General features: G+C 39.8%; 70 protein-coding genes, 1 rRNA gene, 1 pseudogene and 2 other annotated features (1 of these 74 running past the window's edge). Of the genes and pseudogenes, 1 reads left to right on the top strand and 71 read right to left on the bottom strand.

From position 1 onward, the window contains the following. From cwlD to H0173_RS08455, 3 genes are all read right to left on the bottom strand, one after another. Positions 1-52, bottom strand: the 5' end (the start) of a protein-coding gene (cwlD, locus tag H0173_RS08465; protein ID WP_221845921.1) for an N-acetylmuramoyl-L-alanine amidase CwlD. It extends 668 nt beyond the left edge of the window; 52 of the gene's 720 nt are visible here — the first part of the coding sequence; the start codon lies at positions 50-52; the stop codon falls past the left edge of the window. 74 nt (positions 53-126) lie between these two features. Continuing rightward, positions 127-570: a YbaK family protein gene (locus H0173_RS08460; RefSeq protein ID WP_221845920.1), complete on the bottom strand. Its 444-nt coding sequence runs from the start codon at positions 568-570 to the stop codon at positions 127-129. 109 nt (positions 571-679) lie between these two features. Beyond that, a complete protein-coding gene (locus tag H0173_RS08455; protein WP_221845919.1) occupies positions 680-883 on the bottom strand; it encodes a hypothetical protein in 204 nt (67 codons plus the stop codon). Between the two features lie 127 nt (positions 884-1,010). Here H0173_RS08455 and H0173_RS08450 point away from each other — a divergent pair, with 127 nt between their 5' ends. Continuing rightward, positions 1,011-1,919 carry a nuclease-related domain-containing protein gene (locus H0173_RS08450; RefSeq protein ID WP_221845918.1) on the top strand — a complete coding sequence of 303 codons (909 nt, stop codon included), beginning with the start codon at positions 1,011-1,013 and terminating at the stop codon, positions 1,917-1,919. A gap of 613 nt (positions 1,920-2,532) precedes the next feature. Here H0173_RS08450 and rpsI read toward each other — a convergent pair. The 68 genes and pseudogenes from rpsI to rrf all read right to left on the bottom strand — a co-directional run bounded on the left by rpsI (position 2,533) and on the right by rrf (position 56,634). After that, the gene (rpsI, locus tag H0173_RS08445; protein ID WP_221845917.1) at positions 2,533-2,925 is read right to left on the bottom strand and encodes a 30S ribosomal protein S9; all 393 of its coding nucleotides are present in this window, start codon (positions 2,923-2,925) and stop codon (positions 2,533-2,535) included. Between the two features lie 21 nt (positions 2,926-2,946). After that, positions 2,947-3,384, bottom strand: coding sequence for a 50S ribosomal protein L13 (gene rplM, locus H0173_RS08440; protein ID WP_221845916.1), 438 nt, complete (start codon positions 3,382-3,384; stop codon positions 2,947-2,949). 248 nt (positions 3,385-3,632) lie between these two features. Continuing rightward, positions 3,633-4,370, bottom strand: coding sequence for a tRNA pseudouridine(38-40) synthase TruA (gene truA, locus H0173_RS08435; RefSeq protein ID WP_221845915.1), 738 nt, complete (start codon positions 4,368-4,370; stop codon positions 3,633-3,635). Positions 4,371-4,382: 12 nt separating this feature from the next. Next, positions 4,383-5,180: an energy-coupling factor transporter transmembrane component T family protein gene (locus H0173_RS08430; RefSeq protein ID WP_221845914.1), complete on the bottom strand. Its 798-nt coding sequence runs from the start codon at positions 5,178-5,180 to the stop codon at positions 4,383-4,385. Continuing rightward, positions 5,177-6,046: an energy-coupling factor ABC transporter ATP-binding protein gene (locus H0173_RS08425; protein ID WP_221845913.1), complete on the bottom strand. Its 870-nt coding sequence runs from the start codon at positions 6,044-6,046 to the stop codon at positions 5,177-5,179. Before H0173_RS08425 ends, H0173_RS08430 begins: the two co-directional genes overlap by 4 nt. Continuing rightward, positions 6,022-6,864 carry an energy-coupling factor ABC transporter ATP-binding protein gene (locus H0173_RS08420; RefSeq protein ID WP_221845912.1) on the bottom strand — a complete coding sequence of 281 codons (843 nt, stop codon included), beginning with the start codon at positions 6,862-6,864 and terminating at the stop codon, positions 6,022-6,024. The genes H0173_RS08425 and H0173_RS08420 overlap by 25 nt, the downstream gene beginning before the upstream one ends. 553 nt (positions 6,865-7,417) lie before the next feature. After that, positions 7,418-7,780, bottom strand: a complete 363-nt coding sequence (rplQ, locus tag H0173_RS08415) for a 50S ribosomal protein L17 (RefSeq protein ID WP_221845911.1) — start codon at positions 7,778-7,780, stop codon at positions 7,418-7,420. 76 nt (positions 7,781-7,856) lie between these two features. After that, positions 7,857-8,801, bottom strand: coding sequence for a DNA-directed RNA polymerase subunit alpha (locus H0173_RS08410; protein ID WP_221845910.1), 945 nt, complete (start codon positions 8,799-8,801; stop codon positions 7,857-7,859). A gap of 171 nt (positions 8,802-8,972) precedes the next feature. Beyond that, the gene (rpsK, locus tag H0173_RS08405; RefSeq protein ID WP_151537137.1) at positions 8,973-9,362 is read right to left on the bottom strand and encodes a 30S ribosomal protein S11; all 390 of its coding nucleotides are present in this window, start codon (positions 9,360-9,362) and stop codon (positions 8,973-8,975) included. Between the two features lie 21 nt (positions 9,363-9,383). After that, positions 9,384-9,749, bottom strand: coding sequence for a 30S ribosomal protein S13 (gene rpsM, locus H0173_RS08400; RefSeq protein WP_221845909.1), 366 nt, complete (start codon positions 9,747-9,749; stop codon positions 9,384-9,386). A 21-nt stretch (positions 9,750-9,770) separates the two neighbouring features. Next, entirely contained in the window at positions 9,771-9,884 is a 114-nt protein-coding gene (gene rpmJ / locus H0173_RS08395) for a 50S ribosomal protein L36 (RefSeq protein ID WP_000868344.1), read from the bottom strand. A 35-nt stretch (positions 9,885-9,919) separates the two neighbouring features. Then, positions 9,920-10,138 carry a translation initiation factor IF-1 gene (gene infA / locus H0173_RS08390; protein ID WP_009336604.1) on the bottom strand — a complete coding sequence of 73 codons (219 nt, stop codon included), beginning with the start codon at positions 10,136-10,138 and terminating at the stop codon, positions 9,920-9,922. A gap of 311 nt (positions 10,139-10,449) precedes the next feature. Further along, positions 10,450-11,196: a type I methionyl aminopeptidase gene (gene map / locus H0173_RS08385; RefSeq protein WP_221845908.1), complete on the bottom strand. Its 747-nt coding sequence runs from the start codon at positions 11,194-11,196 to the stop codon at positions 10,450-10,452. Further along, positions 11,196-11,846, bottom strand: a complete 651-nt coding sequence (locus H0173_RS08380) for an adenylate kinase (RefSeq protein WP_221845907.1) — start codon at positions 11,844-11,846, stop codon at positions 11,196-11,198. Before H0173_RS08380 ends, map begins: the two co-directional genes overlap by 1 nt. 60 nt (positions 11,847-11,906) lie before the next feature. Beyond that, entirely contained in the window at positions 11,907-13,202 is a 1,296-nt protein-coding gene (gene secY, locus H0173_RS08375; RefSeq protein WP_221845906.1) for a preprotein translocase subunit SecY, read from the bottom strand. Further along, positions 13,202-13,642: a 50S ribosomal protein L15 gene (gene rplO, locus H0173_RS08370; protein ID WP_221845905.1), complete on the bottom strand. Its 441-nt coding sequence runs from the start codon at positions 13,640-13,642 to the stop codon at positions 13,202-13,204. The genes secY and rplO overlap by 1 nt, the downstream gene beginning before the upstream one ends. Positions 13,643-13,676: 34 nt before the next feature. Continuing rightward, positions 13,677-13,859: a 50S ribosomal protein L30 gene (gene rpmD, locus H0173_RS08365; protein ID WP_221845904.1), complete on the bottom strand. Its 183-nt coding sequence runs from the start codon at positions 13,857-13,859 to the stop codon at positions 13,677-13,679. Between the two features lie 13 nt (positions 13,860-13,872). Continuing rightward, entirely contained in the window at positions 13,873-14,373 is a 501-nt protein-coding gene (rpsE, locus tag H0173_RS08360; RefSeq protein WP_057776552.1) for a 30S ribosomal protein S5, read from the bottom strand. 24 nt (positions 14,374-14,397) lie between these two features. After that, positions 14,398-14,760, bottom strand: coding sequence for a 50S ribosomal protein L18 (gene rplR, locus H0173_RS08355; RefSeq protein WP_221845903.1), 363 nt, complete (start codon positions 14,758-14,760; stop codon positions 14,398-14,400). Between the two features lie 32 nt (positions 14,761-14,792). Then, the gene (gene rplF, locus H0173_RS08350) at positions 14,793-15,332 is read right to left on the bottom strand and encodes a 50S ribosomal protein L6 (protein ID WP_221845902.1); all 540 of its coding nucleotides are present in this window, start codon (positions 15,330-15,332) and stop codon (positions 14,793-14,795) included. A 31-nt stretch (positions 15,333-15,363) separates the two neighbouring features. Further along, positions 15,364-15,762, bottom strand: coding sequence for a 30S ribosomal protein S8 (gene rpsH / locus H0173_RS08345; RefSeq protein WP_151537127.1), 399 nt, complete (start codon positions 15,760-15,762; stop codon positions 15,364-15,366). A gap of 30 nt (positions 15,763-15,792) precedes the next feature. After that, the gene (gene rpsN / locus H0173_RS08340) at positions 15,793-15,978 is read right to left on the bottom strand and encodes a 30S ribosomal protein S14 (protein WP_009499044.1); all 186 of its coding nucleotides are present in this window, start codon (positions 15,976-15,978) and stop codon (positions 15,793-15,795) included. Positions 15,979-16,003: 25 nt separating this feature from the next. Next, positions 16,004-16,543: a 50S ribosomal protein L5 gene (gene rplE / locus H0173_RS08335; RefSeq protein WP_221845901.1), complete on the bottom strand. Its 540-nt coding sequence runs from the start codon at positions 16,541-16,543 to the stop codon at positions 16,004-16,006. Positions 16,544-16,569: 26 nt separating this feature from the next. Next, entirely contained in the window at positions 16,570-16,881 is a 312-nt protein-coding gene (gene rplX, locus H0173_RS08330; RefSeq protein ID WP_221845900.1) for a 50S ribosomal protein L24, read from the bottom strand. Positions 16,882-16,916: 35 nt separating this feature from the next. Further along, a complete protein-coding gene (rplN, locus tag H0173_RS08325; RefSeq protein ID WP_066301501.1) occupies positions 16,917-17,285 on the bottom strand; it encodes a 50S ribosomal protein L14 in 369 nt (122 codons plus the stop codon). 40 nt (positions 17,286-17,325) lie between these two features. Continuing rightward, on the bottom strand, positions 17,326-17,589 hold the full coding sequence (rpsQ, locus tag H0173_RS08320; RefSeq protein WP_213104782.1) for a 30S ribosomal protein S17: 264 nt from the start codon (positions 17,587-17,589) through the stop codon (positions 17,326-17,328). A gap of 21 nt (positions 17,590-17,610) precedes the next feature. Beyond that, on the bottom strand, positions 17,611-17,811 hold the full coding sequence (rpmC, locus tag H0173_RS08315) for a 50S ribosomal protein L29 (RefSeq protein WP_057776544.1): 201 nt from the start codon (positions 17,809-17,811) through the stop codon (positions 17,611-17,613). Further along, positions 17,801-18,235 carry a 50S ribosomal protein L16 gene (rplP, locus tag H0173_RS08310; RefSeq protein ID WP_221845899.1) on the bottom strand — a complete coding sequence of 145 codons (435 nt, stop codon included), beginning with the start codon at positions 18,233-18,235 and terminating at the stop codon, positions 17,801-17,803. Before rplP ends, rpmC begins: the two co-directional genes overlap by 11 nt. A 1-nt stretch (position 18,236) precedes the next feature. Next, positions 18,237-18,893 carry a 30S ribosomal protein S3 gene (gene rpsC, locus H0173_RS08305; protein WP_221845898.1) on the bottom strand — a complete coding sequence of 219 codons (657 nt, stop codon included), beginning with the start codon at positions 18,891-18,893 and terminating at the stop codon, positions 18,237-18,239. Positions 18,894-18,896: 3 nt separating this feature from the next. Further along, positions 18,897-19,238 (bottom strand): 50S ribosomal protein L22, encoded by a 342-nt coding sequence (gene rplV / locus H0173_RS08300; RefSeq protein ID WP_221845897.1) that lies wholly within the window; start codon positions 19,236-19,238, stop codon positions 18,897-18,899. A gap of 18 nt (positions 19,239-19,256) precedes the next feature. After that, positions 19,257-19,535, bottom strand: a complete 279-nt coding sequence (rpsS, locus tag H0173_RS08295; protein ID WP_221845896.1) for a 30S ribosomal protein S19 — start codon at positions 19,533-19,535, stop codon at positions 19,257-19,259. A 60-nt stretch (positions 19,536-19,595) separates the two neighbouring features. Continuing rightward, entirely contained in the window at positions 19,596-20,426 is an 831-nt protein-coding gene (gene rplB, locus H0173_RS08290; protein ID WP_221845895.1) for a 50S ribosomal protein L2, read from the bottom strand. Between the two features lie 25 nt (positions 20,427-20,451). After that, positions 20,452-20,736, bottom strand: coding sequence for a 50S ribosomal protein L23 (rplW, locus tag H0173_RS08285; RefSeq protein ID WP_260631100.1), 285 nt, complete (start codon positions 20,734-20,736; stop codon positions 20,452-20,454). Next, positions 20,736-21,359: a 50S ribosomal protein L4 gene (rplD, locus tag H0173_RS08280; RefSeq protein ID WP_221845894.1), complete on the bottom strand. Its 624-nt coding sequence runs from the start codon at positions 21,357-21,359 to the stop codon at positions 20,736-20,738. The genes rplW and rplD overlap by 1 nt, the downstream gene beginning before the upstream one ends. Before the next feature lie 27 nt (positions 21,360-21,386). Continuing rightward, on the bottom strand, positions 21,387-22,013 hold the full coding sequence (rplC, locus tag H0173_RS08275; protein ID WP_221845893.1) for a 50S ribosomal protein L3: 627 nt from the start codon (positions 22,011-22,013) through the stop codon (positions 21,387-21,389). A gap of 40 nt (positions 22,014-22,053) precedes the next feature. Next, positions 22,054-22,362: a 30S ribosomal protein S10 gene (gene rpsJ, locus H0173_RS08270; RefSeq protein ID WP_003354783.1), complete on the bottom strand. Its 309-nt coding sequence runs from the start codon at positions 22,360-22,362 to the stop codon at positions 22,054-22,056. A gap of 393 nt (positions 22,363-22,755) precedes the next feature. Continuing rightward, the gene (gene tuf / locus H0173_RS08265; RefSeq protein ID WP_221845892.1) at positions 22,756-23,943 is read right to left on the bottom strand and encodes an elongation factor Tu; all 1,188 of its coding nucleotides are present in this window, start codon (positions 23,941-23,943) and stop codon (positions 22,756-22,758) included. Between the two features lie 128 nt (positions 23,944-24,071). Continuing rightward, complete coding sequence (fusA, locus tag H0173_RS08260) at positions 24,072-26,150, bottom strand: elongation factor G (RefSeq protein WP_221845891.1); 2,079 nt, start codon at positions 26,148-26,150, stop codon at positions 24,072-24,074. A gap of 51 nt (positions 26,151-26,201) precedes the next feature. Beyond that, positions 26,202-26,672: a 30S ribosomal protein S7 gene (gene rpsG, locus H0173_RS08255; RefSeq protein ID WP_221845890.1), complete on the bottom strand. Its 471-nt coding sequence runs from the start codon at positions 26,670-26,672 to the stop codon at positions 26,202-26,204. Between the two features lie 45 nt (positions 26,673-26,717). Then, positions 26,718-27,140, bottom strand: coding sequence for a 30S ribosomal protein S12 (gene rpsL / locus H0173_RS08250; protein WP_221845889.1), 423 nt, complete (start codon positions 27,138-27,140; stop codon positions 26,718-26,720). Positions 27,141-27,243: 103 nt separating this feature from the next. Further along, positions 27,244-27,492 (bottom strand): 50S ribosomal protein L7ae-like protein, encoded by a 249-nt coding sequence (locus H0173_RS08245; RefSeq protein ID WP_221845888.1) that lies wholly within the window; start codon positions 27,490-27,492, stop codon positions 27,244-27,246. Positions 27,493-27,656: 164 nt separating this feature from the next. After that, a complete protein-coding gene (gene rpoC / locus H0173_RS08240) occupies positions 27,657-31,256 on the bottom strand; it encodes a DNA-directed RNA polymerase subunit beta' (protein WP_221845887.1) in 3,600 nt (1,199 codons plus the stop codon). Between the two features lie 138 nt (positions 31,257-31,394). After that, entirely contained in the window at positions 31,395-34,955 is a 3,561-nt protein-coding gene (gene rpoB, locus H0173_RS08235) for a DNA-directed RNA polymerase subunit beta (protein WP_221845886.1), read from the bottom strand. A 241-nt stretch (positions 34,956-35,196) separates the two neighbouring features. Next, entirely contained in the window at positions 35,197-35,799 is a 603-nt protein-coding gene (locus H0173_RS08230) for a class I SAM-dependent methyltransferase (RefSeq protein WP_221845885.1), read from the bottom strand. 102 nt (positions 35,800-35,901) lie between these two features. Beyond that, positions 35,902-36,264, bottom strand: a complete 363-nt coding sequence (gene rplL, locus H0173_RS08225; protein WP_221845884.1) for a 50S ribosomal protein L7/L12 — start codon at positions 36,262-36,264, stop codon at positions 35,902-35,904. A gap of 61 nt (positions 36,265-36,325) precedes the next feature. Next, positions 36,326-36,826, bottom strand: a complete 501-nt coding sequence (gene rplJ, locus H0173_RS08220; RefSeq protein ID WP_221845883.1) for a 50S ribosomal protein L10 — start codon at positions 36,824-36,826, stop codon at positions 36,326-36,328. 33 nt (positions 36,827-36,859) lie between these two features. Then, positions 36,860-36,993 (bottom strand) — a sequence feature (ribosomal protein L10 leader region). Positions 36,994-37,060: 67 nt separating this feature from the next. Beyond that, complete coding sequence (gene rplA / locus H0173_RS08215) at positions 37,061-37,759, bottom strand: 50S ribosomal protein L1 (protein WP_221845882.1); 699 nt, start codon at positions 37,757-37,759, stop codon at positions 37,061-37,063. Between the two features lie 307 nt (positions 37,760-38,066). Beyond that, positions 38,067-38,492, bottom strand: coding sequence for a 50S ribosomal protein L11 (rplK, locus tag H0173_RS08210; RefSeq protein ID WP_057776525.1), 426 nt, complete (start codon positions 38,490-38,492; stop codon positions 38,067-38,069). 269 nt (positions 38,493-38,761) lie between these two features. After that, positions 38,762-39,295, bottom strand: coding sequence for a transcription termination/antitermination protein NusG (gene nusG, locus H0173_RS08205; RefSeq protein WP_221845881.1), 534 nt, complete (start codon positions 39,293-39,295; stop codon positions 38,762-38,764). Between the two features lie 223 nt (positions 39,296-39,518). Continuing rightward, positions 39,519-39,701, bottom strand: a complete 183-nt coding sequence (gene secE, locus H0173_RS08200; RefSeq protein ID WP_221845880.1) for a preprotein translocase subunit SecE — start codon at positions 39,699-39,701, stop codon at positions 39,519-39,521. Positions 39,702-39,844: 143 nt separating this feature from the next. Then, positions 39,845-39,988, bottom strand: coding sequence for a 50S ribosomal protein L33 (gene rpmG, locus H0173_RS08195; RefSeq protein ID WP_221845879.1), 144 nt, complete (start codon positions 39,986-39,988; stop codon positions 39,845-39,847). A gap of 103 nt (positions 39,989-40,091) precedes the next feature. After that, entirely contained in the window at positions 40,092-40,748 is a 657-nt protein-coding gene (gene sigH / locus H0173_RS08190; protein WP_313770621.1) for an RNA polymerase sporulation sigma factor SigH, read from the bottom strand. Positions 40,749-40,818: 70 nt separating this feature from the next. Beyond that, positions 40,819-41,328, bottom strand: a complete 510-nt coding sequence (locus H0173_RS08185) for an NYN domain-containing protein (protein ID WP_221845878.1) — start codon at positions 41,326-41,328, stop codon at positions 40,819-40,821. A 2-nt stretch (positions 41,329-41,330) separates the two neighbouring features. Continuing rightward, positions 41,331-42,074, bottom strand: coding sequence for a 23S rRNA (guanosine(2251)-2'-O)-methyltransferase RlmB (gene rlmB / locus H0173_RS08180; protein WP_221845877.1), 744 nt, complete (start codon positions 42,072-42,074; stop codon positions 41,331-41,333). A gap of 1 nt (position 42,075) precedes the next feature. Then, positions 42,076-42,495, bottom strand: a complete 420-nt coding sequence (locus H0173_RS08175) for a Mini-ribonuclease 3 (RefSeq protein WP_221845876.1) — start codon at positions 42,493-42,495, stop codon at positions 42,076-42,078. A 3-nt stretch (positions 42,496-42,498) separates the two neighbouring features. Continuing rightward, positions 42,499-43,902, bottom strand: coding sequence for a cysteine--tRNA ligase (cysS, locus tag H0173_RS08170; RefSeq protein ID WP_221845875.1), 1,404 nt, complete (start codon positions 43,900-43,902; stop codon positions 42,499-42,501). Then, entirely contained in the window at positions 43,883-44,551 is a 669-nt protein-coding gene (gene cysE / locus H0173_RS08165) for a serine O-acetyltransferase (protein ID WP_221845874.1), read from the bottom strand. Before cysE ends, cysS begins: the two co-directional genes overlap by 20 nt. A 154-nt stretch (positions 44,552-44,705) precedes the next feature. Then, positions 44,706-44,941 (bottom strand) — a binding site (T-box leader). 42 nt (positions 44,942-44,983) lie between these two features. Next, positions 44,984-46,441 (bottom strand): glutamate--tRNA ligase, encoded by a 1,458-nt coding sequence (gltX, locus tag H0173_RS08160; RefSeq protein WP_221845873.1) that lies wholly within the window; start codon positions 46,439-46,441, stop codon positions 44,984-44,986. A gap of 96 nt (positions 46,442-46,537) precedes the next feature. Further along, the gene (gene ispF / locus H0173_RS08155; protein ID WP_221845872.1) at positions 46,538-47,017 is read right to left on the bottom strand and encodes a 2-C-methyl-D-erythritol 2,4-cyclodiphosphate synthase; all 480 of its coding nucleotides are present in this window, start codon (positions 47,015-47,017) and stop codon (positions 46,538-46,540) included. Between the two features lie 26 nt (positions 47,018-47,043). Beyond that, positions 47,044-47,739 (bottom strand): 2-C-methyl-D-erythritol 4-phosphate cytidylyltransferase, encoded by a 696-nt coding sequence (ispD, locus tag H0173_RS08150; protein ID WP_221845871.1) that lies wholly within the window; start codon positions 47,737-47,739, stop codon positions 47,044-47,046. A 38-nt stretch (positions 47,740-47,777) separates the two neighbouring features. Beyond that, the gene (locus H0173_RS08145; RefSeq protein ID WP_221845870.1) at positions 47,778-48,860 is read right to left on the bottom strand and encodes a PIN/TRAM domain-containing protein; all 1,083 of its coding nucleotides are present in this window, start codon (positions 48,858-48,860) and stop codon (positions 47,778-47,780) included. A 195-nt stretch (positions 48,861-49,055) separates the two neighbouring features. Beyond that, a complete protein-coding gene (gene disA, locus H0173_RS08140; RefSeq protein ID WP_221845869.1) occupies positions 49,056-50,129 on the bottom strand; it encodes a DNA integrity scanning diadenylate cyclase DisA in 1,074 nt (357 codons plus the stop codon). Positions 50,130-50,132: 3 nt separating this feature from the next. Next, complete coding sequence (gene radA / locus H0173_RS08135) at positions 50,133-51,512, bottom strand: DNA repair protein RadA (protein ID WP_221845868.1); 1,380 nt, start codon at positions 51,510-51,512, stop codon at positions 50,133-50,135. Between the two features lie 128 nt (positions 51,513-51,640). Beyond that, positions 51,641-54,091: an ATP-dependent protease ATP-binding subunit ClpC gene (gene clpC, locus H0173_RS08130; protein WP_221845867.1), complete on the bottom strand. Its 2,451-nt coding sequence runs from the start codon at positions 54,089-54,091 to the stop codon at positions 51,641-51,643. Further along, positions 54,089-55,175, bottom strand: a pseudogene (gene mcsB, locus H0173_RS08125) (protein-arginine kinase McsB); the annotation flags it as partial. The gene clpC and the pseudogene mcsB, both read right to left, overlap by 3 nt. A gap of 2 nt (positions 55,176-55,177) precedes the next feature. Then, the gene (mcsA, locus tag H0173_RS08120) at positions 55,178-55,726 is read right to left on the bottom strand and encodes a protein-arginine kinase activator protein McsA (protein ID WP_221845865.1); all 549 of its coding nucleotides are present in this window, start codon (positions 55,724-55,726) and stop codon (positions 55,178-55,180) included. Positions 55,727-55,749: 23 nt separating this feature from the next. Next, a complete protein-coding gene (locus tag H0173_RS08115; RefSeq protein WP_396021197.1) occupies positions 55,750-56,160 on the bottom strand; it encodes a CtsR family transcriptional regulator in 411 nt (136 codons plus the stop codon). Positions 56,161-56,517: 357 nt separating this feature from the next. After that, a 5S ribosomal RNA gene (gene rrf, locus H0173_RS08110) occupies positions 56,518-56,634 on the bottom strand. Positions 56,635-56,675 lie beyond the last annotated feature (41 nt).

Below are 56,675 nucleotides of genomic sequence, written 5' to 3'. Positions count from 1 at the left end.
ACAGAATGATAAGGCCAATAATAAATCCACCGGTTTTTAGTCTATTTCTCATTAAATAGTCAATCCTCCCGCTCGTCCTCATTTCAATATATGGGACGAGTTGGAGTAATAGAACTCAGAATTCACCTAGTGAAGTCTCAATTTATATCTTCTTTCCCCCTTATCAAAACCTTCCATCCACCAAAATAATACGTATTCCTCACATAAATAATAAAGGGCTTCACTGGCTGCTCCTTCTTCCCCTTGTCCCCAGTAGAGTAAAAAGTGGTATAAAGTATCAACTAAATGCCGCTCTTCATGCCTGCATCGATATCTAACTTCCTTAACACTTTCTCCAAAATATCCAAACCGACTAAAGTGAGCCCCTAATAAATAGGCTTCAATCGCTACATCATAACACGCTTCTTCTATGCCATTATTCATCAGCAACCCGCTCACAAAACGTGACGCCCCAAAATACTGCTGAACCTTTTCTTTTAAAGCTTTTATCGAAATCTCGCGTAAAACAGATTTTTCATATTTTATTTGCTTTTCTCTTTTCTTTTCTGTAAAGGTTGTAATTATATTCATGATGTCTCACCTCTTATAGATAGTCTTTAACTATAAAACGAGGGACATACAAAGAGGACAGTGCTTTTGATTGCCAATTTTTTGGTCTTAGTTTCAAGGCACTTTTACGTCAATCATTTATCTTCTGATTCGACAAAACAGCTGCTAAAGCACCTTTCAGATGTCCATTTACCACTATTAATATACATGATGATTGCAAGTAATTTTCTTTGATTGTAATATGGAACGTAAAGTTAGCTGAAAACAAGCCTCCAATAAAATGCATGCCATTGATAACAAACCCGTAAGAAATGTATTCAATTACTACAAGCACCCTCCCCTTAAAAACCAATTGCTAATTTCATTCTCATTTTAAAACTGATTAATTATGTATTGTTTATAGGGAAGCAACCAAAAATTATCACAAGTGTTAAAAGTATTTTTAGGAGATGAGGCAAAATATGAATTTGAAACCTCGTTCGATATCAAACGAATTGGTTATTATGAGATCATTAAACAATCGAATGGAGTTGTCCGAAAAAGATAAAAGACACTATTCTAACCTTGAAAAAGGTTATCAAGGCGAATTAATATTCGATCAATTAACAGAAAAAATCCAAAGTGATATTTACATTATTAATGATTTATGCCTCGAGTATAACCGCTCAATATTCCAAATTGATACCTTAATCATTTCACAGAAAACCATCTTCCCTATTGAAATTAAAAATTATGAAGGAGATTATCATTATAGTTCCGACGAATTTCGCACGTTGTTATCCAATCATGAAATAACAAATCCACTTGATCAGCTAAAGCGCAGCAAAACATTACTCGCCTCACTCCTCAAAAACAATGGAATATACTTACCAATTGAAGGGTATGTTACATTTGTAAATCCTGAATTCACCTTATATCAAGCCCCCGTAATTGCTTCTATAATCTTACCAACACAGCTTAATCGTTTTATTAAAAAGTTGAATGATACCCCTTCCAAACTAAATCCTCAGCACAGAGAGTTAGCAGATCTGTTAATGGAAATACATCTATCCAAATCTCCTTTTACCCGTTTGCCATCATACGATTATAGCCAACTGCAAAAGGGAATTACTTGTATAGCTTGTCTTTCTTTTGAAACGATTTGCAATGAAAAGAAGATAGTATGCAATTCTTGTGGTTACGCAGAGGATATCGACTTCGGGGTTTTGAGGAATGTCGAAGAATTAAAATGCCTTTTTCCCAATAATAAAATCACTACTAACTATGTACATGATTGGTGCAAAATAGTTAAGTCCCAGAAGACGATTAGAAGAATTCTATTGCAAAACTTAGAGTCAATAGGGGCTAAAAAGCATAGATATTTTGTATAAACAGAAGTTAGTACTGATCTTTCAAAAGTAAATGGCCTGTACTGCACTATTGACCGTAATTATCCTATTTTCCCTTGAATAGGCCATGAGATTACTTCTTTTTAACCAGGAGATTCCTTTTCCAGCTTGGTCGGGCAATGAGACTGCCTCTCTCTTACCGGGTATACCTTTTTTCAGCTTGATCGGGCAAAATGACCGCCCCTCTTTTACCATGTATACCTTTTTTCAGCTTGATCGGGCAATGAGACAGTCTCTCTCTTACCGGGTATACCTTTTTTTTCCTTGATCGGGCAATGAGACAGTCTCTCTCTTACCGGGTATACCTTTTTTCAGCTTGATCGGGCAATGAGACCGACTCTCTTTTACCATGTATACCTTTTTTCGCCTTGATCGGGCAATAAGACAGTCTCTCTCTTACCGGGTATACCTTTTTTCGCCTTGATTGGGCAATATGACCTCCCCTCTTTTACCACGATCTCCATTTTCATATCGAAATGCAACTACTGTCTGTTTTCGTAACTATTCTCTCTGACTTGCAAAAGCGCGAATTTCAGCCAAAATAAATACAAAAAACCCCCAACCAAATCGGTTGAGGGCTTTGAAACGCCAAAAATTAACGTTTTGAGAACTGTGGTGCACGACGAGCGCCTTTAAGACCGTATTTTTTACGTTCTTTCATACGAGCGTCACGAGTTAATAGTCCAGCAGCTTTTAGTGTTGGACGGTATTCTGGATCAGCTTGAAGTAACGCACGAGCGATACCGTGGCGGATAGCGCCAGCTTGACCAGTGTAACCTCCACCATTTACGTTTACAAGCACATCGTAGCCGCCAAGAGTTTCAGTAGCTACTAGTGGTTGCTTTACAACTTCACGTAAAGCTGCAAATGGGATATAGTCTTCAATTTCACGACCATTGATAATGATTTTGCCATCGCCTGGTACTAAACGAACTCGTGCAACGGAGCTCTTACGACGACCAGTGCCAATATATTGAACCTGTGCCAAGTTAATAACCTCCCCTAAAAATTATCCACGAAGTTCGTAAACTTCAGGTTGTTGTGCTTGCTGCTTATGTTCAGCGCCAGCATATACGTGTAATTTTTTGAACATTTGACGACCAAGAGTGTTCTTTGGAAGCATGCCTTTAATAGCAAGCTCTAACATTCTCTCAGGATAGTTCGTACGCATTTCGTTAGCAGTTCTTTGTTTTAAACCACCTGGGTGATTTGTGTGACGGTAGTAAATTTTGTCATTTAATTTATTACCAGTTAATTCGATCTTAGCTGCATTAATAATAATTACATGATCACCAGTATCAACATGTGGTGTGTAAGTTGGTTTATGTTTACCACGTAGGATTGACGCAACTTCACTAGCAAGACGACCTAGAGTTTTGCCTTCTGCATCAACCACGTACCATTTACGCTCGATATTGTTTGCATTCGCCATAAACGTTGTACGCATCATTTTCCCTCCTAAAAATTCCATCATCATAATTTCATTGGTTTCATTTATCTTAGACACAATAAGTTCCGGGGCTTATCGTGGTTTTAATAACAATACCTTTGCTATAATACACTTTTGAACGACTATTGTCAATAAAATGTTACACCAGGTTTAGTTGTTTTGGGCGTTTTTTAATAAGCAAAACGGCTTTACAACGCCACCGCGTGGTTCTTACAGGAATTTCAAAAAAATTATAATAAAATTTCCTAGTAAAATACTCTCCATAAATAAAGTCCATGTGCTGGAGCAGTTTTTCCTGCAAAGGACCGGTCTTTCTTTTCCAAGATTTCAGTCATGGAGTACGGCTCCAGATTTCCCGCTCCGACTTCGAGAAGAGTACCAACCAATATTCTTACCATATTGTATAGAAAGCCATTTCCAACAAAGCGGAAAACTAACGATTCATCCTCTTCAATCAGTTCTATCTCCTTTAATTCACGAACCTTATCCTCCACCTCGGTCTTTGCCGAGCAGAAACTTGTAAAATCATAAGTCCCTATTAAAAAGGCTGCTGCTGCCTTCATAGATTCGAGATTCAAAGGATAGGGATACTGATAGGCATAATCTCGTGTAAAAGGATCTCTTTGAGAAGAAAGCTTCAAAAAGTACCGATATTCCTTTCCTGTTGCATCAAAGCGAGCATGAAAGGTGCTATTGGCCTCTTCCGTACCTAATATAACAATATCATCAGGCAAGAGAGAGTTAAGGGCAATATCCCACTTTGGCAACGGAATATTCAGTTCAGAATCAAAATGAATAACCTGTCCTTTGGCATGGACCCCTGCATCTGTCCTGCCAGAGGCGCTCACCTTTACTTCCTTCCCTTTATGAAGCTTTTTTAAAGCATCCTCAATTTCACTTTGTATGGTCCTTTTTTGAGGCTGAACTTGATAACCAGAAAATTTAGTTCCGTCATAGGCTACTATACACTTATATCTTTTCATCATTAAGCTCCATTATGTCCTTAATAAGAATAATACAACCGTTAATAAACCTAACAGGATAATCATAGTTGTATCCCTGAGGCTCCAGTTAAGCTGCCTGTATTTCGTTCTTCCTTCACCGCCGCGGTATCCCCTTGCCTCCATGGCAGTAGCTAGCTCCTCTGCCCTTTTAAATGAGCTGACAAATAGTGGGATGAGGAGTGGAATAATCGCTTTCACCCTGTCTTTAATCGGCCCTCCAGAAAAATCTACTCCTCTTGCTGTTTGAGCTTTCATAATTTTATCTGTCTCTTGCATTAAGGTTGGAATAAATCTTAAAGAGATGGACATCATGAGAGCAAGCTCATGTACAGGAAACTTCACCTTATTAAGAGGATGAAGAAGGGTCTCAAGCCCATCTGTAATTTCAATTGGTGTTGTTGTTAACGTCAAAATCGATGTCATTAAGATTAATAGGAAAAAACGCATAGAAATAAATAACCCCTGCTTTAATCCTTCTTCATAAATCGTAAACCAGCCTGCTTTAAACAAAATCTCTCCATCTTTTGTTAAAAACAAATGCAGGAGCAGTGTAAAGAGAACAAGCCACAATACAGGCTTTAAGCCTGCAAGAATAAACCGTAATGGAACCTTAGACATGGACACCATAAAAAGGGTATAAACTAATAAAGCCCCATAAGTGAAAGCATTGTTTGCAATAAACACTATACAAACAAACAAAAATATAACAATAAGCTTTGAACGAGGATCCATACGGTGTATGACAGACTGCGCAGGTACATAGCGCCCAAAAATCATTTTTTCCATCATTTTTGGTCACCTCTCTTTACGAAAGCTGCAATTTCCTCGGTTAGCTTTTCAACTGTTAAACAGGTTTCCGGAAACTTGATTTGAAATGCTTTTTCAACTTTTTGCTGAAAACGAACAACTTCCGGTACGTCTAAACCTAAATCAATTAACCCTTCTGGTGATGAGAAAATTTCCTTAGGGGTTCCTTTTTTGTAGACTTCTCCCTTATGCATTATGACAATTTGATCTGCATATCTAGAAGCATCTTCCATACTATGAGTTACTAGAATCGTTGATAGTTTTCTTTCCTGATGCAGCTTATTGAACATCTCCATGATTTCCTTACGGCCTCTTGGGTCCAAACCTGCTGTCGGCTCGTCCAGTACTATAACATCTGGTTCCATCGCAAGAACACCTGCAATTGCTACCCTGCGCATTTGACCACCTGATAAATCAAACGGAGATTTCTCTAATATCTCTTCAGAAAGGCCCACTTGCCTTATAGCCACTCTAGCCCTTCGTTTTGCTTCTTCCTCGGAAACACCGAAATTCATCGGTCCAAAGCAAATATCCTTCTCAACCGTTTCCTCAAATAATTGGTGCTCTGGAAATTGAAAAACAATACCGACCTTTTGCCGTACTTCCTTCAAATTCTTTTGCTTCTTATCTGAAGTAATTTCTTTATCACCAAGGATGACCTTCCCAGCTGTAGGCTTTAATAGCGCATTTAAGTGTTGCAAAACCGTTGATTTACCAGAGCCTGTATGACCGATAATAGCTAAGAATGTCCCAGAGGGGATATCAATGGAAACATCCTTTATAGCTAGATGTTCAAATGGGGTATTTACCTGATAGCGATATTCTACTTTTTGCAGTGAGATGTCCATAACTCTGTCACCAACTCTTCTTCAGATAAAAAATGTCTTGATATGGAAATGCCTTGTTCCTTTAGTAGTTTGCTCATCTTTACAGGAAATGGAATATCCAAACCAAGCTTCACCAGCTCTTCATCCATTTGAAATATTTCAGCTGGTGTCCCCTCGCGATACAGCTTGCCTTTATTCATTACAATAATTCGATCAGCCTTTGCAGCTTCCTCTAAATCATGCGTAATGGAAATAACGGTCATATTATGTGTTTCTTTCAACTCTCTTACGGTTTCTAGAACCTCTTCCCGGCCTCTTGGATCGAGCATAGATGTTGCTTCATCCAAAATAATAATGGATGGTCTAAGAGCAATTACTCCTGCAATAGCCACCCTTTGCTTTTGGCCACCTGATAGATGGTGCGGCTCTTGATCGAGAAATTGCGCCATTTTCACCTTTTCCAAGGAACTATGAACTCGTTCTATCATGTCGTCTCTAGCAATTCCATTGTTTTCTAAACCAAAAGCCACATCATCCTGGACAGTTGTTCCAACAAACTGATTGTCCGGGTTTTGAAAAACCATGCCAACTACTTTTCGTGTATCCCACACAGTTTCCTCTGTTAATGGGATATCCTTAACAGTAATGGAACCCGCCTGCGCATAATGTAAACCATTCAATAGCTTAGCTAACGTGGATTTACCAGAACCATTATGTCCTACAATCGCAAGCCATTCCCCTTCGTAGATCTCAAAAGACACATCTTGAAGAGCATATGCAGCTTGAATATCATATTGAAAAGAGACATTTTTTAGTTGGACTAGCGCTTTCTTGCTCATGGTTGTTCCTCCTCTCATCTCTCTCTACTCTCTATTCTAAACTGGACTGGCAAACATTCAACAACATATTGCAGTAAAAAACATTTAACTATGAAAAAAGCCGCCACAATTGGCGAGCTTCAATAGTATGACAGTTGATATATTATTGCTGATAACAAATAAATTAAGAAATTACCTTTTCATTACGAAAATCTCCAGAAAATCCGTTATCTGAGCTGTATAAAATGCCAAAACTGCCTCCCTATTCAAGCCCATACACAGTTGTCATTTTAAACCTTAAATTAAAAAAGCCTGCACCTTCCCGAACAAAACAGGCTCCACCTGTTATACGCAAAATAGAAAAGACGGAAAGGTGCAAGAGCTAGACGAGTCATACTATAGTGCAAAAACAACACTATATGGCCAATTCCAAAAGTAAATGTATTACTCCTATATGCTCATCGTAACGCTCACTTTTTAAATTTGCCACAATTAGGCAAACGAATAATTTATAGAAAAAGGGCAAGAAAAAAGTTTCTGAATAAACTGTCTCTCGCCCTTTTCTGTTAAAAGATTATACTAACTCGATGATTACCATTGGTGCACCGTCTCCACGACGAGGTCCAAGCTTCATAATACGAGTATATCCACCTTGACGCTCTTCAAAGCGAGAAGCGATATCGCTGAATAATTTTTGTACAGCATCTTGATTCGTTTCAGCGTTAGCTACCTCATTGCGTACGTATGCTGCTGCTTGACGACGAGCATGTAAGTCGCCACGCTTTCCAAGCGTAATCAATTTCTCAACAACTGAACGAAGTTCTTTCGCACGAGCTTCAGTTGTTTCAATACGCTCGTTGATGATTAAGTCTGTTGCTAAGTCACGTAGCATAGCTTTACGTTGAGAGCTAGTACGTCCTAACTTTCTGTATCCCATGAAAGTTTCCCTCCTTTGTTGAAGTCATCATAAGCTTTAGTTAGCCACAATTAATGCCACAATAAGCGGATGCTTATCAGTCATCTTTTCGAAGGCCTAATCCAAGCTCCTCTAATTTGTGTTTAACTTCCTCAAGAGACTTTCTGCCTAAGTTACGAACCTTCATCATATCTTCTTCCGTTTTGTTAGCTAGTTCTTGAACGGTATTGATTCCAGCACGTTTTAAACAGTTGTATGAACGAACAGATAAATCTAGTTCTTCAATTGTCATCTCAAGTACTTTCTCTTTTTGGTCTTCTTCTTTTTCAACCATGATCTCAGCATTTTGTGCTTCATCAGTTAAACCAACAAAGATATTTAAATGCTCAGTTAAAACCTTTGCACCAAGTGCTACAGCATCTTGTGGACCAGTGCTACCATCAGTCCATACGTCCAATGTTAACTTATCATAGTTAGTCATTTGGCCTACGCGTGTATTTTCTACTTGGAAAGAAACTCGTGAAACTGGTGTATAGATAGAATCAATTGGAATCACACCAATTGGCTGATCTTCTCTTTTATTTTGGACAGCTGGAGTATAACCACGGCCGCGTTTAGCAGTTAAACGCATACGCAGATGACCATTTGTTCCTAATGTAGCAATGTGAAGATCTGGATTTAGAATTTCAACATCACTATCATGAGTAATATCAGCAGCCTTAACTACACCTTCGCCCTGTACATCAATTTCAAGCGTCTTCTCTTCATCAGAGTAGATTTTTAGTGCAAGCTTTTTGATGTTCAAAATGATAGATGTTACATCTTCTACGACGCCTTCAATTGTTGAGAACTCATGAAGTACCCCATCAATTTGGATTGATGTAACTGCGGCACCAGGAAGTGAGGATAAAAGGATACGACGTAAGGAGTTACCCAAAGTTGTACCATATCCACGCTCAAGTGGCTCTACAACGAACTTCCCGTACTTGGCATCATCGCTGATCTCAACCGTTTCGATTTTTGGTTTTTCTATTTCGATCATGAAAATACACCCTCCTTCAAAACGTCGAAACCCCGGTTAAAAATAACCGAAATTCCCCATGTATACGTTCCCGTTTTGCGCACAACAACTTGAATAAAATTCTGTATAAAAGCAAGAAAATTTTCCATCATATCCCATTATAGACAAGGATACAGATTTTATACAGAAAAATTATACACGGCGACGTTTTGGCGGACGGCATCCATTATGAGGAACTGGAGTTACGTCTCTAATTGCAGTAACTTCTAAACCAGCAGCTTGAAGTGCACGGATTGCAGCTTCACGGCCAGCACCTGGTCCTTTAACTGTTACTTCCAGAGTTTTCATTCCATGCTCCATAGAAGACTTCGCTGCAGTTTCAGCGGCCATTTGAGCTGCGAAAGGAGTAGATTTACGAGATCCTTTGAATCCTAAAGCACCAGCGCTTGACCAAGAAAGTGCGTTACCATGAGCGTCAGTAATAGTTACGATTGTGTTATTGAAAGTAGAACGGATGTGTGCAACACCTTGTTCAATATTCTTTTTCACACGGCGTTTGCGTGTATTAGTTTTACGTGCCATTTAAAGTACCTCCTTTACTGATTATTTCTTCTTGTTCGCTACAGTCTTACGAGGACCTTTGCGTGTACGAGCATTATTCTTAGTATTTTGACCACGAACAGGTAAACCACGACGGTGACGAAGACCGCGGTAGCAACCGATTTCCATTAAACGTTTGATGTTAAGTGAAATTTCACGACGAAGGTCACCTTCAACTTTTAATTTGTCGATTACTTCACGGATTTTATTTAATTCGTCTTCAGTTAAATCACGAACACGAGTATCTTCTGAAACACCAGCTTCTGCTAGAACTTTCTTAGCAGTTTCTTTACCGATTCCATAGATGTAAGTTAAAGAGATAACTACACGTTTTTCACGTGGAATATCTACACCAGCAATACGTGCCATTCTTTGCGCACCTCCTTGTTATTAACCTTGTTTTTGTTTATGTTTAGGGTTTTCACAGATAACCATAACTTTTCCACGTCTGCGGATAACTTTACACTTTTCGCAGATTGGTTTAACAGATGGTCTTACTTTCATTATCCTAACCTCCTTAGTAGTACGGAGTGCAATGGTTATTTAAAACGATAAGTGATTCTTCCGCGAGTTAAGTCATATGGAGAAAGTTCAACTGTTACTTTATCTCCAGGCAGAATACGAATAAAGTGCATGCGGATTTTGCCAGAAACATGAGCCAGTACAGTATGACCATTCTCTAATTCTACTTTAAACATGGCATTTGGCAACGTGTCAACAACAGTACCTTCTATTTCAATTACATCGTCTTTCGCCATCGAACGTGTCCCCCTTTTCATTTCATATACGAATTCATTATTTTACTTCCTAAAAGCAAAGTGTTTCCATAGCAACACAACCGGATTCTTGTAATCTTCCTGAACTTCTGGGATGCATTGTCAGTGATTTACAGATGCAGTCTGGTTTACTCTTAAGCCAAATGATCAGGAATTGCCATAAGACAAAAAAATAAAACGGCCATACAACAACCTTATTATTATATCACATTGAAAGCATCAAGTCCGCATAGAACCAATACTGTTTGACATAAAAGTAGAACAGATCGTATCAACAGTGAGAAAAAAGCAAATTAAAGCTTTGTTAAAATCTCATATCCTGTTTCTGTGATGGCAATTGTATGCTCAAAGTGGGCACACATTTTTCCGTCAACAGTTACAACTGTCCAATTATCTTCTAACGTTTTCACATATCGGCTTCCTGCATTCACCATTGGTTCAATACAAAGAACCATACCCGGCTTTAACAGCGGGCCTTTGTCTGGGGGACCATAATGAGGAATTTGCGGATCCTCATGTAAGTCTTGCCCGATTCCATGACCCACATACTCGCGTACAATGGAAAAACCAAATGACTCCGCATACGTTTGAATTGCATGTGAGATGTTCGATAGACGCACACCTGGTTTTGCTTCCATTAGGCCCTTGTACAGTGATTCCTCTGTTATATCAAGGAGAACTTGAGTTTCCTTATCAATGGAACCAACAGGATACGTCCAAGCAGAATCACCATGATAACCGTTATATTTAGCACCGATATCAACGCTTATAATATCGCCATTCTTTAATACCCGATTACTAGGAATGCCATGGACAAGCTCATTGTTAACTGAAGCACAAATGCTGCCGCGAAAGCCATTATAACCTTTAAATGATGGAATTGCATCATGTTTTTTAATAAACTTTTCCGCAATTTCGTCCAACTCTAAAGTTGTAATGCCAGGAGCAATATGTTTCTTCAGTTCTTCATGAGTTAGTGCTACGATTTTTCCAGCTTGACGCATGATTTCAATTTCACGCGGTGTTTTGCAAATGATCATTATTGCAATCCCTCGAGTAATTGATTTACATCAAGAAATACTTTATCTATTTCCTGCTGTCCATCAATATTGCGTAAATAGCCTTTAGTTTCATAAAAATCGAGCAATGGTTTTGTTTGCTTAATATTAACATCTAAGCGATTCTTTACAGTTGCCTCATTATCATCAGCACGCTGATACAGCTCTCCGTTGCAGCGATCGCATACTCCCTCTTTTGCAGGAGGATTGAAAACAAGATGATAAGTTGCACCGCAATCCTTACAGATACGACGGCCAGTAAGGCGTTCCATAAGAATGCTATTATCAACATCAATATTAATTACATAATTGATTTGTTTATTTAGCCCGGCAAGGATGTTTTCTAAAGCTTCTGCTTGGGCAACAGTACGAGGAAACCCGTCTAGCAGGAAGCCTTTTTGGCAGTCACCCTTGGATAATCTTTCACGAACAATACCGATTGTTACTTCATCAGGAACAAGTTCGCCTTTGTCCATAAAAGATTTTGCCTGAAGGCCAAGTTCCGTTTCATCCTTAATGGCTGCACGGAACATATCTCCAGTAGAGATATGAGGGATGCCGTATTTAGCGACAATCTTTTCTGCTTGTGTACCTTTACCGGCACCAGGGAGCCCCATTAATACTAGGTTCATGTGAAATCCCCCTAAGTCTGATTGGCTTTTAGGGACCTTCATGGTTCCCTAAAAACCAAATTATTTAATAAAACCTTTATAGTGACGTTTAACAAGCTGAGCCTCAAGCTGTTTCATTGTTTCTAGTGCAACACCAATAACAATTAGTAAGCTTGTTCCTCCGATCTGAGCTGATTGCGGCAGTCCAGCCACATTAATAAATATAACCGGCAAGATCGCAATAGCTGTCAGGAATAGAGCACCAACGAATGTTAAACGATAAAGAACACGAGTCAAATACTCTTGAGTATTTTTACCTGGACGAATACCAGGAATATATCCGCCTTGCTTCTTCAAGTTATCAGAAACCTGTTCAGGATTCACTTGAATGAAAGCGTAAAAATACGTAAAAGCAATAATCAGTGTAGCGTAAACCACCATACCGATTGGATGTGAGTAATCAAATACTCTTTGGATCCAGAGTGTTACATCGCTTTGCTGAAAGAACGAAGCAATCGTTCTAGGAGTAACGATAAAAGAAACTGCAAAGATAACTGGAATAACACCAGCTGCGTTTACTTTTAAAGGTAGGTGTGAGGATTGACCCCCAACAGGGCTTTTGCCTGCTACCATTCTTTTCGCATACTGAATCGGAATTTTCCTTAAAGCCTGCTGAATAAAAATAGTACCTACAACGATAGCAATAATTGCAACAAGAATTAATACTACTTTAACGATATTAAGGAATAGCTGTTCGCCTGGATTCTCGAACTGCTGAGCGTAGATTTGGTTAATCGTTGACGGAATACCGGCTACGATACCAGCAAAGATGATAATTGAGATTCCATTCCCAACACCTTTAGAAGTAATTTGCTCACCTAACCACATTAAAAATGCAGTACCAGCCGTTAAAACAGTTGCAATCAGAAGATAACTTCCGATCCCTGGATTTTTGATAAGCTGCCCGTTTGCCATATTGTTAAATCCGTATGACATACCGAAAGCTTGGATGAAACCAAGCACGATTGTAAAATAGCGGGTAAACTGAGCTAACTTACGGCGTCCTACTTCCCCTTGCTTAGACCACTCAGTAAACTTTGGAACAACGTCCATTTGAAGTAACTGAATGATAATGGATGCCGTGATATACGGCATGATTCCCATTGCAAGTATGGAGAAATTACGTAGTGCTCCGCCCCCAAATGTATTTAAAAGACCAAATACATTAAATTCATCCTGAGCTTTTAAAAGATCTGCATTCACGCCTGGAACAGGTATAAATGTTCCAATACGGAATACAATCAGCATTAAAAGGGTGAATATGATTTTTCTTCTTATATCACCCACGCGCATAAAATTGGAGATTGTCTGAAACATTAAATCACCTCAGTTTGACCGCCGGCAGCTTCAATCGCTTCCTTTGCAGCAGAGGAGAATTTATGAGCTTTAACAGTAAGCTTTTTCTCAACTTTGCCATTTGCAAGAATTTTGATTCCTGCTTTTTCATTGCTTACTACACCAGTTTCGATAAGAAGTTCAGGAGTTACTTCTGTTCCTTCTTCAAAACGATTTAGAGCATCAAGGTTCACTACCGCATATTCTTTGCGGTTAATGTTTGTGAAACCACGCTTTGGTAAACGACGGAATAAAGGTGTTTGACCACCCTCGAATCCAGGGCGTACACCGCCGCCAGAACGAGCATTTTGACCTTTATGACCTTTACCAGCAGTTTTACCGTTACCAGATCCGATACCGCGTCCTTTGCGTTTACGTTCCCCGCGTGAACCTTCTGCAGGCTTTAATTCATGAAGTTTCATGTTGGCACCTCCTTATTTTGTAGAAGAGTGGATATTATTTTTCTTTTACCGTAACAAGGTGAGCAACTTTATTGATCATTCCGCGAATAGCAGGATTATCTTGATGCTCAACTGTTTGGTGCATTTTACGTAAGCCAAGAGCTTTAACTGTTTCGCGTTGGTCCCCAGGGCGGCCAATCACGCTGCGAGTGAGGGTAATTTCTAGTTTATTCGCCATTTGATTTCCCTCCTTATCCTAACAGTTCTTCTACTGATTTACCACGTAATTTAGCTACGTCCTCAGCACGTTTTAATTGTGTTAAACCGTTCAAAGTAGCTCGAACCATGTTAATTGGTGTGTTAGTTCCTAAAGATTTAGAAAGGATATCGCCAACACCAGCTAATTCTAGTACCGCACGAACTGGTCCACCAGCGATAACTCCAGTACCTTCATATGCAGGTTTTAGTAATACTTCCCCTGCACCAAAGTTACCAATTACTTGGTGAGGAATCGTTGTTCCAACCATTGGTACTTCGATTAAGTTTTTCTTAGCATCTTCAATCGCTTTGCGAATTGCTTCTGGAACTTCTTGTGCTTTACCAGTACCAAAGCCAACATGACCGTTTTTGTCACCTACTACTACAAGAGCAGAGAAACGAAAACGACGTCCACCTTTAACAACTTTCGCTACACGATTGACTGTAACTACGCGCTCTTCAAGTTCAAGTTTGTTTGGATCAATACGACGCATCTTTTTGTGTCCCTCCTTTGTCTATTAAAATTCTAGTCCGTTTTCGCGAGCAGCATCAGCTAATGCTTTAACGCGGCCATGATAGAGGTAACCTCCACGGTCAAATACGACAGCTTTGATTCCTTTTTCAGTCGCACGCTTTGCAACTAATTCTCCGACCTTAATTGCTGCATCAACGTTGCTTGTAGATTCTAGATTAATTTCTTTATCTAATGTAGAAGCACTTGCAATAGTAACTCCTTTTACATCGTCAACTAATTGAGCATAAATATGCTTATTAGAGCGGAACACGTTTAAACGAGGACGAGCTTGAGTTCCAGAAAGCTTAGCACGTACACGGCCATGTCTTTTCTTACGAACTGCATTTTTGTCAGCCTTCGTAATCATTTCAGTCACTCCTTTCGTTTACCTATGCGGCATTACTTACCAGTTTTACCTTCTTTACGACGCACATATTCGCCTTCATAACGGATACCTTTTCCTTTGTAAGGCTCTGGAGGACGAACATCACGAATGTTAGCAGCTAAAGCACCTACGCGCTCTTTGCTGATTCCTCTTACGATGATCTTTGTGTTAGAAGGAACTTCTACTTCAACACCAGCTTCAGGTGTGATTTCTACAGGATGAGAGTATCCTACGTTAAGTACAAGTTTAGTACCTTGTTTTTGAGCACGGTATCCGACCCCGATTAGCTCAAGACCTTTTTCAAAGCCTTTAGATACACCTTCAACCATGTTAGAAAGTAAAGCACGAGTTGTACCGTGAATAGTACGATGTGCTTTTGATTCAGATGGACGAGAAACAGTTAATACGTTCTCTTCTTGTTGAATAACCATATCAGGGCTGAATGAACGAGTAAGTTCACCTTTAGGACCCTTTACTGTAACCGTGTTCTTGCTATCAACTGTGATTGTAACACCAGTTGGAACTTCGATTGGTTTTTTACCTATACGAGACATTTGTTGCACCTCCATTCATTAAGAAACTCTATTACCAAACGTATGCTAAAACTTCTCCGCCAACTTGTTTTGCGCGAGCTTCTTTATCAGTAAGAACTCCTTGAGAAGTAGAAACTAATGCAATTCCAAGGCCGTTAAGTACACGTGGAACTTCGTCTGCTTTTGCATAAACACGAAGTCCTGGTTTGCTGATGCGCTTTAGACCAGTGATTACACGTTCGTTGTTAGAACCGTATTTTAAGAAAATGCGGATGATCCCTTGTTTGTTGTCTTCAATAAGCTCAACATCGCGTACGAATCCTTCACGCTTTAGGATATCAGCGATTTCCTTCTTAATATTAGAAGCAGGAACTTCTAATTTTTCGTGACGTACCATGTTCGCATTACGGATGCGAGTTAGCAAATCTGCAATTGGATCTGTCATGACCATTGTTTTTACCTCCTTCCTAAACCTTTAGGTTTACCAGCTAGCTTTTTTCACGCCAGGAATTTGACCTTTATATGCTAATTCACGGAAACAGATACGGCAAAGCTTAAATTTACGGTAAACAGAATGTGGACGTCCGCAACGTTCGCAGCGTGTGTATTCTTGTACCTTGTATTTAGGCGTGCGTTTTTGTTTCGCAATCATTGACTTTTTAGCCACGTTTTCGCCTCCCTCTATTTAGCGATTACTTTTGGAACGGCATTCCAAATTGAGTTAAAAGTTCACGAGCCTCTTCATCAGTATTAGCTGTAGTTACGATAACGATATCCATACCACGAACTTTGTTTACTTTATCGTAATCAATTTCAGGGAAGATTAACTGCTCTTTTACACCTAAAGTGTAGTTACCGCGTCCGTCAAAAGATTTCTTAGAAATACCACGGAAGTCACGTACACGTGGAAGTGATACAGAGACTAACTTATCGAAGAACTCATACATACGCGCTCCACGTAGAGTAACTTTAGCGCCGATAGGCATACCTTCACGAAGACGGAAACCAGCGATAGAGTTTTTCGCACGAGTTACAACTGGCTTTTGACCAGCGATTAATGCTAACTCTTCAACCGCATTATCTAATGCTTTAGCGTTTTGAACAGCATCACCAACACCCATGTTGATTACGATTTTATCAATAGCAGGCACCTGCATAATTGATTTATAGTTAAACTTGCTCATAAGAGCAGGAGTGATTTCTTTTGTATACTTTTCTTTTAGGCGGTTCATTCATTGTACCTCCCTTCTTTAATTAACTATTTATCTAGAACTTCACCGGATTTTTTTGCAACACGTACTTTTTTGCCATCAACCGTTTTATAGCCTACCCGTGTTGGGTTGCCTGACTTAGGGTCAACAGGCATAACGTTTGATACATGAATTGGAGCCTCTTGGCTAATGATTCCGCCTTGCGGATTCACTTGGGAAGGCTTGGAATGTTTCTTAACAATGTTTACACCTTCTACAAGAACACGGTCTTGTTTAGGGAAAGCTGCAAGAATGATTCCTGTTTTGCCTTTATCCTTACCAGAGATGACCATAACTTTGTCACCTTTTTTTACATGCATCAGTAAGCACCTCCTTAAAGGCAATTTAATTTGGATTATAGAACTTCTGGAGCTAAAGAAATAATTTTCATGAAGTTGCTGTCGCGTAGTTCACGAGCAACAGGTCCGAAGATACGAGTACCACGAGGACCCTTATCGTCACGAATAATTACACATGCGTTTTCATCAAAACGAATGTAAGTACCGTCATTACGGCGTACACCGCTCTTTGTCCGAACAACTACTGCTTTAACAACATCACCTTTTTTAACAACGCCACCTGGTGTTGCTTGTTTCACTGTACAAACGATAATGTCACCAATGTTAGCGTATTTGCGGCCAGTGCCACCAAGAACTTTAATTGTAAGTACTTCACGAGCACCAGAGTTGTCAGCAACTTTCAAACGTGATTCTTGTTGAATCATGTGTGTAACCTCCCTTCGGAATTAAACTCTTTCCGAACAATTAGATAATAACTGCTTTTTCTACTACTTCTACAAGACGGAAACGTTTTGTAGCTGAAAGTGGGCGAGTTTCCATAATACGTACGATATCGCCAGTTTTCGCTACATTTTGCTCATCATGAGCTTTGAATTTTTTAGAGTACTTAACGCGTTTACCATATAAAGGGTGCTTTTTGTATGTTTCAACTAGGACAGTCACGGTCTTATCCATTTTGTCAGAAACAACACGCCCAGTGTAAACTTTGCGTTGGTTGCGTTCACTCATTGTGCGAACCTCCTCTCAATTTCACTTTGAAAAACCAATTTCTCTTTCACGAATCACTGTTTTCATACGAGCGATTGATTTGCGTACTTCACGAATACGAGCTGTATTTTCAAGCTGGCCAGTCGCTAACTGAAAGCGAAGATTGAATAATTCTTCTTTTAATGATTTGACTTTTTGTTCAATTTCGGCAGTGGTAAGGTCACGAATATCATTAGCTTTCATTTGATTCACCACCAATTTCTTCACGTTTTACAAACTTACACTTAACAGGAAGTTTGTGTGATGCAAGGCGAAGTGCTTCACGAGCGATTTCTTCAGATACACCTGCAATTTCGAACATAACTTTCCCAGGCTTAACAACTGCTACCCATCCTTCAGGAGCACCCTTACCGGAACCCATTCGGACTTCTAGAGGCTTAGCTGTGTAAGGCTTATGAGGGAAAATTTTAATCCATACTTTACCGCCACGTTTCATGTAACGAGTCATAGCGATACGGGCAGATTCGATTTGACGGTTTGTGATCCAAGAAGCTTCAGTAGCTTGAAGACCAAATTCACCGAAAGTCACTTCAGTGCCGCCTTTAGCTTGACCGCGCATTTTTCCACGGTGCACACGACGATATTTTACGCGTTTAGGCAGTAACATATTATTTGCCTCCTTCCTCAGATTTCTTCTTCGTAGGAAGGACCTCTCCACGATAAATCCATACTTTCACACCAAGCTTACCGTAAGTTGTATCAGCTTCAGCTGTAGCATAATCGATATCAGCACGAAGAGTATGAAGTGGAACTGTTCCTTCGCTGTAAGATTCAGAACGAGCGATATCAGCACCGCCTAAGCGACCAGATACCATTGTTTTGATACCTTTAGCACCAGCGCGCATTGCACGTTGAATAGTTTGCTTTTGAGCACGACGGAAAGATACGCGGTTTTCTAATTGACGAGCAATGTTTTCCGCAACTAATTTCGCGTCGATATCAGCTTTTTTGATTTCAAGAATATTGATGTGTACACGTTTGCCAGTTAGTGAGTTAAGAGCTTTACGAAGTGCTTCAACTTCAGTACCACCTTTACCAATAACCATTCCTGGCTTGGCAGTGTGAATAGTGATGTTTAAACGATTAGCAGCACGTTCGATTTCTACTTTAGAAACAGAAGCATCGTTCAAGCGCTTTGTGATGTACTCACGAACTTTAAGGTCTTCGTGTAAAAGATCAGCATAGTCTTTGCCTGCGTACCATTTTGATTCCCAATCACGGATAACACCGATACGCAAACCGACTGGATTTACTTTTTGACCCACTGATTACCCCTCCTTCTTTTCTGATAAAACGATAGTGATATGGCTAGTACGTTTGTTGATTTGGCTTGCACGGCCCATTGCACGAGGACGGAAACGCTTAAGTGTTGGTCCTTCGTCAACAAATGCTTGAGTAACTACTAAAGAATTAACGTCCATTTCATAGTTGTGCTCAGCGTTTGCTAATGCAGATTTTAAAACTTTCTCTACGATTGGAGAAGCAGCTTTTGGCGTTAATTTTAAAATCGCTACCGCTTCACCTACTTGCTTTCCTCGAATTAAATCTACGACTAAACGAGCTTTACGAGGAGCAATACGAACTGTTCTTGCAACAGCTTTAGCTTGCATATGAATGCCCTCCTCTCATTAACGTCTTGTTTTCTTATCATCATTGCCATGCCCTTTGTAAGCACGTGTTGGAGCGAATTCTCCAAGCTTGTGGCCTACCATGTCTTCAGTGACATATACAGGAACGTGTTTACGACCATCGTAAACTGCAATTGTGTGTCCTAGGAATTGTGGGAAGATCGTAGAACGGCGTGACCAAGTTTTGATAACTTGTTTGCCATCAGTTTCATTTAGCTTTTCGATCTTTGCCATTAAATGATCATCAACAAAAGGCCCTTTTTTTAAGCTGCGACCCATGAGTGAACCTCCCTTCGTGATTGATCTACGGTTCTACACATGAACCGTAGGACAACCCCGTTATTTTTTACGACGACGAACAATAAACTTATCCGACTTGTTTGATTTTTTGCGTGTTTTGAAACCAAGTGTTGGTTTGCCCCAAGGAGTCATTGGAGACTTACGTCCGATTGGTGAACGTCCTTCACCACCACCGTGTGGGTGATCGTTAGGGTTCATTACAGATCCACGAACAGTTGGGCGCTTACCTAACCAGCGGGAACGTCCTGCTTTACCGATGTTAATAAGTTCGTGTTGTTCATTACCTACTTGACCTACAGTCGCACGGCATGCAGCAAGGATCATACGTACTTCGCCAGAGTTTAAGCGTACAAGCACATATTTGCCTTCTTTACCAAGAACCTGTGCAGAAGTACCTGCAGAACGAACTAATTGTCCACCTTTACCAGGTTTTAATTCAATATTGTGAATAACAGTACCCATTGGCATGTTTGATAATGGCAGAGCGTTACCTACTTTAATATCTGCTTCAGGACCAGACATTACTTCCATACCTACTTCTAGGTTTTTAGGAGCAATGATGTAGCGCTTTTCACCATCTACATAATTAATTAAAGCAATTCGTGATGAACGGTTTGGATCGTACTCGATCGTAGCAACGCGTCCTGGAATGCCATCTTTGTTACGTTTAAAATCAATAATACGATACTGGCGTTTATGACCGCCGGCTTGATGACGAACAGTTATCTTACCTTGGTTGTTGCGGCCTGCTTTTTTATTCAATGGAGCTAAGAGTGACTTTTCCGGTCTATCAGTAGTGATTTCCTCGAAAGTGAACCCTGTCATTCCGCGACGACCATTAGAGGTAGGTTTGTACTTTTTAATCGCCATTTTATTCCCTCCTCTTCAATTATTATTAAACTTCAAAGAATTCGATTTCTTTGCTGTCTGCTGTTAATTTAACGATTGCTTTGCGACGCTTGTTAGTGTAACCGCCGAAACGTCCCATACGCTTGAATTTACCTTTGTAGTTCATAACGTTAACTTTCTCAACTTTAACGCCGAAAATTTCTTCTACAGCATCTTTGATTTGAGTTTTGTTAGCTTTAACGTCAACTTCAAATGTATATTTTTTATCGGCCATTATATCAGAAGAAGCTTCAGTAATTACGGGGCGCTTAATGATATCGCGTGCATCCATTATGCAAGCACCTCCTCTACTTTTTCAACCGCTGCTTTCGTCATGATTAATTTATCATGATTTAAAACATCAAGAACGTTAATTCCTGTAGCTGTTACAACAGTTACTCCAGGGATGTTACGAGCAGATAATGCTACATTTTCATCTAAGTCAGCTGTTACAACTAATGCTTTAGAATCAACAGAAAGACCTTTTAATACACCCTTAAAGTCTTTTGTTTTTGGAGTTTCGAAAGCTAGGCTTTCTAATACTAGAATGTTTTCTGCTAACACTTTAGAAGATAGAGCAGATTTGATCGCTAAGCGACGTACCTTTTTAGGTAACTTGTAGCTGTAGCTACGTGGAACAGGACCAAATACAGTACCACCGCCACGCCATTGTGGTGAACGGATAGAACCTTGACGAGCACGGCCTGTGCCTTTTTGACGCCATGGCTTGCGACCGCCGCCTGCTACTTCAGAACGAATTTTTGTTTTGTGAGTTCCTTGACGTAAAGAAGCTCTTTGCATAACAACCGCTTCAAATAGAACATGGTTATTAGGCTCGATACCAAAGATTGAATCGTTTAGTTCGATTTCACCAACTTGTGATCCGCCTTGGTTAAATAATGCTACTTTCGGCATTCTTATTTCCTCCTTTCCGACTTATTACTATGCTTTAACCGCACTTTTAATTTTTAATAAAGCTTTTTTAGCTCCAGGTACATTACCTTTGATAAGTAAAAGGTTGCGTTCAACGTCAACTTTTACGATTTCAAGGTTTTGAACTGTAACTTGCTCTCCGCCCATGCGTCCTGGTAATAATTTACCTTTGAATACACGGTTTGGAGCAACAGGACCCATAGAACCAACACGACGGTGGTAACGAGAACCGTGAGACATTGGTCCGCGAGATTGTCCGTGGCGTTTAATAGCACCTTGGAAACCTTTACCTTTTGAAATTCCTGTTACATCAACAGTTTCACCTGCTGCGAAAATATCAACTTTGACTTCTTGACCAACTTCATATTCTCCTAAATTAACTCCGCGTAATTCACGAACGAAGCGCTTAGGAGCAGTGTTAGCTTTTGCAACATGGCCTTTTTCCGGCTTGTTAGATAGCTTTTCACGTTTGTCTTCGAATCCGATTTGGATTGCTTCGTAGCCATCAGTTTCTACTGATTTCTTTTGAAGAACAACGTTACCTGCTGCCTCAACAACTGTTACCGGGATAAGAATACCGTTTTCAGCAAACACTTGAGTCATACCAATCTTTCTTCCTAAGATTCCTTTGGTCATTTCAGTCACACCTCCTGATTGTTAAGTTTAATTTATTTCATTAAAGTTTGATTTCGATATCTACACCAGATGGTAAATCTAAACGCATTAATGAATCTACCGTTTGTGGTGTTGGGTTAACGATGTCGATTAGACGCTTATGCGTACGCATTTCAAATTGTTCACGAGAATCTTTGTACTTATGAACCGCACGAAGAATTGTGTAAACAGATTTTTCAGTAGGTAATGGAATCGGACCAGATACAGCCGCACCAGAACGCTTTGCAGTTTCAACAATCTTTTCAGCAGATTGATCAAGAATTCTGTGATCATACGCTTTTAAACGAATACGAATTTTTTGTTTTGCCATTATTTTCCCTCCTTTTCGCCTATTTTAAAATAGACATTCTCCGTGAAAATTTCCCACACACTCGCCATGGCAAAGCGGCCGGGTGTGTCAGCAACCTTTCACTTCATCGCAGTCAAAGACCAACATTGTCTATTATACATAAACCATAAGTAAATTGCAAGATAAAATCCTGTAATTTCTTATGTCTATCACACTCGTATAATTATATCGGCATTTCATCTCTTTTTCAAGCTTGAGTAAGAGAATCCAAAAATTTCATAATGGATGAACACCTTAAAAAGCTCTTCATTTATATTTGTCGCTTCATATTTATTAATATAGAAGAAACTAGTCAATTTTTTCAAAAATAAAACCAGATGGATCGTCACCCATCTGGTTTATATTAACTAATAATTACTCTTGGATTGTAGCAACAACGCCAGCGCCTACTGTACGGCCACCTTCACGAATTGAGAACTTAGTTCCTTCTTCGATAGCGATTGGAGCGATAAGCTCAACAGTCATTTCAATGTTATCTCCAGGCATAACCATTTCTACGCCTTCTGGAAGATTACAAATACCAGTTACGTCAGTTGTACGGAAGTAGAACTGAGGACGGTAGTTAGTGAAGAATGGAGTATGACGTCCACCTTCTTCTTTAGATAGAACGTATACTTCAGCTTTGAACTTTGTGTGTGGCTTAATAGTACCTGGCTTAGCAAGTACTTGACCACGTTGGATATCTTCACGAGCTACCCCACGAAGTAGAGCACCGATATTGTCTCCAGCTTCAGCATAGTCTAGTAATTTACGGAACATTTCAACTCCAGTAACAGTAGTTGATTTTGGCTCTTCTGTGAAACCTGTGATTTCAACAACGTCCCCAACTTTAACTACTCCACGCTCAACACGTCCAGTAGCAACTGTTCCACGACCAGTGATTGAGAATACATCCTCAACTGGCATCATGAATGGCTTTTCAGTGTCACGAGTTGGGTTTGGAACGTACTCATCAACAGCAGCCATTAATTCAAGAACTTTTTCTTCCCATTCTGGTTCGCCTTCAAGAGCTTTAAGAGCAGAACCTTTAACAACTGGAATGTCATCGCCAGGGAATTCATATTCTGATAATAGATCACGAATTTCCATTTCTACTAATTCAAGAAGCTCTTCGTCGTCTACCATGTCACACTTGTTCATGAATACAACAAGGTAAGGTACACCTACTTGACGAGAAAGAAGGATGTGCTCACGAGTTTGTGGCATTGGGCCGTCAGCAGCAGATACTACTAGGATACCGCCGTCCATTTGAGCAGCACCAGTGATCATGTTCTTAACGTAGTCAGCGTGTCCTGGGCAGTCTACGTGTGCATAGTGACGGTTTTCAGTTTCATACTCAACGTGAGAAGTTGAGATAGTGATTCCACGCTCTTTTTCTTCTGGAGCGTTGTCGATTTGGTCGTAACCTTTTGCTTCACCGCCCATTTTCTTTGCAAGAACAGTAGTGATAGCAGCAGTTAAAGTAGTTTTACCATGGTCAACGTGTCCGATTGTACCAATGTTTACATGGGGTTTTGAACGGTCAAATTTAGCTTTAGCCATTAGGAAAATCCTCCTTTAATTTATAAAAATTTAAGTATTTTTAAACGCCGCGAAAAGATGTCTCCTTTCGCAGCTATGATGCCTACAATAGTAGTTATACTTGATTAAAAAGGTAAAATCAATTAAATTTATTCACCTTTATGCTTTTTGATAATTTCTTCAGAAATTGACTTTGGAACTTCTTCGTAGTGATCGAATTGCATTGTGAATACACCGCGACCTTGCGTACTAGAACGTAAAGAAGTAGCATATCCAAACATTTCAGAAAGTGGAACCATCGCACGAACAACTTGAGCGTTACCACGAGCTTCCATACCTTCTACACGACCACGACGTGAAGTGATGTTACCCATAATATCTCCCATGTATTCTTCAGGGATAATAACTTCAACGCGCATTACCGGCTCAAGAATAACAGGGTTACATTTTGATGCTGCATTTTTCAATGCCATTGAAGCAGCGATCTTAAACGCCATTTCAGATGAGTCAACATCATGGTAAGATCCGTCAAATAATCTAGCTTTAATATCAACTAATGGGAATCCAGCAAGTACTCCTCTTTCAAGAGCATCTTCAAGACCAGCTTGTACAGGAGCGATGTATTCACGAGGAACTACCCCACCGACGATGCCATTTTCGAATTCAAAGCCTTTACCTTCTTCATTTGGAGAGAATTCAATCCAAACGTGACCATATTGTCCACGTCCACCAGATTGACGTGCAAATTTACCTTCAACAGATGCTGAAGCGCGGAAAGTTTCACGGTAAGCAACCTGAGGTGCACCAACGTTTGCTTCCACTTTAAATTCACGACGCATACGGTCAACTAGGATATCAAGGTGAAGCTCACCCATACCTGCAATGATAACTTCTCCAGTTTCCTGGTCAGTATGTGCACGGAATGTTGGATCTTCTTCTTGAAGTTTTTGAAGAGCAGTAGTCATTTTATCTTGGTCAGCCTTTGTTTTTGGCTCGATAGATAATTGAATTACTGGCTCTGGGAATTCCATAGACTCTAAAATAACAAGACTCTTCTCGTCACATAGTGTATCACCAGTAGTTGTATCTTTAAGACCAACTGCTGCAGCGATATCCCCTGCGTGTACGATTGAAATTTCTTGACGGCTGTTTGCATGCATTTGCAGGATACGTCCTACACGCTCACGCTTGCCTTTTGTAGAGTTTTGTACATAAGAACCAGAGCTTAATGTACCGGAATAAACACGGAAGAATGTAAGTTTACCTACATATGGATCCGTCATTACTTTAAACGCTAAAGCAGAGAATGGTTCGTTATCATCTGCATGACGTTCTGTTTCTTCATCTGTCTCTGGATTTACACCTTGAATAGCAGGGATATCCAGTGGAGATGGAAGATAATCGATTGCTGCATCTAGCATTTTTTGAACACCTTTGTTCTTAAATGCAGTACCGCAAAGAACAGGATAAAATTCAACGCTAATAGTCGCTTTACGAATAGCAGCTTTTAGCTCTTCCTTAGTGATTTCTTCTCCACCAAGGTATTTCTCCATTAATTCTTCATCAAGTTCAGCAACAGCTTCGATTAATTTCTCACGGTATTCAGCAGCTTGATCTTGATATTCTGCAGGGATTTCCCCCTCTTCAATTTCTGTCCCAAGATCGTTCTTGTAGAATGTAGCGTTCATTTCAACTAAATCGATAATGCCTGAGAATTGATCTTCAGCACCGATTGGTAATTGAATTGGAGCCGCATTCGCTTGAAGGCGATCATGAAGAGTGCCTACAGAATATAAGAAGTCCGCACCAAGCTTATCCATTTTGTTTACGAAAACAATACGTGGTACGCCGTAAGTTGTTGCTTGGCGCCATACTGTTTCAGTTTGTGGTTCAACCCCAGATTGAGCATCAAGTACAGTAACAGCACCATCAAGTACACGAAGTGAACGTTCAACTTCAACTGTGAAGTCTACGTGTCCTGGTGTATCAATGATGTTTACGCGGTGACCTTTCCATTGTGCAGTTGTTGCTGCAGATGTAATTGTTATTCCACGCTCCTGCTCTTGCTCCATCCAGTCCATCTGAGCTCCACCTTCGTGTGTTTCACCGATTTTGTGGATCTTACCTGTATAGTAAAGAATACGCTCAGTTGTTGTTGTTTTACCGGCATCGATGTGAGCCATGATCCCGATATTACGAGTATTTTCTAAGGAGAACTCTCTTGCCATTGGGTCTTTCTCCTTCCTAGTATGAGTAGTATTTTGTATAAGGAATAAATTCTACCAGCGATAGTGAGCAAACGCTTTGTTCGCTTCTGCCATTTTGTGTGTATCTTCACGTTTCTTAACTGCAGCACCAGTGTTGTTAGCTGCATCTAGGATTTCGTTAGCTAAACGCTCTTCCATCGTCTTTTCTCCACGTAGACGAGAATAGTTTACTAACCAACGAAGACCAAGAGTAGTACGACGATCTGGACGCACCTCAACTGGCACTTGGTAGTTAGATCCGCCGACACGGCGTGCTCTTACTTCAAGTACAGGCATGATGTTTTTAAGTGCTTGATCGAAAACTTCCATTGGCTCTTTTCCAGAGCGCTCACTGATGATATTAAAAGCTGAGTAAAGAATTGCTTGTGATTTACCTCTCTTACCGTCAACCATCATTTTGTTGATAAGTTTACTAACAAGCTTTGAGTTGTAAATCGGATCCGGTAATACGTCTCTTTTTGCAACAGGACCTTTACGTGGCATATTATTTCCTCCTTTCAGAAATTCTTTTCTTTAATTTATTTAAGATTATTTTTTAGGCGCTTTCGGTCTCTTCTGACCGTATTTAGAACGGCTTTGCATACGGTTAGCAACACCAGCTGTATCTAATGCTCCACGAACGATATGGTAACGTACCCCCGGTAAGTCCTTTACACGTCCGCCACGGATTAGAACAACGCTGTGCTCTTGAAGGTTATGACCGATACCAGGAATGTAAGCATTAACCTCGATTCCGTTAGATAAACGAACACGAGCATATTTACGTAATGCTGAGTTTGGTTTTTTCGGAGTCATTGTACCAACACGAGTACATACACCGCGTTTTTGTGGTGAAGAAACATTTGTTTGTGCTTTTTTGAAGCTGTTGTATCCTTTGTTTAGTGCAGGTGATTTAGACTTTTCCTCTTTAGTTTGACGAGGTTTACGCACTAATTGGTTAATAGTAGGCATTGAATTGTCCTCCCTTCGCTATTTGTTTAAGCCCACACATCCAGGTGGTTCATTTTGATGCAAAAAACAAAGTCTTTGCAGAACGTTTCTACAAAAACAGTTTTTAATTAATTATCGCAATAGCTGCCGCACCCACTTCTATTCCACATGCTTTGCCAAGCTTTTTCATAGAATCGACATAATGTATCGGAACATTCATCTCAGTTGCAACGATTGCCACCTTTGCAATCACTTTCGGATCTGCGTCTTTGGCAACGACAACTTCTTTCGCTGTTCCTGTCTGCAGTGCTTTCACCGTTTGCTTTGTCCCTATTATAATATCTTTTGCCTGCAATACTTTTTCATAAGACATAAGTGACATCCTCCAAAGTATCCAGTTAATAGGAGCACCTTTGCTATATTAACATCTTAGTTTTTCGATGTCAACAATCAATCTAATATTTTTATTAAAAACATGTTAGAGAAAGTGTAAAAACGGTACTGGCTAAGCAACTCAGCCAGCACCGCAAATTAATATTATTCTACTGTAACAGTATCCTCAGCTATTTCTTCCTTTGTGTAAGGCTCTGCTCTGCGATATCGCTGCATACCTGTACCAGCTGGAACAAGCTTACCGATGATAACATTTTCCTTAAGTCCTAGTAATTCATCACGTTTTCCTTTAATTGCTGCATCTGTAAGTACTCTTGTTGTTTCTTGGAAAGATGCTGCAGATAGGAATGAATCTGTCTCAAGAGACGCTTTCGTGATACCTAGTAATACAGGGCGGCCTGTTGCAGGAAGCTTTCCAGCAAGAAGTGCCTTTTCATTCGCATCTGTAAACTGGTGAACATCCAGTAATGTACCTGGAAGAACATCCGTTTCAGCTGCATCGATGACACGCACTTTGCGAAGCATTTGGCGAACCATTACTTCGATATGCTTATCACCAATTTCAACCCCTTGCATACGATAAACCTTCTGAACTTCACGCAGCAAGTATTCTTGAACTGCTGTTACGTCTTTTACTCTAATTAATTCTTTCGGGTCAATTGAACCTTCTGTTAGTTCCTGACCACGTTCTACATGATCGTTCACGCCTACTTTAAGTCTAGCTGTGTAAGGAGCAGTATACGTACGTGATTCTACTTCACCTTGAACAACAATTTCATGCTGACGATCTCGACCTTCGTTAATTCCTACTACAACACCTTCAATTTCAGAAATAACTGCCTGACCTTTTGGATTACGTGCTTCAAACAACTCTTGGATACGCGGTAAACCTTGGGTAATATCGTCTCCCGCAACTCCTCCAGTATGGAATGTACGCATCGTTAACTGTGTTCCAGGCTCACCGATAGACTGCGCAGCAATGATACCTACAGCTTCCCCTACTTCAACTTCTTGACCTGTTGCAAGGTTGCGGCCATAACATTTCTTACATACACCATGACGTGTGTTACAAGTAAACGCTGATCGAATCCATACTTTATCAACATTTGCTTCTGTCACTACTTTCGCAAGGTCTTCAGTAATCAATCCATTTTCAGGTACAATTACTTCTTTTGTTTCTGGATGTCTAATCGCTTTTCTTGCATGACGTCCAATTAGACGTTCTTCAAGTGTTTCAATGACTTCGGTGCCATCCATCAATGCGCCGATTAACAGACCTCTGTCCGTTCCGCAATCATCTTCACGGACAATTACATCTTGAGCTACGTCAACAAGACGACGAGTCAGATATCCTGAGTCCGCTGTTTTAAGTGCCGTATCCGCAAGACCCTTACGAGCACCGTGTGTGGAAATAAAGTACTCTAATACTGTTAATCCTTCACGGAAACTTGAACGGATTGGTAACTCAATAATTCTACCAGCCGGGTTAGCCATCAGACCGCGCATACCCGCTAACTGTGTAAAGTTAGATGCGTTACCACGGGCACCAGAGTCACTCATCATGAAGATTGGGTTCGATTTATCAAGTGACTTCATCAGCTTTTCTTGAATTGTATCTTTAGCAGCACTCCAAATGGAGATAACACGGTCATAGCGCTCATCCTCTGTGATAAGTCCGCGTCTAAACTGCTTCATAACATTATCAACTTTACCTTGTGCCTCTTGGATAATAAGTTCCTTTTCACCTAATACCACGATGTCAGCTACACCAACTGTGATACCAGCTTTTGTAGAATACTTAAATCCAAGGTCCTTCATACGGTCTAACATTTTTGAGGTTTCAGTAATTTTATAGCGTTTGAAAACCTCTGCAATGATATTACCAAGAATTTTCTTCTTAAACGGCTCTACTATAGGCATTTCACGAATAATCGAAAGAACTTCCTGTCCTTTTTCTACAAAATACTTTGCAGGAGTTTCAACTTCTAAGTTGCTACTAGTAGGCTCATTAATATAAGGGAATGACGTTGGTAAAATTTCATTAAAGATCATTTTCCCTACTGTTGTAATTAACAGTTTTTGATTTTGCTCTGGTGTAAATGTTGGATTATTCAAGGAACCCGCATGAACTGCTACACGTGTGTGCAGATGAACATAACCATTTTGGTAGGCAAGAAGCGCCTCATTAATATCCTTGAAAATCATCCCTTCACCAACAGCACCATCTCTTTCAAGTGTCAGGTAGTAGTTACCTAAAACCATGTCCTGGGAAGGAGTAACAACTGGTTTTCCGTCTTTCGGATTCAAAATGTTCTGAGCTGCAAGCATTAATAGGCGCGCTTCAGCTTGTGCTTCTGATGAAAGCGGAACGTGAACCGCCATTTGGTCACCATCAAAGTCAGCGTTATAAGCTGTACATACAAGCGGGTGAAGACGAATAGCACGACCTTCAACTAATGTTGGTTCAAACGCCTGAATTCCTAGTCTATGAAGAGTAGGGGCGCGGTTAAGAAGTACTGGGTGCTCTTTAATGACGCTTTCTAAAACATCCCAAACTTCTGGCTGAACTCGTTCAATTTTGCGTTTTGCCGATTTAATATTATGGGATAAGCCTTTTTCAACTAACTCTTTCATTACAAATGGCTTGAATAACTCTAATGCCATTTCTTTTGGAAGTCCGCATTGATACATCTTTAAGTTAGGTCCTACAACGATAACCGAACGTCCAGAGTAGTCAACACGCTTCCCTAGCAAGTTTTGACGGAAACGGCCTTGCTTCCCTTTTAACATATGAGAAAGTGATTTTAACGGACGGTTACCAGGACCAGTAACAGGTCTGCCACGGCGTCCATTGTCGATTAATGCGTCGACTGCTTCTTGAAGCATACGCTTTTCATTTTGAACAATAATGCTTGGAGCACCAAGGTCCAATAAACGCTTAAGACGATTGTTTCTGTTAATGACACGACGGTATAGATCGTTTAGGTCAGACGTAGCAAAACGACCGCCATCAAGCTGAACCATTGGACGCAGCTCTGGTGGGATAACAGGAAGTACATCAAGGATCATCCAAGATGGTTCGTTGCCCGATCCACGGAAAGCTTCTAATACTTCTAAACGCTTAATAGCACGTGTTCTGCGTTGTCCTTGTGCTGTTCTAAGCTCTTCTTTTAAGATATCAACTTCTTTATTTAAATCGATATCAGAAAGAAGCTTTTTAATAGACTCAGCTCCCATTGAAGCTTGGAACTTGTTGCCGTATTTTTCACGGTACGCCCGGTACTCCTTTTCGGAAAGCAGCTGCTTCTTCTCAAGAGCTGTATCGCCGGCATCCGTCACTACGTATGAAGCAAAATAAATGACTTCTTCAAGAGCACGCGGAGACATATCAAGAACAAGTCCCATTCTGCTTGGGATTCCTTTAAAATACCAGATGTGAGAAACAGGAGCAGCAAGTTCAATATGCCCCATTCTTTCTCGACGTACCTTTGCACGCGTTACTTCAACGCCGCATCGGTCACAGACTACACCTTTATAGCGTACACGTTTGTACTTTCCGCAATGACATTCCCAATCCTTTGTCGGTCCAAAAATGCGTTCGCAGAACAAACCGTCTTTTTCAGGTTTTAACGTACGATAGTTAATCGTTTCAGGCTTTTTTACCTCACCATGAGACCAAGATCGAATCTTATCTGGTGAAGCAAGACCGATTTTCATATACTCAAAATTGTTTACATCTAGCAAGGGGCCTACCTCCCTTTTTATGTCCGGGCTATACCCAGTTTGCCCTAAGAAAGCAATGTGGGTGCAAAATACAATCGTTCATCAGCCCTGCTTTTTCATAAAGCTAGGGCCGTGAATAATTGTTAGGTTTTATATTAACTACTCTTTAGCAACTACTTCTTCAGCTTCTGAGTTTTGCGGTTCAGGGGCAATTGTAAATGATTCTGCTTGCTGCAGATCTTCTTCGTCCTCCATGTCGCGCATTTCAATTTCTTCCTCATCGCCTGAAAGAATTTTAACATCCATACCCAAGCTCTGAAGCTCTTTAATTAATACCTTAAAGGATTCAGGTACTCCTGGCTCCGGAACGTTTTCACCTTTAACGATGGCTTCATATGTTTTCACACGACCAACAACATCATCAGATTTAACTGTTAAGATTTCTTGTAGCGTGTAAGCAGCACCATATGCTTCAAGTGCCCATACCTCCATCTCCCCGAAACGCTGTCCGCCAAATTGAGCTTTACCGCCCAATGGCTGTTGAGTAACAAGAGAGTATGGTCCAGTAGAACGAGCATGAAGTTTATCATCAACCATGTGAGCAAGCTTAATCATATACATGACACCAACTGATACACGGTTGTCGAATGGCTCTCCAGAACGTCCATCATAAAGAACTGTTTTCGCATCACGCGCCATTCCTGCTTCTTCGATCGTTGCCCATACATCTTCCTCTGTGGCACCATCGAATACAGGGGATGCAACATGAATTCCTAATGCTCTTGCTGCCATACCTAGATGAAGCTCAAGCACCTGTCCAATGTTCATACGCGACGGAACCCCTAGAGGGTTTAACATGATGTCGACTGGTGTGCCATCTGGCATAAATGGCATATCCTCTTCAGGTAAAATTCGAGAGATAACCCCTTTATTACCATGTCGTCCAGCCATCTTATCCCCTTCAGAAATTTTACGCTTCTGAACAATGTATACACGGACAAGCTGGTTAACACCAGGAGGAAGCTCATCTCCATCTTCTCTGTTGAAGACTTTAACATCTAGTACAATACCGCCGCCGCCGTGTGGAACACGAAGGGAAGTATCGCGGACTTCACGAGCTTTTTCTCCGAAGATTGCATGTAATAATCTTTCTTCTGCAGTCAGTTCCGTTACACCTTTAGGCGTTACTTTACCTACTAACAGGTCGCCATCCTTAACCTCTGCACCTGTTCGGATGATTCCTCTTTCATCCAGGTTGCGAAGAGCATCTTCCCCAACGTTAGGAATATCACGAGTAATTTCCTCAGGTCCAAGCTTTGTATCACGAGATTCAGATTCATATTCTTCAATGTGAATAGATGTATATACGTCATCCTTCACTAGACGTTCACTCATGATGATGGCATCTTCATAGTTATATCCATCCCATGTCATGAAGGCAACTAGAACGTTACGTCCAAGCGCTAGCTCTCCAAGCTCCATGGAAGGACCATCAGCAAGAATTTCACCCTTTGTTACACGATTGCCCACCGCAACGATTGGACGCTGGTTGTAACAAGTCCCTTGGTTAGAACGGATGAATTTAAGCATTCTGTATTTATCAAGATCACCTTTTACTTCTTGGCCATCTACATTTACAATTCTGCGAACCCAAACTTCACGGGCTTCCACATGTTCAACGATTCCCTCGTGCTTACAAATTACAGCAGCACCTGAGTCTTTTCCTGACACATACTCCATTCCAGTACCTACTCTTGGTGCCTCAGGCTGCATTAACGGTACAGCTTGACGCTGCATGTTCGCACCCATTAGTGCACGGTTAGAGTCATCATTTTCAAGGAACGGAATGCACGCTGTTGCAGCAGAAACTACTTGCTTAGGCGAAACGTCCATATAGTCAACGCGGTCTCGAGGAACAACTGTGTTCTCACCTTTGAAACGAGCAACAACTTCCTCTTCAAGGAATGAACCGTCATCAGCTAGAAGTACGTTTGCTTGAGCAACTACATAGTTATCCTCTTCATCAGCCGTTAAGTAATCAATACGGTCTGTAACCTTGCCTGTTTCAGGATCAACACGACGATACGGAGTTTCAATAAATCCGAAGCGGTTCACCTTTGCAAAGGATGATAAAGAGTTAATAAGTCCAATGTTCGGTCCTTCTGGAGTCTCGATCGGACACATACGACCATAGTGAGAATAGTGAACGTCACGCACTTCAAACCCTGCGCGTTCACGCGTTAATCCACCCGGTCCTAAGGCAGAAAGACGGCGTTTGTGCGTTAATTCTGCAAGAGGATTCGTCTGATCCATGAATTGAGATAACTGTGAACTTCCGAAGAACTCTTTAATAGACGCGATAACTGGGCGAATATTAATTAATTGCTGCGGAGTAATCGTGTTTGTATCTTGAATGGACATTCTCTCACGAACTACACGTTCCATTCTTGAAAGACCGATTCGGAATTGGTTTTGTAATAATTCGCCAACAGAACGCAAACGACGATTTCCTAAATGGTCAATGTCATCTGTATCACCTACAGAATGCAGCAGGTTAAAGAAGTAACTGATGGATGAAATGATATCAGCAGGTGAAATATTTTTCACTGCCTCTTCTACATATGCATTTCCAATTACATTAATAACCTTTTCACCGTCTTCATTAGGTGCATAGATTTTAATAGACTGAAGTGTAATATCCTCTTCTAGAACTCCGCCAACAAGACTAACTGACTTGAAACCAATATTCTTTTCTAAGCTTGGGAGAATACGGTCTAGTGTGCGTCGATCTAAAGTTACACCTTTTTCGGCAATAATTTCGCCTGTTTCCGGATCTACCAGAGTTTCAGCGAGTCGTTGTCCGAATAATCTATTTTTAATGTGGAGCTTTTTATTAATTTTGTATCTTCCTACGTTTGCTAAATCATAGCGCTTAGGATCAAAAAATCTTGAAACTAATAAACTTTTAGCATTTTCTACAGTCGGAGGTTCTCCTGGACGAAGGCGTTCATAAATTTCTAATAGCGCCTTATCCGTACCTTCTGTATTGTCTTTTTCAAGCGTATTGCGAATGTATTCATTATCTCCAATCAAATCGATGATTTCTTGATCAGAACCGAACCCAAGCGCACGCAAAAGAACCGTAACGGGCAGTTTCCGAGTACGATCTATTCTAACGTAAACGACATCCTTGGCATCAGTTTCATACTCAAGCCAAGCGCCGCGGTTCGGGATAACAGTTGCAGTAAAGCCTTTCTTCCCGTTTTTATCTAGTTTTCCACTATAGTATACACTCGGTGAACGAACTAACTGAGAAACGATTACACGTTCCGCACCATTGATCACGAATGTACCTGTTTCTGTCATAAGCGGGAAGTCACCCATAAAGACATCCTGGTCTTTAACTTCGCCTGTTTCTTTGTTTACAAGACGTACTTTCACACGCAAAGGTGCAGAATATGTAACATCTCGTTCTTTCGATTCCTCAACGGAATACTTTGGTTCGCCAAGGCTGTAATCAATAAATTCAAGCGACAAATTACCAGTAAAGTCTTCAATCGGTGAAATGTCCTGGAACATTTCACGTAAACCCTCATCAAGAAACCATTGATAAGAAGAGGTTTGGATTTCGATTAGATTTGGTAATTCTAAAACTTCACTGATTCGTGCGTAACTCCTACGTTGGCGGTGTCGTCCATACTGAACAAGTTGACCTATCAACTGATTCACCCCTCAAATCAAGCTTAATGGCAATAATATTCTCAAATAGAACAAACAGTCCTATCTTAAGACAAAAAGAAAAAAGGGTTTTTAGTTCAAAAACCACATTTTCACATTACGACTATTATTTTGTTATCTTTCCCACTAAACACCAAAATTATACATCTTTTGTGTATTTTAGTAAATAATCGGAATATATTATGTTGGCATTATATAATGCTAACATAAGCAAAAAGTCAAGTCAATCTTTTTTTGCTCGTATTATATAATAGCCTTTTTTCTTATCCACCGTCTCGACCTCACTAAAAAACTCTGATAATTTTTCAATTGCTGACGGAGCACCTTGCTTCTTCTGTATCACTACCCATAGATCTCCACCTTGCTGTAGTCTATGATAACTTTGCTCAAAAATATCATGGACTACTTTTTTCCCGGCGCGAATCGGAGGGTTAGTTAATACAGCCGCAAAATTATCAATTTTTACATTTTCAAGACGATCACTTTCGTAAATATCAACATTATGAATATGATTTAATTCCGCATTTTCTCGAGCAAGCGCTAATGCCCTTGAATTAACATCCACCATATGAACAAGGCGATTATCCATTAGCTTTGCCGCAGTTAGCCCAATCGGACCATAACCACAGCCGACATCTAGAATATTTCCCTCAATCATCGGCGGTTCAAACACTTCAATCAACAATCTCGAACCAAAGTCAACCTCGCTTTTCGAGAACACCCCGTTATCAGTCTTAAAACGAAATGAATAATCCCTTAATGTAAAGTTCCAATATTTCGGATTGCTTTCTGTACTTTGAGTTTTGGAATAGTAATGCTCTGACATGTCATCATCACCTCCAATGGAGATTCATGGTAGAAATGAAGAGAGGTAAGACAATAGGATGGAAAAAAAGCCCGCTATACAGCGAGCCTTTTTAAGTCTATATTACTTAACTTCAACGTTAGCTCCAACTTCTTCAAGTTTAGCTTTGATTTCTTCAGCTTCTTCTTTAGAAGCGCCTTCTTTGATTGGTTTTGGAGTGTTGTCAACAAGTTCTTTTGCTTCTTTAAGTCCAAGACCTGTGATTTCACGTACAACTTTGATAACTTTGATTTTTTGGTCGCCTGCAGAAGCAAGGATTACATCAAAATCAGTTTTTTCTTCAACAGCAGCGCCAGCAGCTCCGCCCATAACAGCTACAGGAGCTGCAGCAGTTACACCAAATTCTTCTTCGATAGCTTTTACTAAGTCGTTTAATTCTAAAACAGTCATATTTTTAACCGCTTCAATGATTTGTTCTTTAGTCATGATAATGTTTCCTCCTTATATTTGGTTGATTGAAATCGATTCATTTATTAAAAATATTAGCTTACGCGCCTTGTTCTTCTTTTTGATCTGCAACAGCTTTTGCAGCAAGAGCAAGATTGCGGATAGGTGCTTGAAGTACGCTGAGTAGCATAGATAGTAAACCTTCGCGAGATGGTAGTTCTGCAAGAGCTTTTACTTCTTCTGCTGATGCAACATTTCCTTCAATTACACCTGATTTAATTTCAAGTGCTTCATTCTTTTTAGCGAATTCGTTAATGATCTTAGCTGGAGCAATAACATCTTCAGTGCTGAATGCAATAGCATTAGGACCAGTTAACACTTCGTTTAAAGCAGATAATTCAGCAACTTCCGCTGCACGGCGTGTTAAAGTATTTTTGTATACTTTAAATTCAACACCTGCTTCGCGAAGTTGTTTACGAAGTTCAGTTACTTGAGCAACAGTTAAACCGCGGTAATCAACAACAACTGTTGATACGCTAGTTTTTAGTTTTTCAGCAATTTCTTCGACGATTTGTTTCTTTGATTCGATAGCGCTGCTCATCTTTACACCTCCTGTAGAAATTCTACACTTATACCGTCCAATAAAAAACCTCCACATCGAGCAGACATGGAGGGAGTATACAATAGCAAAGCAAGAATCTATCGTATGACCTCGGCAGGATATTAAGCACAAGCACCTGCTGTCTACGGTACAAATGAATATTTATTTTAACAACAAAATACATATTACTAAATGTAATTTTGTTTGTCAATCTCTTACGTTTATTTCCAGTAATTACTTAACTGTTACAGTTGAAGGATCAACCTTTACGCCAGGTCCCATAGTAGAAGTAACAGATACGTTCTTCATGTAAGTACCTTTAGCAGCAGCTGGCTTCACTTTAAGCATAGTGTCAAAAATTGTGTTGAAGTTTTCAACAAGCTTTGCAGTTTCAAATGATACTTTACCGATAGGAACATGGATGTTACCAGCTTTATCAGTACGGTATTCAACTTTACCTGCCTTGATTTCGTTAACAGCTTTTTCTACATCGAATGTAACTGTGCCTGTTTTAGGGTTTGGCATTAAGCCTTTAGGTCCTAATACACGACCAAGTTTACCAACTTCACCCATCATGTCAGGAGTTGCAACGATTACATCAAAATCAAACCAGCCTTGGTTGATTTTGTTGATGTATTCTGCATCGCCTACAAAATCTGCACCAGCAGCTTCTGCTTCCTTCGCTTTTTCACCCTTTGCGAATACTAATACGCGTTGAGTTTTACCAGTTCCGTTTGGAAGAACTACTGCTCCACGGATGTTTTGGTCAGCTTTCTTAGGGTCAATCCCTAAACGGAAAGCAACTTCTACAGTCGCATCAAATTTAGTGAAGTTTGTTTTCTTAGCAAGGTCAATTGCTTCTTCGATTGGATAAGCTTTTGTACGGTCAACAAGCTTTGCAGCTTCTAAAAACTTCTTACCTTTTTTAGCCATTATATTTTCCTCCTAGATTGTGGTTTTAGCGGAATAACCTCCCACTTTGAAAAGCGCAGGTGCCTTGGTCAGCCGCGACCAGTATAAGACGAGCCTTTCGAAAAGGTTGTACTTTACCTTTTTGAAAGGATTGGCTTATAACCTCGAGCGGCTAGGCACCGGAGCTAGACATCAGAAAAGCGCAGACGCCTTGTTCGGCCCCTGTGCTCAACATAAAAAAGAAAAGTCCTAGACAGAAGAAAGGTTGCGTGTGAAACCAAGCTCAGCAACGCAACCCCATTGAATAGCCTAAAACTTGAAGCATGGATTAGTCTTCGATAACGATACCCATGCTGCGTGCAGTACCTTCAACCATAAGCATTGCAGCTTCTACGCTTGCAGCGTTTAGGTCAGGCATTTTTGTTTCAGCAATCTCGCGTACCTTGTCACGCTTGACTGTTGCTACTTTATTACGGTTTGGTTCACCAGAACCAGACTCGATTCCAGCAGCCTTCTTAAGAAGAACAGCAGCAGGAGGAGTTTTCGTAATAAATGTAAATGAACGGTCTTCAAAAACCGTAATTTCAACAGGAATGATTAGGCCAGCTTGTTCAGCTGTACGTGCGTTAAATTCCTTACAGAATCCCATGATGTTAACACCCGCTTGACCTAATGCAGGTCCTACTGGTGGTGCAGGGTTAGCTTTACCTGCTGGAATTTGTAATTTTACAAGTTTGATTACTTTTTTAGCCACGAGACACACCTCCTTAAAGTCCGTGATGTGGTAATAGGGAACCCTTGGGACCCTCCCACTCAACTTATAGTCTTTATATTAAGATAAAGAACATAACAATTGTCTGGTCTCAAAAAGTGAGACATACTGACCTTTGAAATATTATCACTTTTCAAAGGCAATTTCAAGTTTTTTTGAAAAAATACAAAGGTAGCTTTTGTAAGTTAGAGAATTGTCTAGTTTCAAGCGCCATCGACTCGAGGTCATAAACAAGCGCTGTCCGCATTTCGTTATAGTTTCTCAATTTGAGAAAAATCTAATTCAACTGGGGTGTCACGGCCAAACATATTAACAAGAACTCTGATTTTCGCTTTGTCTTTATCAATATCTTCAATCGAACCAGTAAAGTTGGCAAATGGCCCTTCTTTCACTTGAACCATTTCTCCGATTTCAAAATTAATGTCTACTCGTTTTTCCTCAACGCCCATGCGCTTCAGGATCACATTTACTTCTTCAGGCAGCAATGGGGTTGGCTTTGAACCTGAACCAGCTGAGCCAACAAATCCTGTTACACCAGGTGTATTGCGGACTACATACCAAGAGTCATCTGTCATCACAATTTCAACAAGCACGTAACCTGGGAAAACTTTTCGTTTTACAACTTTCTTTTTACCGTTCTTCATATCTGTTTCTTCTTCTTCCGGAACGATTACTCGGAAGATTTTATCTTGCATTCCCATAGATTCAACGCGTTTCTCTAGGTTTGCTTTTACTTTATTTTCATAACCGGAGTACGTATGAACCACATACCAATTCTTTTCCATTCAAGGGGACTAAATCGTCCTTCCCTCCCTGTAATATTAAATAGTTTTGACTATTTTCGTAAATTGCCTGTATCTTAACAGCCTCTAGTTAGTAAACAACAATCTCCAGAAAAGAGCCGTTACAATTAAAAATTGCATGTTTTTAACCAAATAAAAAACCCGTTTCCGGGCTTTGCAAAATGTTTCCTGCGCTATTCTCCATTATACCATGGATATACAGGGGTTATTCAAGAATTAAACGAATCAATTCAGAAATACCTAAGTCAACCACTGCGAAGAACACCGCAAAAAACGCTACAGTTGCAAGAACTGTCACTGTATAGCCAGTCATTTCTTTCCGCTTTGGCCAACTGACCTTTCTCATTTCACGTCCAATATCGCGGAAAAAATTCAAGATGCGTTGCATAATGTAACCCCCAACTTACTTATGATCTAAGTAAATTTCATATTGTATTTAATCAGCATAAAAACAAATAATTCATTATTCAATATTAAGAGTATACGAATCTAGAAAAATCCCTTTAAAAACACAGTATACATTCACCTAAATTACTTTGTTTCACGATGGATCGTATGGTTACTGCATGTGTTGCAATATTTTTTAAGTTCTAGGCGCTCGGAGTCTTTGTTATTCATTGTTGTGTAATTTCTTGACCCGCATTCCTGGCATGCTAGTACAACTTTTTTCCTCATGATTCCACCTACTAAAAAATACATTTACGTTCTTAAAACTTTATCACGGACCATAAATGATGTCAATAACAGTGAAAGCTGGAAGAAAGAGTGAGGCCTCAAATTATAAAGTAATTTCACGAACCTCCAAATATCTTTCAAGCTTTCGTTTCACTCTTTGCAGGGCATTATCTATGGATTTAACGTGCCGATTTAATTCTTCAGAAATCTCCTGATAAGATTGCCCATCCAAATAAAGGGAAAGGACCTTTCGCTCTAAATCACTGAGAAGCTCAGACATTTTAACCTCGATATGATCAAACTCTTCTTGGTTAATAATCAATTCCTCAGGATCCATCACTTTTGCACCTGAAATTACGTCCATTAATGTACGATCTGATTCTTCATCATAAATAGGCTTGTCCAAAGAAACATATGAATTTAGCGGAATATGCTTTTGCCGTGTAGCGGTTTTAATAGCTGTAATAATTTGCCTAGTAATACACAGCTCTGCAAACGCTTTAAAAGAAGATAGCTTGTCCTCTTTAAAATCACGAATAGCCTTGTATAAACCAATCATTCCTTCTTGAACAATATCTTCTTTATCTGCGCCAATTAAAAAATAGGATCTTGCTTTGGCGCGCACAAAATTGCGGTACTTATGAATTAAGTAATCCAACGCTTCACTCTCGCCTTTGTGCACTAAATCAATCAATTCTTCATCTTCAAGCTGCATAAACTCTAAATTATTCTCGTCGATTGTTTTTAAGTCAGTATCCACTAAGATCCCCCCGACCGCACAAGCATAGATAGAAATATTATACAGTAAGATTTTTTCCAGCGTCAACCATTCAATGGTCCCCTCTGCGCCACTTTTCAAAAATTTCCGCCATTTCTTTACTAAGATGAATTTTCGAGAATGGTTGATCTTCTTGAATTTTCTTGACCCTTTTCTCAATTTTACTTTCAATTGAGTTCATTTCATTCAAAAGCTCTCTGGAGGATTTCCTTAAGGCTCCCTGTCCAAAAATGGCCCATTGCTCAGTATAGTCAGATGTTGCAACATGAATTTGGGTCCTTCTATTACTAAGGCTGATGGCAAGTTTTTCAATTCTTTCATCAGCCGTTTCATTTGTTCGTGTGAAAATAACTTCAACCTTTGAATCTTTATATTTTTTCTCAGTGCCCTTTACAAAATGAGCATCGAAAACAACAATAACACGATATCCTGTAAACCCTTGGTACTCTGCCATTTTTTCAATTAATCGGTCTCTGGCAGAAGATAAATCCTTTTTCTTAAGTGCCCTTAATTCGGGCCAAGCACCAATTACGTTATATCCATCAACGAGTAGGATGTCCATTTCTATCCCTCAAGAGGATGTCGCTTTCGGTAAACCTCATACATTAAAAGAGCTGCTGCAACGGAGGCATTTAAGGATGTTACATGACCTGCCATCGGTAAATGGATTAAGAAATCACATTTATCACGAATCAACCTGCCCATTCCCTTTCCTTCACTGCCGATTACTAATCCTAGAGGGAGAGTTCCATCAAATCTGCGATAATCTTGACTGCCCTTAGCATCTGTTCCAGCAATCCAGACCCCTTTTTCCTTTAATTCATCAATCGTTCTTGCCATATTAGTTACACGAACAACAGGAATATGCTCAATTGCACCAGTTGATGCTTTTGCCACCGTCGCAGTCAATCCAACCGCTCTCCGCTTCGGAATAATGATACCATGAGCACCTACAGCATCCGCTGTCCTCATAATGGATCCTAAGTTATGAGGATCTTCGATTTCATCCAATAATAAAAAGAAAGGTGCTTCATTTCTTTTTTCTGCCGCATGGAAAAGATCATCAATTTCCGCATATTGGTAAGCTGCCACCTGAGCTACTACACCTTGATGATTTCCTTCTGCCATCTGATCTAATTTTTTCTTCGGTACAAACTGGACAAATACATTTGATGCTTTTGCCAGCCCGATAACCTGTTGCATTTGTCCCCCTTGGGATCCTTCTGCAATAAAAATTTTATTAATATCTCGCCCCGACTTTAATGCTTCCAGTACAGGGTTTTTTCCCATAATAAAATCTTGACTCATTTTATTTTCCTCCTTTCTTGTCTTTGACGATTTGAAAAGCAAACAGAATAATTTCTTCCAGCCGCTCCTCTTGTCCTGATAAATGCAAATAGCCAATTAATGCTTCAAATGCTGTGCTATATCGGTATGTCTGAACATCCGTGTTTTTTGGAACAGAACCAGATTTTGCATTTCTTCCTCTTCTTACAACCGCTATCTCTTCTTCGGAAAGCAATCCCGAATCTAATAATTGGTGGATAAAGGCTGATTGGGCCTTTGCTGACACATAATGGGTAGCTTCTCTATGAAGCTGATTTGGTCTTACCTGACCACTTTGGATCAGGTGTCTTCGAACATAAACTTCAAAAACAGCGTCGCCCATATAAGCAAGGGCGAGGCTGTTTAGTTGTTTCTCATCAATTTTATTATCATATTGAAGCATTCCTTAGCCTCTTTTCCATCTAATGCCTTGAGGTGTGTCTTCAAGAATGATGTTCATTTCTTTTAGCTGGTCACGGATTTTATCGGCTAATTCAAAGTTTCTGTCTTTTCTTGCTTGAATACGTTCTTCAATTAATCGTTCGATTTCCTCATCAAGCAAATCCTCTTTCGGGGAGTCTAAAGATAATCCAAGCACATGAAACAGATCTTCAAATTCCTTTGTGAAAGCCTCAATTACTTGAAAGGAAGTGTTCTTTTCCATTAAGTAATAATTCGCTAGCTTAGATAACTCAAAGAGGACAGAGATCGCATTTGCCGTGTTAAAATCATCGTCCATTTCCTTAATGAACTCTTCATGCAATGCCGAAATTTTATCAAGCCATTCTTGATTATTATCAGTCAGATTCGCACTCGATTCTTGGCGGTGCTTTAGGTTATGGTAAGATGTTTTAATTCTTTCTAGGCCTGCTCGTGTATTCTCCAGTAATTCTTCACTATAGTTAATAGGATTACGATAATGAACGGACAGCATGAAGAATCGCAGAACTTGCGGGTCATGCTTCTTAATAATGTCATGAACAAGCACAAAGTTTCCAAGTGATTTAGACATTTTTTCGTTATCGATATTAATATAACCATTATGCATCCAGTAACGGGCAAATGGCTTGCCGCTAACTGCTTCTGATTGGGCAATTTCATTCTCGTGGTGAGGGAAGGCTAAATCCTGGCCACCCGCATGAATATCAATGGTTTCACCTAAATATTTTTTTGCCATTGCAGAGCATTCAATATGCCAGCCTGGACGTCCTTTCCCCCAAGGGCTATCCCAATAGATTTCCCCTTCCTTTGCCGCTTTCCAAAGAGCAAAATCGAGAGCATCCTCCTTCTTTTCACCTACTGCAATTCTTGCTCCCAACTGAAGCTCATCAATGGATTGATGTGAAAGCTTGCCATATTCATTAAATTTACGAGTACGGTAGTACACATCCCCTTGTGATTCATAGGCATATCCTTTTTCAATCAATGCCTCAATAAACTCAATAATAATATCCATACTTTCCGTTACTCTTGGGTGAACATCTGCACGTTTGCATCCAAGAGCCGAAACATCCTCATAGAAAGCGTCGATAAATCGCTCTGCTATAACCGGCACTTCTTCTCCTAGCTCATTCGCAGCCCGAATTAATTTATCATCTACATCTGTAAAATTGGAGATGTACTTAATATCATAGCCTCGATACTCGAAATATCTTCTTACTGTATCAAAAACAATTGGCGGTCTGGCATTTCCTATATGAATATAATTATAAACAGTTGGACCGCACACATACATTTTTACCTTTCCTTCTTCTAAAGGGATAAAAGGCTCTTTTTGCCGTGTTAGTGTATTATAAATTTGAATGGCCATTAACCATACTCCTTTCTTTTTTAAGCTCTTCTAATTCTGTCGTTAATTTAGCAATTTCTTTCTCTAATTCTTTAAATTTATCAGCAATTGGGTCTGGAAGGTCGCTATGATTTAAATCTTTTTTAATCCGAATTCCATCTTGAATTTTCACTTTTCCTGGTATTCCAACTACAGTTGAATTCGGCGGTACTTCATGTAATACGACAGAGCCTGCTCCAATTTTTGAATTTTCCCCTATAGTAATTGACCCAAGCACCTTAGCTCCTGTGGCAATCAGTGCATTGTCTTTAATGGTCGGATGACGTTTTCCTTTTTCTTTCCCGGTTCCACCTAGGGTTACACCTTGGAATATTGTTACATTGTCTCCAATCTCGCACGTCTCTCCAATGACTACTCCCATCCCGTGGTCGATAAATAGTCTTCTCCCGATTTGGGCGCCAGGATGTATTTCTATTCCTGTAAAGAAACGGCTTATTTGAGAAACCGCTCTTGCTAGAAAATAGAGTTTTCTTTTAAAGAGTGCATGCGCTATCCGATGTCCCCATATAGCATGAAGGCCGGAATAAGTTAAGATGACTTCTAGATAGCTTCTTGCTGCTGGGTCTTGCTCAAACACGACCTCTATGTCTTCTTTAAGCCTTTTAAACATGGTACTTTCCCCTCCTTAATAGAAAATTGTTATTCTAAATTTAGAAAATAGGTTTTTTTGAATAATATTTTCCGGGAAATTTTTTATTTCCTCGACAGGATTAAACCTTCTTTGCTAAATTTCTTTGAAATAAAAAAACGCCTCTGTCAATAATGACAGAGACGTTTAACACGCGGTTCCACTCTGTTTAGACATAATAAATATGCCTCAACTCTTACTTTTTAACGGATTAGCTCCGCTCACTTCTAGTAGGATATTTAAACAAAATTCCGTTCGAAATGAGGCTCAGAGGGGCACTTCAGAATTATGAGAGGCTTAAACCACTTTCAGCCGGTGATGGTTCTCTCTAAAAAGCATCATTTTCTTACTTTTCCTCTTCAACACTTTCATTTATTAAGTTACTTATTACTATATTACATTTTAGGCAATATGTTAATCTAAAATACTTAATAATCGATTTTTTACTTTTTCTTTTCCAAATAGTGCTATTGCCTGCGGAAGGTCAGGACCGTGTGTTTGACCTGTAATGGCTACACGGATCGGCATGAAAAGCTTCTTCCCTTTATGACCTGTAGATTTTTGAACAGCCTTCATAGCAGCCTTAATTTCATCTGCATTAAATTCACTCAAGCTTTCAATTTCCTGTAAGAAAGCAGATAGTACTTCTGGTACCTGCTCTTCCTCAATAACAACCTTTGCTTCTTCATCCATTTCCGTTTTGTCACTGAAGAAAATCTCAGAAAGCTCTACAATCTCAGCTCCATAGCTCATTTTCTCCTGATATAAAGCGATTAGGCTGCGAACCCATCCAGCTTCCTCTTCAGTTAAATTCTCGCCTATACGGCCAGCTTTAACAAGATGCGGCTGAGCAATTGAAACTAGTCTATCAATATCAATTGTTTTCATGTATTGGTTATTCATCCAAGTCAGCTTTTGCTTATCGAAAAGAGCTGGAGATTTTGATAGGCGGCTTGCATCAAAAATATCAATAAACTCGCTCTTAGAGAAGATTTCTTCCTCACCTGATGGAGACCATCCTAAGAGGGCAATAAAGTTAAATAGAGCCTCAGGCAAATAGCCTAATTCTTCGTATTGCTCAATAAACTGAATAATTGATTCATCACGCTTACTTAATTTTTTGCGGCTTTCATTTACGATTAATGTCATATGACCAAAAATCGGAGGCTCCCATCCTAAAGCATCATAAATCATTAATTGCTTTGGTGTATTAGAAATGTGGTCATCACCTCTTAATACATGAGAGATTTCCATTAGATGGTCATCAATTGTTACAGCAAAATTATAAGTTGGCGTTCCATCTTTTTTAACAATTACATGGTCGCCAATTCCGTCTGACTCAAACGAAACATTACCCTTTACCATATCGTCAAAAGCATACACTTTCCCGCTTGGCACTAAGAAACGAATGCTCGGCTTTCGGCCTTCCGCTTCAAGCTTTGCACGTTCTTCAGGTGATAAATGACGGCATTTGCCTGAATATGCTGGTGTTTCTCCCTTTGCGGACTGTGCTTCTCTCTCCGCTTCTAACTCTTCTTCCGTACAATAGCATTTATAGGCATACCCTTTTTCAAGGAGCTCATTATAATATTTCTCATAAATATCATTTCGTTCAGATTGGCGATAAGGGCCAACGCCTCCGTCCTTATCAACACTTTCATCCCAATCAATGCCAAGCCATGTTAAGTACTTTAGCTGGCTTTCTTCCCCGCCCTCGATATTTCTTTTCTTATCTGTATCTTCAATGCGGATAATGAATTTCCCGCCTTGATTTCTGGCGAATAAATAATTGAATAAAGCGGTACGGGCATTTCCAATATGTAAATGTCCTGTTGGACTTGGAGCATAACGTACTCGAATATCGTTTGACATGTTACTAATGTCCTCCTCTAGGTATCATTTCCTTGATTTATTTTATCAGTTCCACTTGTTCATGCCTATATATTAATCTTTTTAACAACGCAAAAACTAGCTCTTTTTCTGCAGCAGCACCGCTACTTGAGAGGCAATTCCCTCGCCACGCCCTGTGAACCCAAGTTTTTCTGTTGTTGTTGCTTTTACATTTATATTTTCTTCAGAGGTTTCTAATAACTCTGCGATTCTTTTTCTCATTTGCCCTGTATACGGTGCCATTTTTGGCTTTTGTGCAATAATTGTGCAATCTGCGTTTACCAACTCATAGCCTTTTTCCTTCACAAGATTCCATACATGCTCCAGTAGTTTTGCCGAATCCGCGTCCTTAAATTCAGGGTCTGTATCAGGAAAGTGTCTTCCAATATCCCCTTCACCGATTGCTCCTAAGCATGCATCTGCCACCGTATGCAATAGTACATCCGCATCAGAATGCCCTAGCAGCCCTTTTTCATAAGGAATTTCTATTCCGCCAATTATGAGCGGGCGCCCTTCCGTTAATTGATGCACATCAAAGCCTTGTCCAATTCGAAACATCGTATTGTCCCCTCTTTTTATAATAGTTATGGTGAATGATTCCCATTCTGTTTTCTAATAATTGCTTCCGCAAAATATAAGTCTTCTGGTGTAGTCAGCTTAATATTGTCATAACTGCCTTCAACTATCACAACATTATGCCCGATCCTCTCTACTAAGCTGGCATCATCTGTGCCGAGAAAATCATCCTGTTCGGCTTTTTGATAGGCTTGCATTAAAATAGAAAAACGAAAAGCCTGTGGGGTTTGAACAGCCCACAAGCTGGTACGTTCGACCGTTTCCGTAACAATTTTTCCGGCAGCCTTTTTTACTGTATCCTTTACCGGGACAGCTAATATCGAAGCCCCATTTTCCTCTGCAGCTTTTACTAAAGGATCAAGAAGCTTTTTATTAATAAATGGCCGTGCAGCATCATGTACAAGAATAATTCCTTTTTGCTTAACGAATTTTAATGCATTATAAATACTATGCTGCCTCTCCTTACCACCGGGAGCTAAAGCCACCACCTTTGTAATGTGATGTTCATGTAGGAGTGCTTTCATTTCTGACTCATCCCGAGGATTGATGGCTAGATAGATTCCGTTACAATCCTGATCCATTTCGAAAACTTTCAGTGTATGAATAAAAATAGGCAATTGATTTAATTCTAATAATACTTTATTCCTGCCTGCTCCCATTCTTTTTCCTTGGCCAGCTGCAGGAATGATGACTTGATAAGCCATTATAAATAAACCCCATTCTCCCTAAACTACTTCTAGTATTATAATGCTTTTTCTAATAGCTTTGGTTTCGCAAATATCATTCGGCCAGCTGAAGTTTGCAGAACACTCGTCACAAGGACATCAATGTGCTTGCCGATATAATCACGTCCATCCTCAACGACAATCATCGTACCATCATCAAGATAGGCAATTCCTTGATTCTGCTCTTTCCCATCCTTAATAACTTGAACCTTCATTTCTTCGCCAGGAAGAACAACTGGTTTAACCGCATTGGCTAAGTCATTAATATTTAAGACCGATACTCCTTGAAATTCGCAAACTTTATTTAAATTAAAATCATTTGTGACGACAATTCCGTTTGTTACCTTAGCAAGCTTTATTAGCTTACTATCAACTTCCTGAATTTCTTCAAAATCACCTTCGTAAATCTCAACTTTAATCGAAAGCTCTTTCTGAATTCTGTTTAGAATGTCTAATCCTCTTCTTCCGCGGTTCCGCTTTAGTACATCTGAAGAGTCAGCAATATGCTGTAATTCTTCTAACACAAACTGCGGGATGACTATTGTCCCTTCTAAAAATCCAGTTTGGCAAATATCTGCGATTCTGCCATCAATAATGACACTTGTATCCAATAATTTCAACACATTTTTTGGCGCAGCTTCGGGATCTTCTTCCGCATTCTTCTTCCTTCTGTTAGAAAATAAAGATAAAAGCTCATCACGCTTTTTAAAACCTACCTGGAAGCCTAAATAACCAAAAATTAAAGTAAGTACAATTGGGGCAACTGTATTTAAAATAGGCACTTCAATGGCAGTTAGAGCATACCCGATTAAAAAGGCAATAATCAAACCAAAAACTAATCCAACGCTTCCAAATATAATATCAGTGATCGGCGCTTTAACGAGGGATTCTTCCACCCATTTGACAACATTAACAACATAGTCAACCGCCCAGAAAGAAATAAGATAAAAAATAATTGCACCTAAGATGGCGGATGAATAAGGATTATTTAATAGAGTAACGTCATCCAGCGAAATTAATATTAATAAATCGGGAATTAGAAAGATCCCAAGTGTTATCCCGATAATCAGAAAGCATGCTTGAACAATACGTTTTAACATACCTTCACCTCCTTTTAATCATTATAAACAAATTTTTAAAATTGAAACCTTGGGGAGAGGAAAAATTATATTAAAATATAGTTACGAAATAAAGAAATCTATTATAATCTAGGTTAGCACCATTTACAATAAAGTGTCAAATAAAATGAATAACCGAATATTTTATCATACTGGTCTATATAGTTCAATGGTCACTTAAAGCTGACGGTCTGCTAAATGCTGTTTTTTTATCAATTTTAGACCCTCTTTTATTTTTCTTGCTCGTACTTCCCCGATGCCTTCAACATCATCCAGCTCGTCTACGGAAGCAGAAACAATCGCAGGAAGATCTACGAATCGATTTATTAAATTTTCAATTATGACAGGAGGCAATCTTGGGATTTTCGATAACATTCTATATCCTCTAGGACACTTATATTCATCGGTAGGAACATAGCCGTTATAGCCCAACAGCTTTAATATGACTGCATCCTCCAGCATTTTCCCTACAGACATTTCCTGTAATTTGCAAAACATTTCTTTTGTTTGTATATCCTTTGAAAGAGCGTAATCTTTTATTATTAGATCCACTTCTCTCTCTATATCCTCTAATAGCTCATTCATTTGAAGCCGTATAAGCCTACCCTCGATACCAAGTTCATTTAAATATGTTAATAACTCATTCTTTATTCTTAGAACCATTTCAATACTATGAAAAACATTTAAAATATCGCTATATGTAACAATCTCTTCAAATTCAAGAACACTTAAATTGGCGATATCCTCTTCTAAAACCATTTTATATTTTTCAAGTGTTTGCAAAGCTACATTGGCTTTTGTCAGAATAACGCCAATATCTCTTAAGGCATAGCGAAAATGACCTTTGTATAGCGTAATTACATTTCTTCTTTGGGAAATAGCAATGACAAGCTCCCCAGTCTGCTTAGCAACCCTTTCTGCTGTACGGTGACGCATACCTGTTTCCGTAGAAGGTACCGTAGGGTCTGGGGCTAATTGAGCATTTGCTATTAAAATCTTATTTCCCTCTTGATTGAGGATAATCGCTCCATCCATTTTCGCTAACTCATATAAATAGCTTGGTGAAAAAGGAGCATTAATTTGGAAACCCCCATCAACGATATGAGTAATTTTCTCTTTGCTTCCCATTACAATTAATCCGCCAGTATTGGCACGCAGCACGTTATCAATTCCCTCTCGAATTGGAGTACCAGGAGCCATAAACTGCAAGATTTCGCTCATTGTTTTTTCACCAAGCTTTTTAATTTCCATCCTTTAACCTCCTAATGTAGCTTTTAATGCTTCACTAACTGAGCTTACACCTACAAGCTCAATTCCTTTAGGTGCTGACCAGCCTCCTAAATTATTGGTTGGCAGAATGACTCGGTCAAAACCAAGTTTTGCAGCCTCCTGGACACGCTGCTCTATTCTCGATACCCTTCTAACCTCACCTGTTAATCCCACTTCCCCAATTATGCAATCGGTTGGCCTTGTGGGCTTATCACGAAAGCTTGATGCTATGCTGACAGCAATGGCCAGATCTATGGCCGGCTCATCCAGCTTTACCCCTCCAGCAACCTTTAAATATGCATCTTGATTCTGTAAAAGCATGCCCACCCGTTTTTCTAAAACTGCCATTAAGAGAGGCACACGATTATGATCAATACCTGTCGCCATTCTGCGGGGATTTCCAAAGCTTGTTGGAGAAATAAGCGCCTGAATTTCTACAAGCACCGGGCGTGTCCCCTCCATGGAAGCAACAACCGTTGACCCAGCAGCTCCTTGGGATCGTTCTTCTAAAAAGATTTCCGATGGATTTTCCACTTCCTCCAATCCAAACTCTTTCATCTCAAAAATCCCCATCTCGTTAGTGGATCCAAATCGATTTTTTACTGCCCGCAAAATCCTATATGTATGATGGCGCTCCCCTTCGAAATAAAGCACCGTATCCACCATATGCTCCAATAATCTAGGACCCGCGATCGAGCCTTCCTTTGTAACATGCCCGACAATAAAAATAGCAATACCCTTAGTTTTTCCAATTCTCATTAATTCTGCCGTACATTCTCTTACTTGAGAGACACTGCCAGGAGCTGAGGTTACTTCTGGGTGAAAAATGGTCTGAATCGAGTCGATAATAACAAAACTAGGATTAACGCTATCGATTGTTCGGCTAATTTCATCTAAACTCGTTTCTGAATACACTAATAAATGCTCAGAAGAAACACCTAAACGGTCCGCACGTAATTTAGTTTGCCTCATTGATTCTTCACCAGAAATGTATAAGACAGAATGATTTTTATTAGCTAGCTGAGAGGAAACCTGCAGCAATAATGTGGATTTTCCGATACCCGGATCACCGCCAATCAGTACTAGCGATCCCCTGACAATTCCTCCTCCAAGCACCCGGTTCAATTCTTTTAGGTCTGTATAAATACGGGGTTCGCTGACTGTTTCAATGGAGGTGATAGGCGTGGCTTTTGAAATTACTGTAGAGCCTTGAGAGTGTAAGAAAGCTCCCCTTCGTGATGTGGCTGCTTTCTCAACTTCCTCCACCATCTTATTCCACTCACCACAGCCAGGGCATTTCCCCATCCATTTAGGAGATTCATAACCGCATTCCTGACACATAAATTTTGTTTTTCTTTTTGCCATACCGTTTCTTCCTCTTCATTTATTTAGGAAAAATAATCTTCTTACTATAAAACGACTATTAAGTACAAAGAAGGCACACGCTTTCGTGTACCCCCTTGATTTTTCTCATACTATCTATTTAGACGATATTATTTTTGTAAGGTTGCAGCTACCTTCCCTTTTGCTGTTCCGACTACAAATTCTCCATCCTTGACATCAATAACAACGTTCTGACCAGTTAATACCGTTCCTTTTAATAGCTCCTCAGATAAACGATCCTCAATATGCTTTTGAATCGCCCTGCGAATTGGTCTAGCGCCGTATTCTGGATCATAGCCTTCATCCGCAATTTTCTCCTTCGCAGCCTCTGTTAATTCTAAGATAATATCCTGTTCTTTTAATCGTTTCGTTAACTGATCTGACATTAACGTCACAATTTCCTTGAGATGAGTTTTCTCTAAAGCATGGAAAACAATAATTTCATCAACTCGGTTTAGGAATTCAGGACGGAATGATTTTTTCAGTTCCTCCATGACCTTACCCTTCATATCCTTGTAATCCTGCTCCCCATCCTGAATATTGAAGCCAACATATTTATTTCGTCTTAAAGCCTCAGCACCAACATTGGATGTCATAATTAAGACGGTATTTCTAAAATCTACAGTTCTTCCTTTAGAATCTGTAAGGCGTCCGTCCTCTAACACTTGTAAAAGAATATTAAACACATCCGGATGAGCCTTTTCAATTTCGTCAAGAAGTACAACGGAATACGGTTTTCTACGGACCTTCTCTGTTAACTGTCCACCTTCTTCATAACCTACATAGCCTGGAGGTGAGCCAACTAATCTCGATGTTGAGTGCTTCTCCATATATTCAGACATATCGATACGAATCATAGCATCTTCATCGCCAAACATGGATTCAGCGAGTGCACGGGCAAGCTCTGTTTTTCCAACTCCTGTAGGACCAAGGAAAATAAATGAACCAATCGGTCTCTTTGGATCCTTTAAACCTGCTCTTGCACGGCGTACAGCTTTCGAAATCGCTTTTACTGCTTCCTCCTGGCCAATCACTCTTGAATGTAAAATTTCTTCAAGGTTAAGCAGTTTTTGCGTTTCAGTTTGGGCTAGCTTAGAAACCGGGATTCCAGTCCAGCTAGAAACAACACTAGCAATATCTTCAACTGTTACTTCACTGTTTTCCTTGCCTTGCTTTTCTTTCCACGTTTTCTTTGTTTCTTCAAGCTGTTCACGAAGACGCTGCTCCGTATCCCTTAATGAAGCTGCCTTTTCGAATTCTTGACTTTGAACAGCGGCATCCTTTTCTTTTCGTACATCCTCAAGCTTTAATTCTAATTCTTTTAAATTTGGCGGAGTAGTATATGATCGAAGTCTTACCTTTGAGCCCGCCTCATCAATAAGATCAATTGCTTTATCCGGAAGGAAGCGATCTGAAATATAGCGGTCCGATAATTTTACTGCCGCATCAATGGCTTCATCCGTAATAGTCACACGGTGGTGTGCCTCATAGCGATCACGTAATCCTTGCAGAATTTGAATCGATTCTTCAGCTGTCGGTTCATCCACACTAATTGGCTGGAAGCGTCTTTCAAGTGCTGCATCTTTTTCAATATATTTACGATACTCATCTAGCGTAGTTGCACCAATACATTGAAGTTCTCCGCGTGCAAGAGATGGCTTAAGAATATTAGAAGCATCGATCGCTCCTTCTGCTCCGCCTGCTCCAATTAATGTGTGAAGCTCATCAATGAATAATATAATATTTCCGGCCTGGCGAATTTCATCCATAACCTTCTTTAAACGATCTTCAAATTCACCACGATATTTAGTACCTGCCACGACTGTACCCATATCAAGAGTCATCACGCGTTTATCACGAAGGGTTTCTGGTACCTCGTTATTAATAATTTGCTGTGCTAATCCTTCAGCAATTGCTGTCTTCCCAACACCAGGCTCTCCAATAAGAACAGGGTTATTTTTTGTTCGGCGACTTAATACTTCGATTACTCGCTGAATTTCTTTTCCGCGTCCAATTACCGGATCAAGGCTGCCCTCTCTAGCAATAGCTGTTAAATCTCTTGCTAATCCATCAAGTGTTGGAGTATTAGCACTTGCCGATGATCCCCCTTGGTGATTGCCTGACTCATTGCTGCCCAACAACTGTAAAACCTGTTGACGTGCTTTATTTAAACTTACCCCAAGATTATTTAATACTCTCGCTGCAACGCCTTCCCCTTCACGAATGAGACCAAGAAGGATATGCTCTGTTCCCACATAAGAGTGGCCTAATTTACGTGCTTCATCCATTGATAGTTCAATTACCTTTTTAGCTCTTGGCGTATAATGAATCGTTTGCGATGCATCTTGGCCTCTGCCAATTAGGTTTTCCACTTCTTTCTGAATTTTATCTGAACCCAATCCTAATGCATGAAGAGCCTTCGCCGCAATTCCTTCGCCTTCGCGTACGAGGCCTAGCAAAATATGCTCTGTACCGATATTGTTATGACCTAAACGAATAGCTTCTTCTTGAGCTAATGCCAATACCTTTTGTGCTCTCTCTGTAAAACGACCGAACATCATGTTCTCATCCTCCTGTCTCTTCGTTTTCCATTTTCATTCTTTCTCTTATTAATGACGCCCGGCGTATATCCCTTTCATAAGGTCTTAACGGACCTCCTGCATACTGTTGTAAAAAACCTGGCTGCGTCAGAATCATTAATTCATTTAAAATGTTCTTGGAAATATTCTTTATATAATTCATATCAATTCCTAGCCGAACATCAGATAAACATCTTGCTGCTTCTTTTGATTCAATTATTCGGCAGTTTGATAAAATCCCATAAGAGCGGAAGACTCTGTCTTCTAATTGTATGTTAGAAGTTTTAGCTAATGCTTCTCTGGCAGATCTTTCTTGTGAAATAAGTTGGCCAACAACACTCTTTAAATCTTCAACAATATCTTTTTCTGATTTGCCAAGAGTAATTTGATTTGACACTTGAAAGATATTACCTAAAGCTTCGCTGCCTTCTCCATAAATTCCTCTAACAACTAAGCCAAGCTGATTAATTGCTGGAATAATTCTATTCATTTGCTGAGTTAGAATAAGCCCTGGCAGATGAACCATAACAGATGCTCTTAAACCTGTACCTACATTTGTTGGACAGCTAGTTAAAAAGCCAACATTTTCATCGTAAGCATAATCCGCCTTTTCTTCGATCCAATCATCTACCTTATTTGCCATATCCAGTGCCTCAGATAATTGAAATCCCGGAAATAAACATTGAATTCGGATATGATCTTCCTCATTGATCATAATACTTAATTCCTCATTTTCTGAAAGAATACAGGCACCATGGGAGGAATTTTCAGCAAGATGAGGACTAATCAAATGTTTCTCCATTAATACTCTTTTTTGAAGAGGCTGAAGCTCATCCATTAGTAATAATTCTAATTTTTTCAGCTTTGTAAGTGATGAATCCGTTAACCTTTCGTTCATCACACGAATAATGGACTGTGCCTCCTCATTCGTAAAAAGAGTCGGAAATTTATACTGCTTTATATTTCGGGCCAATCTAATTCGAGAACTTAAGATAATATCCGAATCCGGGCCTTCAGCACTCATCCAGGAGCTGATAGCCTGATTCATGAAACGGTCTAAAGACAATTCTATTTCCCCTCCTTGTGACCAGAGCCTAATTTGCCTTCAAGTAAGCGTATTTCATCTCTTATCTCAGCAGCCCTTTCAAATTCTTCTCTGGAAATAGAATCTTTTAAGCGTTGTTTTAATTCTTCAATACTTTTTCTAATATGAATACTTCCGCCAATTCTGGCAGGAATTTTCCCGTTATGTGCAGAATTTCCGCTGTGCAGTCTTCTTAAAATTGGTTCTAATTGACCGCTAAAAGCTTGATAACAATTAGCACAGCCAAATCTGCCTACTTTAATAAATTGTTGAAAAGTCATTGAACATTGATCACATTGGAGGATTTCTTCCTGCTTAAAAGGATCCTGCTTCGTTGCTTGGAAAGCTGTATCCATATTTAACAGTCCGGCTAACAGGTTATTTATCGAAAAGCCTGGTGTACCACTTAACATGAACATATCGCCTTTTTCCTGAGCGCATTTTTCACATAAATGATACTCAGCCTTTTCTCCATTTAATATTTTTGTAAAATGAAGCGTTGCCGGTCTTTGATTACATTCTTGACATATCATGTTTTCACCTCTCCAGCCCGCTACTATTTATATTTTAAAGTCGTCAACATCGCTTTTAACATCCTTGCACGGAGTTCATCACGATATGGAAGTTCAATATAAAGGACAGAGCGATCGATAACACTAAGCATTATCTTTGCTTCCCTTTCGGTAATAATCTCTTCTTCAACAAGCCGAATAATAACGTCTTCTGCACTGCTCTGGGCGATTCGGCTTTGAATTAAGGATAGCAATTGTTCAATTAAATGAGCGTCGTCATGTGTCTGCACTTTCATAATTCGGATATAACCGCCGCCGCCGCGTTTACTTTCAACAGCATATCCTTTTTCTATCGTAAATCTCGTATTAATAACGTAATTAATTTGGGACGGAACACATTGAAATTTATCTGCAATTTCACTACGCTTTATTTCAACAATTTCCTTTTCGCTCATTTCTAAAACCCGTTTTAAATAATCTTCAATAATGTCTGAGATATTTCTCAATACTCCTCCCCCCAAATCTGACTTTGACTATATTTGACTTTAATTATACATAACAATATATTTCGATGCAATTAACAGATGTTATTAATTTTCCCTCTTTTTTTAGTTCTCAAACCTGTGAAATATTTTTATTTAGAAGATGTTTCAGGAGTGATTGTAATTCTTTGGAGAACCTATATTTTTCAAGCTAAGGCATTATCTTTTATATAAAAGTGTTTGCTACAAAAAATCCGGCTAACTTCATAGGTATTTATTAGTATTTTAAAACGAGAAAAAAGAGTACCTCTTCGGTACTCTTTTCATTTCGCCTGGCGACGTCCTACTCTCACAGGGGGAGAGCCCCCAACTACCATCGGCGCTGAGAAGCTTAACTTCCGTGTTCGGGATGGGAACGGGTGTGACCTTCTCGCTATCGCCACCAGACTATTTTAATTGAGAGTTGTTCCCTCAAAACTAGATAATGC

The sequence above is a fragment of the Bacillus sp. S/N-304-OC-R1 genome (genome assembly GCF_019749375.1).
Taxonomy (GTDB): domain Bacteria; phylum Bacillota; class Bacilli; order Bacillales; family Cytobacillaceae; genus Cytobacillus.
This window is presented reverse-complemented; position numbering and strand designations above follow the sequence as displayed.

Bases quoted from the DNA above. Each gene is read 5' to 3' on its own strand.
- H0173_RS08460 (WP_221845920.1), bottom strand. From the start codon at position 570: ATGAATATAATTACAACCTTTACAGAAAAGAAAAGAGAAAAGCAAATA.
- H0173_RS08450 (WP_221845918.1), top strand. From the start codon at position 1,011: ATGAATTTGAAACCTCGTTCGATATCAAACGAATTGGTTATTATGAGA.
- rplM (WP_221845916.1), bottom strand. From the start codon at position 3,384: ATGCGTACAACGTTTATGGCGAATGCAAACAATATCGAGCGTAAATGG.
- truA (WP_221845915.1), bottom strand. From the start codon at position 4,370: ATGAAAAGATATAAGTGTATAGTAGCCTATGACGGAACTAAATTTTCT.
- H0173_RS08430 (WP_221845914.1), bottom strand. From the start codon at position 5,180: ATGATGGAAAAAATGATTTTTGGGCGCTATGTACCTGCGCAGTCTGTC.
- H0173_RS08425 (WP_221845913.1), bottom strand. From the start codon at position 6,046: ATGGACATCTCACTGCAAAAAGTAGAATATCGCTATCAGGTAAATACC.
- H0173_RS08420 (WP_221845912.1), bottom strand. From the start codon at position 6,864: ATGAGCAAGAAAGCGCTAGTCCAACTAAAAAATGTCTCTTTTCAATAT.
- rplQ (WP_221845911.1), bottom strand. From the start codon at position 7,780: ATGGGATACAGAAAGTTAGGACGTACTAGCTCTCAACGTAAAGCTATG.
- H0173_RS08410 (WP_221845910.1), bottom strand. From the start codon at position 8,801: ATGATCGAAATAGAAAAACCAAAAATCGAAACGGTTGAGATCAGCGAT.
- rpsK (WP_151537137.1), bottom strand. From the start codon at position 9,362: ATGGCACGTAAAACTAATACACGCAAACGCCGTGTGAAAAAGAATATT.
- rpsM (WP_221845909.1), bottom strand. From the start codon at position 9,749: ATGGCACGTATTGCTGGTGTAGATATTCCACGTGAAAAACGTGTAGTT.
- rpmJ (WP_000868344.1), bottom strand. From the start codon at position 9,884: ATGAAAGTAAGACCATCTGTTAAACCAATCTGCGAAAAGTGTAAAGTT.
- infA (WP_009336604.1), bottom strand. From the start codon at position 10,138: ATGGCGAAAGACGATGTAATTGAAATAGAAGGTACTGTTGTTGACACG.
- map (WP_221845908.1), bottom strand. From the start codon at position 11,196: ATGATCATTTGCAAAACACCGCGTGAAATTGAAATCATGCGTCAAGCT.
- H0173_RS08380 (WP_221845907.1), bottom strand. From the start codon at position 11,846: ATGAACCTAGTATTAATGGGGCTCCCTGGTGCCGGTAAAGGTACACAA.
- secY (WP_221845906.1), bottom strand. From the start codon at position 13,202: ATGTTTCAGACAATCTCCAATTTTATGCGCGTGGGTGATATAAGAAGA.
- rplO (WP_221845905.1), bottom strand. From the start codon at position 13,642: ATGAAACTTCATGAATTAAAGCCTGCAGAAGGTTCACGCGGGGAACGT.
- rpmD (WP_221845904.1), bottom strand. From the start codon at position 13,859: ATGGCGAATAAACTAGAAATTACCCTCACTCGCAGCGTGATTGGCCGC.
- rpsE (WP_057776552.1), bottom strand. From the start codon at position 14,373: ATGCGTCGTATTGATCCAAACAAACTTGAACTTGAAGAGCGCGTAGTT.
- rplR (WP_221845903.1), bottom strand. From the start codon at position 14,760: ATGATTACGAAGGCTGACAAAAATGCAGTTCGTAAGAAAAGACATGGC.
- rplF (WP_221845902.1), bottom strand. From the start codon at position 15,332: ATGTCTCGTATAGGTAAAAAACCAATCGAAGTTCCAACTGGTGTTACA.
- rpsH (WP_151537127.1), bottom strand. From the start codon at position 15,762: ATGGTCATGACAGATCCAATTGCAGATTTGCTAACTCGCATCCGTAAT.
- rplE (WP_221845901.1), bottom strand. From the start codon at position 16,543: ATGAACCGCCTAAAAGAAAAGTATACAAAAGAAATCACTCCTGCTCTT.
- rplX (WP_221845900.1), bottom strand. From the start codon at position 16,881: ATGCATGTAAAAAAAGGTGACAAAGTTATGGTCATCTCTGGTAAGGAT.
- rplN (WP_066301501.1), bottom strand. From the start codon at position 17,285: ATGATTCAACAAGAATCACGTTTGAAAGTTGCTGACAACTCTGGTGCT.
- rpsQ (WP_213104782.1), bottom strand. From the start codon at position 17,589: ATGAGTGAACGCAACCAACGCAAAGTTTACACTGGGCGTGTTGTTTCT.
- rpmC (WP_057776544.1), bottom strand. From the start codon at position 17,811: ATGAAAGCTAATGATATTCGTGACCTTACCACTGCCGAAATTGAACAA.
- rplP (WP_221845899.1), bottom strand. From the start codon at position 18,235: ATGTTACTGCCTAAACGCGTAAAATATCGTCGTGTGCACCGTGGAAAA.
- rplV (WP_221845897.1), bottom strand. From the start codon at position 19,238: ATGCAAGCTAAAGCTGTTGCAAGAACAGTTCGTATTGCTCCTCGTAAA.
- rpsS (WP_221845896.1), bottom strand. From the start codon at position 19,535: ATGGGTCGCAGCTTAAAAAAAGGGCCTTTTGTTGATGATCATTTAATG.
- rplB (WP_221845895.1), bottom strand. From the start codon at position 20,426: ATGGCGATTAAAAAGTACAAACCTACCTCTAATGGTCGTCGCGGAATG.
- rplW (WP_260631100.1), bottom strand. From the start codon at position 20,736: ATGGATGCACGCGATATCATTAAGCGCCCCGTAATTACTGAAGCTTCT.
- rplD (WP_221845894.1), bottom strand. From the start codon at position 21,359: ATGCCGAAAGTAGCATTATTTAACCAAGGCGGATCACAAGTTGGTGAA.
- rplC (WP_221845893.1), bottom strand. From the start codon at position 22,013: ATGACCAAAGGAATCTTAGGAAGAAAGATTGGTATGACTCAAGTGTTT.
- rpsJ (WP_003354783.1), bottom strand. From the start codon at position 22,362: ATGGCAAAACAAAAAATTCGTATTCGTTTAAAAGCGTATGATCACAGA.
- tuf (WP_221845892.1), bottom strand. From the start codon at position 23,943: ATGGCTAAAGCTAAATTTGACCGTTCAAAACCCCATGTAAACATTGGT.
- fusA (WP_221845891.1), bottom strand. From the start codon at position 26,150: ATGGCAAGAGAGTTCTCCTTAGAAAATACTCGTAATATCGGGATCATG.
- rpsG (WP_221845890.1), bottom strand. From the start codon at position 26,672: ATGCCACGTAAAGGTCCTGTTGCAAAAAGAGACGTATTACCGGATCCG.
- rpsL (WP_221845889.1), bottom strand. From the start codon at position 27,140: ATGCCTACTATTAACCAATTAGTGCGTAAACCTCGTCAAACTAAAGAG.
- H0173_RS08245 (WP_221845888.1), bottom strand. From the start codon at position 27,492: ATGTCTTATGAAAAAGTATTGCAGGCAAAAGATATTATAATAGGGACA.
- H0173_RS08230 (WP_221845885.1), bottom strand. From the start codon at position 35,799: ATGTCAGAGCATTACTATTCCAAAACTCAAAGTACAGAAAGCAATCCG.
- rplL (WP_221845884.1), bottom strand. From the start codon at position 36,264: ATGACTAAAGAACAAATCATTGAAGCGGTTAAAAATATGACTGTTTTA.
- rplJ (WP_221845883.1), bottom strand. From the start codon at position 36,826: ATGAGCAGCGCTATCGAATCAAAGAAACAAATCGTCGAAGAAATTGCT.
- rplA (WP_221845882.1), bottom strand. From the start codon at position 37,759: ATGGCTAAAAAAGGTAAGAAGTTTTTAGAAGCTGCAAAGCTTGTTGAC.
- nusG (WP_221845881.1), bottom strand. From the start codon at position 39,295: ATGGAAAAGAATTGGTATGTGGTTCATACGTACTCCGGTTATGAAAAT.
- secE (WP_221845880.1), bottom strand. From the start codon at position 39,701: ATGCAACGCATCTTGAATTTTTTCCGCGATATTGGACGTGAAATGAGA.
- rpmG (WP_221845879.1), bottom strand. From the start codon at position 39,988: ATGAGGAAAAAAGTTGTACTAGCATGCCAGGAATGCGGGTCAAGAAAT.
- H0173_RS08185 (WP_221845878.1), bottom strand. From the start codon at position 41,328: ATGGACATCCTACTCGTTGATGGATATAACGTAATTGGTGCTTGGCCC.
- rlmB (WP_221845877.1), bottom strand. From the start codon at position 42,074: ATGAGTCAAGATTTTATTATGGGAAAAAACCCTGTACTGGAAGCATTA.
- H0173_RS08175 (WP_221845876.1), bottom strand. From the start codon at position 42,495: ATGCTTCAATATGATAATAAAATTGATGAGAAACAACTAAACAGCCTC.
- cysS (WP_221845875.1), bottom strand. From the start codon at position 43,902: ATGGCCATTCAAATTTATAATACACTAACACGGCAAAAAGAGCCTTTT.
- cysE (WP_221845874.1), bottom strand. From the start codon at position 44,551: ATGTTTAAAAGGCTTAAAGAAGACATAGAGGTCGTGTTTGAGCAAGAC.
- gltX (WP_221845873.1), bottom strand. From the start codon at position 46,441: ATGTCAAACGATATTCGAGTACGTTATGCTCCAAGTCCAACAGGACAT.
- ispF (WP_221845872.1), bottom strand. From the start codon at position 47,017: ATGTTTCGAATTGGACAAGGCTTTGATGTGCATCAATTAACGGAAGGG.
- ispD (WP_221845871.1), bottom strand. From the start codon at position 47,739: ATGGCTTATCAAGTCATCATTCCTGCAGCTGGCCAAGGAAAAAGAATG.
- H0173_RS08145 (WP_221845870.1), bottom strand. From the start codon at position 48,860: ATGTTAAAACGTATTGTTCAAGCATGCTTTCTGATTATCGGGATAACA.
- disA (WP_221845869.1), bottom strand. From the start codon at position 50,129: ATGGAAATTAAAAAGCTTGGTGAAAAAACAATGAGCGAAATCTTGCAG.
- radA (WP_221845868.1), bottom strand. From the start codon at position 51,512: ATGGCAAAAAGAAAAACAAAATTTATGTGTCAGGAATGCGGTTATGAA.
- clpC (WP_221845867.1), bottom strand. From the start codon at position 54,091: ATGATGTTCGGTCGTTTTACAGAGAGAGCACAAAAGGTATTGGCATTA.
- mcsA (WP_221845865.1), bottom strand. From the start codon at position 55,726: ATGATATGTCAAGAATGTAATCAAAGACCGGCAACGCTTCATTTTACA.
- H0173_RS08115 (WP_396021197.1), bottom strand. From the start codon at position 56,160: ATGAGCGAAAAGGAAATTGTTGAAATAAAGCGTAGTGAAATTGCAGAT.